We start from the raw sequence: 53,324 nt of genomic DNA on the forward strand, positions 1-53,324 counted from the left end.
ATCCATCTTCGCCACGAGACGTCCGTTGAGGGTTTTCGAGGCGAAGAGTTCGTTGCGGTCGGTGTCTTCCGGTGGTGGCTTGTTGCCGCCGTAGGTGTCCTCGAGTTTGGTGATCGCTTCTCGGATGCTGTCGGTGCGTGCGCCGGGTCCGGTTGCTGCGGTGATCATCGCGGTGCGGGCGATATCGCGACCCTCTTGCGGGAGGTTCTTCGGGGGTGTTTCGGCGAAGGTGAGAATCAGGGCGGCGTGGTCGACGGACATGACGCCGGTGTTGACGGCGTCGGCGATGTCGGGGAAGTTCTTCAACCCGCGGGCAAGGGCAACGATCTTGGTGGCTTTGCTGGGGGTGAGCAGGGTGGTGGAGGTGAGCCACCCTGCGGGTCCGGGGAAGCCGAGCTTCTCCCGGGAGACGCGGGTGTCGATGTCGGCGACGAGGGCGATCCGCCGGGCCTCCAACAGTTGGATCTTGTGGGAGACATCAGCAGCGTCGGCGAGCAGTTCTGCTTCGCTCAGTTGCCAGATCTCCGTTGTCATGGAGATAAGTGTATCGAACGGGTGTTCGATACGCAATGATAGTGCAATCGAAAACTATTGCCGTGCAGAAAGATTCGAGAATCGAACCTGTCGGTGGTCCGTGGTAGGGCCTACGGCACGCGTTTCCAGATGGCAATCGCTGCAGCAATTCCGATCGCCAGTAGCGCGGCCACTATCCCGACTTTCCACAAGAGGTCGACGAGCAGGTGGTGCATCAACTCCTCCCCGGTGGACATCGGCCTCATCACGAACGGTCGCCGTCGTGGTTGATCAGCCGCGCGGCCGCCTTTGCGGTACGGGCGGTTCGTGATTGGCGACCAACGCGTCGCGCGTACAGGTCCGTCGTGCGCACGGCCACCGGCCCGATGCGGCGTTTCGTCTCACTCCATCTGCCGCGTCGTTTCAGTCGCACTGCAATGGCGAAAAGTATGACGGCGACGATGGTCACGACAGCGGCGATGACCGCGAATCGAATGAGCAGAAATGTCAGAACGGTTTCCATGGATGACCCTTCTTTAGAAGCATGACCGTGCTAAATAACAAAGTAGCACGACACTGCTATAAAAGAGCAATGCCAAGAGTTGTGGATCCCGCCGAGAGGCGTCAGAAGATCTTCGAAGCCGTATTCGACGTTGTCGTCCGATCGGGAATCGAGCAGGTCACCCTACGGGCGGTCGCCGACGCCGCGGGCTTGGCCATCGGATCTGTGCGCCACTACTTTCCGTCACGCGACGAGCTGATCGGTGCTGCCTCGAACGAGATAATCGATCGAGTTTCGGCGCGGATCGAGTCACATCGAGAGCGGTTGAGTGATAGTGCCGATCGTCTTGCGGTGGTTGAGGACATGCTGTGCGAGTTGCTACCGCTGACCGAGCACACGACCAGGGAGGTCACTGTCTGGCTAGAGATCGTCACGTCCGGACGCACCGATTCGGTTCTGGCTGCCGCGGCCGGACGGCTCTTCGAGGGGTCGTCGTCATTGGCGCGACTGGTTGTCGTGCGAGCCAGGTTGGGAGCGGAGCCGGAGTCGGATCTCGAAACCGAGAGGTTGGCCGCCATGATCGACGGACTGGCACTCAGAGCCACGCTGCATCCCGATCAGTTGTCATCGGCTGTAGCCCGAAAGGTGGTGCGTCGACACCTGACACAGTTGCGCGAGATGTAGAGCAGACCTCTACTGCTGGCGTGTCTTTCGCAACCACCACAGTCCTGCGATGGGCAGCACCACCGGGATGAAGAGGTAACCGGATCCGAAGTGCGACCACACCGTCGGCTCCGGGAAGTCCTGGGGCTGGATGTAGCTGAGGGTGCCGATGCCGAGGACTCCGACGAGTTCGATGATGCAGGAGACCGTCACCACTCGTCGCGATGCCTCGGTTGCTCGTGCCAGGCCGACCGTCGCGATGATGTAGACCACGGCTGCAAATGCCGACAGCAGGTACGCGACCGGGGCGTTGTCGAATCGGGTGGTGAGTTGCACGATCGATCGCGATGTCGCGGCAACGGCGAACACGGCGTAGACGGCGATGAGGAAGCGTCCGAATCCGGTGCGCGTGGCTTGCTGAAGTTTGTCAGGCATATCCGGCCCAAATCTGGCTCAGTCGCAACACCATGGCTGCGAGGGTGAGGACGGCTACGAGGAGCACCGCGGTGCCGCCGCGGGAACGGTCGCCCAGGGACCACCACGTTCCGAGTGGGAGCAGGAACAGCAGTCCGACGAGGTACGACCCGAACGTGAGCCGGTGAATGTCGCGATCGGAGGCGAACATCATCACGAACCCGATCACGGCCTGCAGTGCAACGACGCCTTCGGTAGCCGCGATCGTCCAGAACAGCGCGCGGTCGGCCTTGTTCTTCAACAGAACGGGCCTGTTGGTGGCGAGCTTCACGAGCACCCAGATCCCCACTACCAGGGACAACACGTACAACAAGCCGGTGACGGCGCCGATCATCGAGTTCCTCGTCATGCTGCGGTGGGTGGATGGACTTCCCTTCACAGTAACCGCGTAACACCACGTCAACACTGTGAGGCCCTTGAAACACGACGTTGTTCCGAGCGTGACCAATCGGAAATCGACGAGGCCTGTACTTGTTCCATGGCCGCAGAGGATCTGCCCTCTCGTCGGACATGACGGTTTTCTCGGGTGGACATCGGTGTCCACCGCATCCAGCCCGCTCTGCGAACCTCAGGAGACGCACGTGTCAGATCTCGACCAGTCCATCGCCGAGAACATCAAGAAGTCCCTCGAGGAGATTCCGCATCCCTCACTTCCAAAGGGCAGCAACATCTACGGGTCCACCAAGATCTTCCCCGACTACAAGGCGGAGAACGGCGAAAGCTACTTCACGCTGGTGCACGGCATCGCCCACGAGTCGTCGGTATCGTTCGTCGCGGTGCTACAGGCCACCCGCGCTCTGCGGAAGGGCTTCGAGTCGGCGATGTACTTCTATGGGCCAGGCGCTATCAATTGCCTTGCCACGCGCGGCTTCCCGACGACGGGAGACTCGGGCTTCCCGGGTGAGCAGAACATCAACGACTCCCTCGCGACGTTCATCGCCGAGGGTGGCACCGTGTTCTGCTGCCGCTTCGGGCTGGCCCTGCACGGGGGTCGCGAAGAAGACCTCATCGAGGGTGTCATCCCGGCCCACCCCCTGGACGTGCAGGACGCATTGATCCATTACGCGCGCAAGGGTGCCATCATCAATTCGACCTACATGGTCTAGGGGACGGTTATGTCCATCTCTACACGTGTGGATCTGGCGTTGCTCGGGATTCGAGGAGCAACGCCGGTGTCCAGAACTGCCGGTGCCGGCCCGAGTGACGATGGACATGTCCGCATCGATGGTCTCGGCGCAGCAATCCCGCGCAACCCGCTCAGTCCGTACGTACTCGAAGAAGGGCGAGTTCTGTTCGACGGCAACGACATCGGCCTCGATGTTCAGGCCGTCGATCGCCCGAAGTTCTACGACCTCTCCACCGCCGACGGCGTCGCCTACGAGAAGATCGCCAAGCTGCACGGCACCAGTGTTCTGGCCACGACCGTGGTCCAGACGTGCATTCGCTACGACGCCGATCAACGGTGCCGCTTCTGTTCCATCGAAGCGTCTCTGGACGCGGGCGACACCATCGCTGTCAAGACGCCCGCGCAACTTGCGGAGGTGGCGGAGGCCGCTGTCCGGCTGGACGGGGTGACGCAGATGGTCATGACGACGGGCACTTCGGCCGCGAAGGATCGCGGTGCCCGTCATCTGGCCCGGTGCGTACGTGCCATCAAGGCCGTGGTCCCGGAACTGCCGATCCAGGTGCAGTGCGAACCTCCGGGTGACCTGCAGGCCATCCAGGACCTGTACGACGCCGGAGCCGAGTCCATCGGAATTCACGTCGAATCGCTCGACGACGACGTGCGCCGCCGATGGATGCCGGGCAAGGCATCGGTCTCGATGGACGAGTACCGCGCGGCATGGAAAGAAGCGGTCCGGGTTTTCGGGCGCAACCAGGTTTCGACGTACATACTGGTCGGTCTCGGCGAGGATCCCGACGAATTGGTCTCGGGTGCAGCGGAACTGATCGAGATGGGTGTGTATCCCTTCGTCGTTCCGTTTCGGCCGCTCGCAGGCACGTTGGCGGTGGATGTCGACCGGGCGACGGCTCCCGCTGCCGACGTCCTCGAAAGCGTCACTCGACGCGTCGCCAAGGAACTTCAGGCAGCGGCGATGCTCGGGTCCGATCAGAAAGCAGGCTGCGCGGCCTGCGGTGCGTGCAGCGTTCTGCAGAACGCGGGAGGGTGATATGTACGGCGTCGTGGAGGGTAACGATCTCGCCGGATTATCCGGCGCTGCAATCGCTGTCGTGCAACCGGAGTTCATCGTCCAGCCGTGCAGCGGCACAGCAGAACTGAACGCGTATCGGGCACTGCGCAGAGAGACGTTTGTCGCCGAACAGGGCTTGTTCGCCGGCACCGATCACGACGACGTCGACGACGATCCTCGCTGCGTCGTTCTCGTGGCCACCGATCGAGACGGCACCGTGCTCGGTGGGGTGCGCCTGGCACCCTGCACGGCAACGGATCTGGGGTGGTGGGCCGGCAGTCGCCTGGTGGTCACCACCTCTGCGCGCACTTCCGGTGTGGGCCCAGCGCTGGTTCGTGCGGCCTGTGCTCATGCCGAAAGTCGTGGCGTTTTGCGCTTCGACGCGACGGTGCAGAAGCGCAACGAGACACTGTTCACCCGTCTCGGCTGGATCAGGCGTGGAGACGTCGAGGTGGCGAATACTCCACACGTGGCGATGTATTGGCCGATCGACAGGATCGAACGGCTGGTGTCGTCGACCAAGGCGATGCTCGCCGGCGTCCTCGCGCCGCTGAAGGCGCAGCCACTCGGGCTCGGTGCCAAAGAATTTCGAGGTGACGACGGGGTCCCGGTTCCGGGGAGCGACATGATCGCCGCCTGCGATGCGATCATTCCCTCGATGGTCGACCGCGACCCGGAGTGGGCCGGCTGGTGCGCGGCCCTGGTCAACCTCAACGACCTCTCGGCGATGGGTGCCTACGCAGTCGGCATGCTCGACTCCGTCGGTGCACCCACGCAATCTCGACTGACCCGCATCATCCGCGGCCTCGCCAATGCGTCTGCGGCCTGGCAGGTTCCGGTACTCGGTGGCCACACCCAGGCCGGGGTGCCGTCGTCGCTGTCGGTCACTGCGCTGGGCCGCACGACGAACCCGGTACGGGCCGGCGGGGGAAGCGTCGGCGATCGATTGACGCTGACGGCGGACGTCGAGGGTGGCTGGCGTCGTGGATATCAGGGCCAGCAATGGGATTCGACGTCTCGGCGCAACTCGGCCGAACTGACGACCATGGCGTCGTTCGTCGCCCGTACCGCGCCCAAGGCCGCCAAGGACGTCTCGATGGCCGGCCTGGCGGGCACTACCGGGATGCTGGCCGAGGCAAGCGGAACCGGTGCCGTATTGGACATCTCCTCGATTCCGAAGCCCGACTCGGCGTCGATGGGCGAATGGATCACGTGTTTTCCCGGGTTCGCGATGATCACCGCGGACCGTCCCGGTGCACCGACTGCACCGTCCGGACCTGCACTGTCCGCAGAATGCGGAGAGCTCACCGACATTCCGGGCGTCGCCTTGCGATGGCCCGACGGAATCACCACGCGCGCGGTCACTTCGACGGTGACCGGATTGGGAGAAGCATGAACGACATCACGATCTCCGTGGCCGCAGCCGAGTTCGGCCGCGACATGGAACAGGGTTACGCCACCATCGCCGCCCTGCTCGAGGAATCGCGTAATCGCGGTAGCCAACTGCTGGTGCTACCGGAAGCGTGCCTGGGTGGGTACCTGCCCAGCCTCGGTGGCGGTGACGAGACCGAAGAATCGAGACAGCGTCGACTGAAGGCACTACCGCCGGCTCTGGAACTCGACGGCCCCGAGATCAGGCGGGTCATCGACATGGCGGGCGATACCGTCGTCACGTTCGGATTCTGTGAGAAGGACGGCGATACCCGCTACAACGCCGCGGTGACGGTCGACGGCAGCGGCATCCTCGGTTCGTATCGCAAGGTGCACCAGCCACTCGGCGAAAACCTCTGCTACGCAGCGGGAGAGAGCTACTCCGCCTTCGACACTCCGGTCGGCCGGATGGGCATGCAGATCTGTTACGACAAGGGGTTTCCCGAGGCTGCACGTGAACTCGCGCTCGACGGTGCCGAGATCGTCGCGTCCATCTCCGCATGGCCGACGGCACGTACCGCGACGACCCCGAACATGGAAGAAGATCGGTGGAAGCAACGCTTCGACATCTATGACCGCGCTCGTGCACTGGAGAATCAGATCATCTGGGTCGCAGCGAATCAGGCCGGCACGTTCGGGTCTCTGAGGTTCGTCTGCAGCGCCAAGATCGTCGGGCCCGGCGGTGAGATCCTCGCGGGCACAGGCGTCGAGCCGGGTTTGGCCACAGCCACCGTCGATGTCGAGGCGCTCATCGGCGCGGCACGTGGCGGTGGCATGTACAACCTGCGCGACCGACGGCCCTCGGTCTATCGCACCATCACCAAGGAGACCGTTCATGCCTGAGATGTCGTTCGTGGTGCGGTGGCCCGACGGACGCGAACAGTCCTGCTACTCGCCCTCTTTGGTGATGCACGACTATCTGAGCCCGGGCCAGGAATACCCGGTGGCCGAGTTCGTTCAGCGAACGTCCGAGGCATTGACCGTGGCGAGCGATCGAGTTCTCGCCAAATTCGGGATGCGGTGCACGTCGGCCGCACAGCAGATGGAAGAGATTCACGGTGTCAGCGCGTCGTATCAGGCCGGTGCCGTTCGCGTACTGAGTATGTCGGGAGCTGAATTGCTATGAATCCGAACAGCGTGACAGAGAGCCACAGTGCAGTAGAAAACTACTCGGTGATCGTCATCGGCGGCGGTCAGGCCGGACTGTCCATCAGCTGGCATCTGACGCAGCGAGGCATCGACCACGTCGTCCTCGAACGCGACACCATCGCGCACGAATGGAAGGACTCGCGCTGGGACAACTTCACCCTCGTCACCCCCAACTGGCAGTGTGCGCTCCCCGGATACTCCTACGACGGTGACGATCCCGACGGGTTCATGCAGCGCGACGAGGTCTACGCCTTTGTCCGACGCTACGCCGAGAGCTTCGATGCACCGGTCCGAGAGTATGTTTCGGTGAATCAGGCCTTGCAATCCGCGGCAGGCGGCTTCGACCTACAGACCTCCGCCGGCCCCATGCACGCCGATCAGATCGTCGTTGCCGTCGGCGGCTACCACATCCCGACCATTCCCCGCTTCGCCGAGAAGCTGCCCCGCGACATCGTCCAGATCCACTCGTCCGAATACCGCGGCTCGCACCAGTTCCCGAACGGCGACGTACTGGTCGTCGGCACCGGCCAATCCGGAGCGCAGATCGCCGAGGATCTGCACCTCGACGGCCGCCGGGTTCACCTGGTCGCCGGCACCGCACCTCGCGTCGCACGCTTCTATCGGGGGCGAGACTGTGTCGCCTGGCTGCACGACATGGGCGTCTACGATGTCTCCATCGAAGATCAACCCGGTGGCGTCGGCAAACGCGAGAACACGAACCACTACGTCACCGGCCGTGACGGTGGTCGAGACATCGACCTGCGCGCGTTCGCCACCGAGGGCATGCAGCTGTACGGCCGTCTGCTGGGCGTGGAGGACGGCGTCCTGCAGTTCGCCCCGACCCTCGAAGCGTCCCTCGACGGTGCGGATCGGGTGGCCGAGAGCATCAAGGACAACATCGACGCGTACATCGAGCGCGAGGGCATCAATGCCCCCACCGAGGACCGCTACGTGCCGGTGTGGCGTCCGGAATCCGAGACGACCGAACTCGATCTCGCCACCACCGACATCACCGCGGTCGTCTGGTCGGTCGGCTTCCGCACCGACTACCGCTGGCTGAAGGTCGGGGCGTTCGACGGCGAGGGCCACCCGACGCACAACCGCGGCGTCACATCGGTTCCCGGCCTGTACTTCCTGGGCCTGCCCTGGCAGCACACCTGGGGTTCGGGACGCTTCGCCTCGGTGGCCCGCGACGCCGCATTCCTGGCCGATCAAATCGGCCTCGAGATCAGTGCTGCGCAGTCCCGAAACTCGACGCAGTCCCGAAACCCAGCGCAACCGCAGAGCCAGATGGTCTGATCTCGACGTGGCTCCCATCAAGATCGGTGCATTGGCAGCACATTTCGGTAGAGATGTCGATCGGGCCGTACTGAAGATCACGACGATCATCTCCAGTGCGGCCCGCGAGGGCATCGATCTCTTGGTGCTGCCCGACGCATCCCTCGGGGGTTACATCAACAGCCTGAGCAACCCGGACCCGTCCGAGTTGCCGCCCACTCTCGATCCGGACGGTCCGGAGTTGGCCGCGATCATCGCAGCGGCGGGTGCGATGACGGTGTGCATCGGGTACACCGAGTTGTCGAAGGGGCTGCGGTACAACGCGGCTGCGTGCCTGACGGGCGACGGGATCCTCGGCAGTCACCGTAAGGTGCATCAGCCGCTCGGGGAATCCTTGGCCTACGCCGCCGGAGATCGGTTCGAGGCCTTCGATACACCGGTCGGACGGATGGGCATGCTGATCGACTACGACAAGACGTTCCCGGAGTCGGCCCGCACGCTCGCATTGGACGGCGCGAGAATCATTGCGGCGCTGTCGGCGTGGCCGGCCAGCGTCACCGATCGAGCGTCGTCGCTACCCAACGATCGGCAGTCGCGACTGTTCGATCTGTACGACGCTGCGCGTGCCGCCGAGAACCAGGTGGTGCTCGTCTCGTCCAACCAGACCGGGGTGATGGGATCCCTGCGGTTCCTCGGCCAGGCGAAGATTGTCGGGCCCGGCGGAGACGTGTTGGCCAAGACGTGGTCCAAAGGCGGTTTGGCCGTGCAGAAGATCGACGTCGATGCCGAGGTGGATCGGGCCCGGAGAGGTCTGCATCACCTGGCCGAGCGACGCGTCGACGCCTATCCGAACTTGTTGCAGGAGAAGCCGGATCGATGAAAATCGCGCTGTTGACCTATTCGTCCAAACCGCGCGGAGGCGTGGTGCATACGTTGGCTCTGGCCGAAGCGCTGGCACGCGCCGGCCAGGATGTGTCGGTGTGGTCGCTGGGCCGCGGGGGCGACAGTGAGTTCTTCCGCAAGGTCGACCCGGCTGTCACCGTGCGGATGGTCCCGTTTTCCCACCGCGAGAACGAGAGCGTCGGCGAGCGGATTCTGCGATCGATAGGCGTTCTGCGGCAGGCTTTCACGCCCGACGAGTACGACATCGTCCATGCTCAGGACTGCATCTCGGCCAACGCCGTCGGCCGGTGCATCAGGACCATCCACCATCTCGACGAGTTCACCACTCCCGAGCTCGCGGCATGTCACGAACGAGCGATCACCGCGCCGTACGCGCGAATCTGTGTGTCCACTGCGGTGGCCGACGACGTCCGACGCGGCTGGGGGTTCGATCCGGTCGTCATTCCCAATGGAGTCGATGCCGGAAGGTTCTCGGCAGCAGCCGAATCGGGCCGATCGCACTGGAGCGGGAAGTTCGGCAGGTACGTGCTCGCAGTCGGCGGCATCGAGCCACGCAAGGGCAGTCTCGATCTACTCGACGCCTTCGCCGGGCTGTCCGATCGCCACGTGCAACTGGTGTTCGCCGGCGGCGAGACCCTGTTCGACTACCGTGACTATCGGTCCGAATTCGACCGTCGAGCAGTAGAACTGGGCATCGAGACGGTGATACTCGGAACCGTCGACGACGACGAGCTGCCGCATCTCGTGGCGCAGGCTGCGGTGCTGCCGTTCTTCTCCACCAAGGAAGGCTTCGGCCTGGCGGCGATGGAGGCGCTCGCCGCGTCGACTCCGGTGGTGGCGCGTGATCTGCCGGTACTGCGGGAGGTGTTCGGAGACAGCGTCACCTACGCATCGTCGGTGGAGACCATGACCAGCGAATTGGACCGTGCGTTGCACGAGCCGCAGGATCCGTCACCGGGGCTGGCGCTGGCGCACAGCCTCACCTGGGACGAGGCTGCGCGTCGACACCTGGAGTTCTACTCCTCGCTACGCTGACCGGTTCGCTTGTTGCGTTTGAGCCGGTGAGGCTTGAGCTTGTGGAACCCTTTGACCCGTAGTGAGCGAACCGATTTGAGGTAGAACTCGGAGTCGTGGCGCAGTTCATCCGTCATGACGGTATCGACCAGGATCGTTCCGGGATTGGCCGAACTGGTCAGGCGCGCAGCGATATTGACCACCGACCCGTACAGGTCGCCGTACCGTGCCAGTACCGGGCCCCACGCCAGCCCGACCCGCAGGTCCGGCATGTCCTCCTGCTCGTCGAAGGCGTCCTGGAGGTCGAGGGCGATGTGGGCGGCATCCTCGGGGGTCTGCGCGCTGAACATCACCTCGTCGCCGACGTTCTTGATCACCGAACCGCGCCCTCGCGCAATGATATTGGTGGCCAATGACTCGAACTCCTCGAGTAGCGTCGTCAACTCGCCGATGTCGAGTCGACGCGTCAGGCTCGTGTAGCCGACCATGTCGGCGAACCCGACGGCCATCGTGGGACTGTCGGCGGCGTCGTCGGGAGCGGCGATGGATCGACCGGCCGCTGCTGCCAGGTGGCGTCGCCAGGTGTATCCCTGGAGCGCTTCGAGGGTGGGGACGGTTTCGGCGGCGATGGCACGGGCGTTCCGTCGTATCGCGTCGATGTCGTTCGTGTCTTCTTGGCTGTCGATGATGCGTTCGAGTATGTGAGAGTTCACAACGCCCACTTGCCATTCCGCGAGCCGGGACATCGACTGCCCGAGGGTGCGTGCGATCGCAACCTCCATCTCGGGCTTGATCACCTTCTGCGCGGTCAGTGCGGTGATCAGCTTCAGAGCTTCGAGATCGGCGTCGGTGTAGACGAGCGCGTCGGTATCGGTGTGGACGGGGAAGCCCATGCCGATCCACAGGGCGATGACCCGCTCGAGCGGGATCCCGGACTTCTCGACGATGTCGGCGCGGTTGTACTTGGGCTCGCCGCCCAATAGATTCCGCTCGATCTCCGTCTGTACTACCGAGTTGATCTGATTCTCAGGCATATCCCAACGTTCTGTCGAAATAGGAACGGACGGCGTCCACGTACTCGTCGATCTTGTCGGGATCCCAATCCGTGGTGGGTATGGGCTCGCCGACGGTGACCTTGACCGTACCGGAGTGAACGGTGAAGTCCTTCTTCCACATCACGTCACCGGCGTTGTGAATGACGATCGGAACGATCGGCACGCCGGCCTGCATCGCCAGGTGAAAGCCGCCCTTCTTGAATCGGCCGAGACGGGACGTCGGCATGCGAGTGCCCTCGGGTGCGATGGCTACCGAGATGCCACTGTGCAGCTTCTCGATCGCGGGTCGCATGGCCTCTCGCGCTTGCGCAGGATCGCCGCGGTCGACATAGGCGACGTCGAAGATCCTGCCCAACAATGCGAAGCGCGGGTCGCGTTCGAGTTCCCGCTTGGCAACGGCGGTGATGTCGCGTCGCAGGATGGAAGTGACGATGATCGAGTCGGCGGTGCTCTGATGGTTGAACATGAAGACGGCGGGCCGGGCTGACCACGCATTTTCGGTTCCGGTGACGTCGAGCTTGACTCCGGCGAGGGTCAGCGCGATGTCCGGGGCGATGGTGCTGGTGATATTGGCACCGGTGCGGCGACTGCGGGTAAGCAATCCCAGGCCGAGCCCGATCGACGCACTCGCGAGCACCGATCCGAGCGCCGCCGTGCTGCGTACGGCCGACGTGATATCCGTGCCACGCTTCGGGCTGTCCAGCGTCAGGGCCGGCCAGTTCTTCTTGGCGGCATAGCGCGCGAGATCAGGATCGGGGTTGAGGGCGATGGGACGGCCCACGGCTTCGAGCAGTGGCACGTCCTCGCCACCGTTCGAGTATGCGAAACAGCCTGCCAGAGCGATGCCTTCACGTTCGGCGTAGTCGATTGCCGCCTGTGCTTTGCGGGGTCCCCAGAGCGAATCGCCGACGAGCTCACCGGTGAGAATCCCGTCGGTGACCACCGGAGTCGTGCACAGCAACTCCTCGAACATCATGTCCTGCTGCACCGGCAGTGCCTGGTACGGCGTGGCCGAGGTAGCCATCACCAGGCGATGCCCGGCGTGCCGGTGAGCCTCGACGAGGGCCCGGGCCTGCGGGTAGATCATCGGCGCGATCTCGTTGCGGAAGAGGGTGTATGCCTGTTCCATCAGGTCCTCTTCGCGACGGCCTTCGAGGCCGCGGACGGCCTTGCCCATCAGATTGTCGACGGGGGAGTTGCGCATCCGCATCTCGACGACGGCACTGGAGATCTCCCACAGTTCCTTGACCGTGACGTCGAGGGTCTTGAGGCGTTCGAGAAACACTGCGCGAGCAGAGAATCCGTTGATGAGGGTGCCGTCGAGATCGAAGAAGGCGATGGTGTCTCGGCCGGGTGGGGCGGCGGCGATCGCTATCAGTCGATCGTCGAAGTCGGTCATGGATTGTTCTCCTCGGGGGCAGAGATCGGTTCCACCTCACGGAGCATTCGGTGCGCCATATCCCGGATGGTACGTACCTTGCGGGCCCATTCGTCGATCTCCAGCGCGAAGTCCCTGCGGCGGCGGGCGATGCCGTCCGAGCTGGAATCGATCAGGTCGCGGTTCTCGGCCAGTTGCAGTGCAGTGTCGAACAGTTCGCCCGAGATGGACTCACTGTGATCGAGCTGCTGGCGGAGCCGCCTGGCCTGGGCAGCGCCGAGGCATTCCGAGATGAACTTCGGTTTGTCGAATTCTCCGCTCTGCGGCAGCAGCATCAGCTGGTCGGCCACTACCTGGTAGGCCTCGAAGATCGGCTGCAGTACGCGGTGCGCCAGGTGCAGATCCTGCGATTCAAGCTGTCGCGCAGCATAATCGGGGTCGCTGATGCTGGTGCGCCATTCCGGGTCGATGAGATCGACCTCGGATTCGAGACGCTCCCCGAAATCCTTCTTGTCGCCGAAGAAGAACTCGAACTTGAGTAGATCTCGCAATTGCAGGGCCGACGTCCACAACGATTCCTGAGTCAACGGCGTCGAGTCACCCTCGGTCGGTAGCACCACCAGCTCGCCGATGGCGCGCATCACGAAGAAGTGAATGGCGTTGTTGCGGAAGAATGCCGCCACCAGATGCTTGTCCTGCGCTAGGTAGAACAGTGGTTCGGGGCCGTCGTCGAAACGCTTGACGACGTTGGCGTTGACCTGTGCGATGACGGCCGAGCGGACGACGTCGACGTCGGCGATGTCCACCCCGCCCGCAGTGGGTAGGTTTCTGCGCTTGATGTAGCCGGCCAACGGCGAGATGATGGCCCACATCTCGTTGACGTTGAGTGCGCGATCCTCGATACCCAACAGCGCCATCGTGACCAGTGCTGCCGGGGTCACCGGCGTCGCATCGTTGATCGCATGGGAGACACCGAGCGCGATCTTCTGCACCGCGACGCGCTTGTCGGTGTTCTCGGCGACGATCGCCGCCACCGACATCGGCTCTCCGAAGTTCAGATAGACGTTGCCGCGCAACGTGCCCTGAGCGCGGATGTACCCGATGGCCATGCGAATGCCTTCGGCTTGCTTCTTCGCCCCGTGCGATTCTTCGGCCATCGCGCCGACCTCGTGCAGTCGGTCGTAGGTGATGGACGTCGGAATCAGATAGACGTCCTCCGCGTCGCTCGCCTCTAGGGCGTCGACGAGGTAGGTCAGCAGACCGAACCGCGGCGGGCGGAGCTTTCCGGTGCGGCTGCGTCCGCCCTCGATGTACCACTCGAGGTTGAACCGCTTGCTGAGCAGAAAACTCATGTACTGACGCAGCGTCCATTTGTAGATCGCGTCCGAGAATTTGCGCTGAATGAGCACCACGCCACTGCGTTTGGCTATCGGGCCCAACGGCCAGAAGCCGACATTGATGCCGCCCATGACGTGATTGAGCGGCAGTCCCTCGGCGAGAAGCGCGGGACGCAGCACGAGTGGGTCGAGGTAGGAACGGTGATTGGGCAGGAACACCAACGGATAGTTCTTGTTGAGTTCGCGAACCTTCTGCAGCTGATCGCGATCGACGTCGACCTTGTACGCCCGCGAGAAGTACGCGCCGAGGGTGCCCCACATCTCGACGGCGCGCCTGGTCTCGGTCGCCACCATCTCGCCGAGGATGTCCTGAACCCTCTTGTCGACGGTGTCGCGATCCTGGCCGACGTGGTCTGCGAGCTCGGTGATGCCGTCCCTGAACTTCTTCTGCTCCGTCATGTCCTCGACGACGAAGCGCGGAATCTTGTACTCCGAGCCGATGACTCCGCGTTCGGCCTTGTCCAGTGCGAGACTCGCCTGCCGCAGGATGAACGACGACAACGACGTGCCGCCGCCGCGCTCGAACCGATCCTGCAGATCGCTCAGGGTTGCGGGTTCACCGACCAACACTGCGGAGTGATCGGGATCGTCGTTGGCCACCCACCGCTGCCACACCCGTGTCGGCTTCGAGCGGCCTCTCGGGGCGAAGATGCGGTGCAGAATGCCGGTGCTTCGATCGGTCAACGTGACCCGCAGCGGAATGAGCAGCGGATCGTCGGCGTACCCGCGGACGGTGTCCGACAGTGATGTCCTGGCCTCACCGGACAGAACGACCGACGGGGGCCGACGTTCTCCGTCCGGGGTGGTGGCGTCGATCCACTGATTCAGGGCCTGAACCTCGAGAGTGCTTCTGGCATCGAGCAAGTACACGTGCGGACCGTCGCTGAGCGATTGCTGGTCCGCGTCGAGGTGGTACATCGAAGCTCCTGTTCCGTACCTGCGCAAGAAGGTACGCCGTCAGGCTACGCGGGAGAATCCCGGCGCGAGGGCGGTTCGGCGAGGTGGTCGACGGCACTCGACGGGCGCTCGAACGGCCTGTCCGTTAGAGTCGTGTCATCGGCCTTCTCTGGCCAAGCCTCTCAAGTGTTAATCGCAGTAACTGTTACTTGCGGTTACAGTTACTCGGGGTTACACATACTTGGGATCGACGTCATCCTCGCGACCGATACTCGATGTCGTGCTGCCTGCGCACGTGAATCTGTGCGACAGTATTCGCAAACACTTTCGAGAAAGGCCGGTAGTCGATGCCACCCCGTGGGCGCGCCGTGAACGATTCGCTGACTCCCGAGAACCTGACGACGCTGGCAGCAGCGCTCGCCGGGGGGCGTCGCGCCACCGTGTATCTCCGCGAGCCGAATCCGAGCCTCGGCCTGCCCGACGGTACGTCGGCCAAGGTGGTGTCCATCGACGGCAACACCGTCACCATCAGCCCGAAGGGCGTCAACGACGAACTGCCCTACGAGGCCGAGGAACTGCGCATCACCCGCAACCCGGCGACCCCACCCGCGCCTGCCAAGCGCATCCCCGCGAAGAAGACGGCATCGACTGCGCCGGTATCGAAGCCGGTCGCTGCCTCCGAGCCGGTCGCTGTCTCGAGCTCGAGCCCTTCTTCTACATCGGTCACGGCTTCGACATCGAGCGCTGCTCCGAAGGCGGTACCGGCGACCGACGTGGCCGCCAAGCCCGCCGGTGCGGGGTCTGCGTCGACCGGCTCGGCCCCACGTCGTCCGAAGAAGGCGCCGGGCGGAGTGAGCGTGACCATTCATGCCGGTGCCGACAACGATTGGTCGGTCACCGTCACGCAGGGCGCGAAGAGGCCGACCAAGGCGCAGCCGGTGAGTCCGGAAGCGGTCGGTCGGGCCGTTCGTGAACTGGGCGATGTCACTGCACGTGATGCCGTCGAGGCTGTCATCTCCCATGCACGTGAAGAGGCGGCACGCCGCGTGGCCGAACTCAGTCGTCAACTCGACGAAGCTCGGACGACTCTTGCGGCCCTCGAGCAGGACGTATGAGCGACTAGCTCGTGTTACGACACGTTCTGTTGCTAGGGTTCTGCCGACACCGCTGAGAGGGAGTACATGTTCAAGAAATTCATGCTCGTCGTCGTGGGGGCGGCTGCAATCGTAGCCAGCGTCGGCGTGGGGACCGCATCCGCGGCCGCTCCTGCAGCTCTCGGCGGTGGGTCCGGAATCATCGTCGGAGGCCAGGCGGAGTGCACGCTGACGACGATCGGCAACGACCGCAACGGAAATCTCGTGGGCTTCACCGCCGGTCACTGTGGCCAAGCGGGTGCCTCCATCGTCCCGGAGTACGACACCTCCCTCGGTGAGGTGGGCCGTATCGCATTCTCCAACCCGGAGTACGACTACGCCCTCATCGAATTTCAGCGTGACAAGGTTGCCCCGATCAGCCGCGTGGGCAACGTGACCATCTCTCAGGTCGGCCCGCCGACGGCGTTCCCGAACATCGTCTGCAAGGAAGGCCGCACGACCGGCAACACCTGCGGCCTCGCGTACGGAGACGTTCTGCAGTCGCAGGAGACCTGGGCGCAGCTGTGCGTCGTCGAGGGTGACTCGGGTAGCCCGGTCGTCGTCGGCAACACGCTCGTCGGCATGGTGAACGCGTACCTCGGCGTCGCGTGCTTCGGCCCCGAGGTCGGCACCAACTTCGATGCGATCCTTCGCAACGTCGATCAGGGCAACGGACTCGGCGCAGGATTCGTCCCCGCTCCCTGACCCGCACTCGTAGACCGATGTCCCGTCGGCGCAATCACATTGCGCAGGCGGGGCATTCGTCGTTTCAGGGGTGGGCTCCGGCTGGCGCGTCCGCGGCACGGACACCGATCACGATGCGTTCGGCTTCGTCCGGTGCGATTCCGAGCAGGACCAGACTCGACGTGGTGGCCGCACCTGTGGGGTCGGTGAGCAGCCCGGCATTGGTGGCCTCGAGGATCGACAGCGCGATGGCTTCGATGTTGAGGATCAGCACCTCGGCCGGCAGATAGGTGGAGAACACACCCTCGCGCTGTCCACGTCGAATGACAGCCGCAGCCGACTCCCGCATCGGTCCCAGTAGGTCGTGAAGACCGTTGTGTCCCAGGTCGGTACGCGCAACCGCAAGTAGGAGCCGGTACTGATCTCCGACGCGTGCCAGTGCCAGCGACTGTCGCACGAATACGGTGACGGCGGATTCGTCGACAGCCGGATCACGTTCGAGCGCGGCCGAGATGCGTTCTGCGGCTTCGAGTGCGATGCCGTCGATCAGGGCTTCGCGAGAGGCGAAGTGCGAGTACACCGTTCGTCGGACCACGCCGGCCGCGGACGCGACGTCGTTGATGGTTGCGTCCGGGTTGTTCGCCAGTACCCCCTGCGCGACATCGAGAATTCGCGCTCTGTTCGAGCGGGCGTCACTTCGCTGCACGGGCGATCGGTCTGTCCGTGCGCTCGGTCTCGACTCCGTCGTCTTCGGCACACGTCCACTTCTAGCACGATCGCGCCGACGCAGTGTGGTTGCCGCCACAAAAGATTGCCGATCCTAGCGCGAATTTCTTAAGCTGCACAGCACTGTGCAAGGTGTGTCGCACTTTGCCAACGGGGGGAACACATGACACTGCTTGCGATGACACCTGTCCAAGAAATGCACAAACCCTATGCCCGACGATGGTCGGCCTTGGTGGTGTTGTGCCTGAGCCTGCTGATCGTGGTCATGGCGAACACGTCCCTGCTCGTCGCAGCGCCGTCGATGACGATGGATCTGGGCTTGACCAGCAGTGATCTTCAATGGGTGATCGACGGATACACCGTCCCGTACGCGTCGTTGATGCTGTTGTGCGGAGTGATCGGCGACCGGTACAGCCGACGCGGCGCGCTGATCATCGGACTGATCATCTTCGTGGCGGGGTCGGTGGCGGGGGCGCTGACCGATGCCACGCTCGGCGTGATCCTGGCTCGAATCGTCATGGGTGTCGCGGCTGCGATCGTCATGCCAGCGACGTTGTCTCTGCTGGTGGCCACGTTCCCCAAGCGTGAGCGGGCCACAGCCGTCACCGTGTGGGCGGCCACGTCCGGCCTCGCCATCGCCGCCGGGCCGTTGCTGGCCGGGTGGCTTCTCGAGAGCTTCACGTGGAGTTCGACATTTCTGATCAACGTCCCGATTGCGCTGGCCGCCATAGCCGGAGCCGTCGTACTCGTCCCGCCGTCGCGAGCCGTCGATGCCGGTGCGATCGATTGGATCGGCGGGTTGCTGTCGGTTCTGGCCGTCTCGACCATCGTCTACTCCATCATCGAGGGCATGCACTTCGGCTGGACCGTCGGGCCGCTGTACTTCGGCCTCGTCGGACTGCTGTCGGTTCTGGGTTTCGTGGGCTGGGAACTACGACACCCCAATCCATTGCTGGACGTGCGGATGTTCTCCTCGCGTGTCCTCGGGGGTGCCACCCTTGCGGTGCTGGTGTTCTTCCTGGTGACGTTCGGGGCGATCTACCTCGTGGCGCAGTACCTGCAGTTCGCTCTCGGGTACGGCCCGGTGTCCACCGGCGTGCATCTGCTGCCGCTGGCCGGTGCAGTGTTCGTCGGTTCCGGAATCACGATGTGGCTGACCCCCAAGATGGGGCCGCGTGTCACCGTCACCGCAGGCATGATCGTGGGCACGCTGTCGGTCGTCTCCCTCGTCGGAATCGATTCGACGGCAACGTATGTCGATTTCCTGCCCGTACTGACACTGCTCGGACTCGCCATCGGACTGTCCGTCTCGCCCTGCACCGATGCCATCATGGGTGAGTTCCCGGACGACAAGCTCGGTGTCGGCGGCGGCCTGAACGACACTGCACTCGAACTGGGCGGGTCTCTCGGCATCGCTGTATTGGGTTCGGTTCTGGCGGCGTCGTATCGACAGGGAATCGAGGGGTTTCTGCAGACCTTCCCCGGTAAGCAACCCAACGGCCAGTACACCGGTCAGGCCGCAGAAGGCCTTGCGGCATCCCAGGATTCGCTGGCCGGTGCGGTCATCGTCTCGGACATCATTCGCGAGCAGAATGCATTTCTGAGCGGCTTCGCCGACAATCTCGAAGCGAATGCCATCTCTGCCTTCGGCAGCGCCGTTGTGCACACCAGTGTCGTTGCGGCCGTGGTGTTCGGAACCGGAACCGTGATCGTGGCGTTCCTCATCCCGGCCAAGAACAAGGCGCTCGCGTCGTCGTCGGACATGATCGCGTTCGAGCCGATCGTGCCCTTCGTTGCGCCGCCGGCCACGCGCGCCGCGGCTGTCCGTGAGGTCGCCGAGCTCGAGCAGCTACTCGAACGGCCGTCGGCAGCCAAGCCCGAGCCGAGTACGCCGCGTGTACCGCGAACAGCGAAGCCGCACAACGCTGCCGCGCCGGCACTGGTCGACGCCGAACTCGAACGCCCCAGCATCTATCAGTTGGCGCTCGAACTCGGCGAACTGCCCGTCGTACCCACACCGCCGGATGTGGAGCCGACCGAACCCCTGCAGACGTTCTACCAACGAGCCAGCCGACAACACGCGACGTGCACCGAGATGAACGAACGCTCGAGCCCTATCTGGGCCATGCCGCTGTAGACCTCCCGAACGCGTGAATGGACCACTGCACTGCCGCCGGGTTGGGATCAATGCGCCTTTGTTGCAGTCCAACTGACTGAAACCCACATTGATCCCAACCGGGGGGGCTAGGGCTAGGGCGGGTGGCTAGATCAGCACCGCACCGTTCGATGCCGAACCGACCAACTTCGAGTACTTGGCCAGCACTCCGCGGGTGTAGCGCGGAGGAAGCGGTGCCCAACCCTCCTGGCGTGCTTGCATTTCGGCTGCGTCGACGAGAACGTCGAGGGTGCCCTTGCCGACGTCGAGTCGGATCTGGTCGCCGTCGCGGACGAAGGCGATGGGTCCGCCGTCGACTGCCTCGGGTGCCACGTGTCCGACGCAGAGGCCGGTGGTTCCGCCGGAGAATCGGCCGTCGGTGAGCAGCAGGACGTCCTTGCCCAGGCCCGCGCCCTTGATGGCTCCGGTGATCGCGAGCATTTCGCGCATTCCGGGTCCGCCCTTGGGTCCCTCGTAGCGGATGACGACGACGTCGCCTGCCGCGATGGTGCCGTCTTCGAGAGCATCCATGGCCGCGCGTTCGCGCTCGAAAACTCGTGCGGTACCGACGAATACGTCGGAATCGAAACCGGCGGACTTGACGACGGCTCCGCCCGGGGCGAGTGATCCTTCGAGAATGGTGATACCGCCGGTCGGGTGGATCGGCTTGTCCAGTGCGCGCAGCACTTTGCCGTCGGGGTCCGGGGGAGCGATGTGTGCGAGGTTCTCCGCCACGGTCTTTCCGGTGACGGTCATGCAGTCGCCGTGCATGAGGCCCGCGTCGAGCAGCGCCTTCATGACCACGGGGACACCGCCGATGGCGTCGACGTCGGTCATGACGTGCTTGCCGAAGGGCTTGACGTCGGCGAGGTGCGGAACTTTCGCTCCGACGCGGGTGAAGTCGGCGAGGGTCAGTTCGACCTGAGCTTCGTGCGCGATGGCCAACAGGTGCAGCACGGCGTTGGTGGATCCGCCGAAAGCCATGACGACGGCGATCGCGTTCTCGAAGGCTTCCTTGGTGAGGATGTCGCTGGTGCGGATGCCGCGTCGCAGCAATTCGACGACGGCCTCGCCGCTGGCGTGTGCGAAGCCGTCCCGACGACGATCCGGTGCCGGTGGAGAAGCGCTGCCGGGCAACGACATTCCCATGGCCTCGGCAGCGCTGGCCATGGTGTTCGCGGTGTACATGCCGCCGCAGGCACCTTCGCCGGGGCAGATGGCGCGTTCGATGGTGTCGACGTCGGCGCGCGACATCAGTCCACGCGAGCAGGCACCGACGGCCTCGAAGGCGTCGATGATCGTCACCTGGTGCTCGCTGCCGTCGGACAGGGTGGCGAAACCGGGCAGGGTGGATCCGGCGTAGAGGAAGACGCTGGCGAGGTCGAGACGCGCGGCAGCCATCAACATTCCGGGCAGCGACTTGTCGCAGCCGGCGAGCAGCACGGAGCCGTCGAGACGTTCGGCGCTGATGACGGTTTCGACGCTGTCGGCGATGACCTCACGCGAGACCAACGAGAAGTGCATGCCCTCGTGGCCCATCGAGATGCCGTCGGACACCGAGATGGTGCCGAATTCCAACGGATACCCGCCGGCCGCGTGGACGCCCTTCTTGACTTCCTTCGCCAGTCGTTCGAGCGAGAGGTTGCAGGGAGTGATCTCGTTCCACGACGACGCGACGCCGATCTGGGACTTGACCCAGTCGTCGTCGCCCATCCCGACGGCGCGGAGCATGCCGCGGGCGGCAGTCTTCTCCAGCCCGTCGGTGACGTCCCGGCTACGTGGCTTGACGTCGACTTCGGGTGGATTGTGCGGGGTCGTCATGACACTCCTGAACGGTCGGCGATGGTGGCTCCTCGGTCGCGTCCTCAGGTTCCGCCCCGAGTCGCATTCACCGTCAACACTAAACCTGTGGTGCTGCGCTCTTTCGGCATGCACCGGAATGCCCTCCATCGAGTGACGAACGGCCCTGTCGAGCACCGCGACCTCGGGGCGACAGTGGGGGCGGATCCACCGCATCGCGGTGGGAGGTCGAGGAGAGACGATGAGCGATCAGCCGGATACGGCCGTGGTGGAAATGCTGGTGGAGCTCGCGTGCCGCGCGCCGTCGGTGCACAACAGCCAGCCGTGGAGGTGGACCTACTCCGAACACGGACTCGATCTGTACACCGACACCTCCCGCGTGCTGGGGGTGATCGACCCGACCGAACGGCAGATGGTGATGAGCTGCGGGGCCGCGTTGGACCATCTCGAGAAGGCTGCCGCGGCGTTTCGGTGGAAGACCGAGATCGACCTGTTGCCCGCCCCGGGCACGCCGGATCATCTCGCTCGTATCCGCCTCGTGCACGACGCGCATCCTCGGTCGCGTGAGTTCGACATGTTGAGTGCGATCAATCGTCGGCACTCGGATCGGCGAGCGTTCGGCCCGGTGCCGACCGATCGCGTTCTGACGCGATATCTCGGTCGTCAGCACTACGGCACCGAGATGACCGTCTTGTCGGCAGAGTCGAAACAGACGTTGGCGAGGGCCTCGACGCTGAGCGCGGGCATCCGGAAGTACGACGCGACGTACCAGGCCGAGATCAGATGGTGGGCCGGGCACTCGTTTCGTTCCGGCGGAATCCCGCCGGAGGCGCTGACGAACCGCGCGGATGCGTCGAGGGTCCAGGTGGGGCGAGCATTCCCCGAACCGCACCGCGTCGGCAAGGTGGTTCCGCGCGAGCCGGTCGAAGACGAGTCCACGGTGGTGCTGCTCGGCACCCCGTCGGACGAACGACTGGATTGGCTGAACTGTGGCCGTGCCATGTCGACGTTTCTGCTGGCAGCGACCGCGGACGGCTTGGCGACGTGCCCGTTGACTCATATGACGGAACAGGCCGGCAGCAGGCGACTCGTCCAGTCGTTGGCACCGCACATCGGCATGGCACAGGTGCTGATTCGAGTCGGTACACCGATGATCGGTGCCCCGGCACCTCGAACGCCACGACATGCGGTGGCCTCGGTGCTGTCTGCTCCCGCACGCGCAACGAACAGGAGACGATCGTGATTCTCGCAGCACATCAGAAAATCGTGGTGGGGGTGGATGGTTCGGCCGGCAGTATCGGCGCTGCGCTCTGGGCGGCGACACTGGCGGAAAGGGTGGACTCTCCCCTGCTCATCGCCGCTGCAGTACAGCAGCCTGTGATCTACATGGGCGAGCCCGCATATGTTGTGCCGAGGGAGGTGTGGGACGAGCAGCGCCGAGCTTCCGAACACATGGTGACCGACGTCGCTGCCGCAGTGCTGGCCCGTCATCCCGACCTTGCCGTCTCCACCTCGGTGGAGGAGGCGACGGCGTGCACGATGATGGTCGAACTCTCCTCCACCGCGCGGATGCTCGTCGTCGGCAATTCGGGTTCCGGTCCGATCGTGTCCGCATTGTTCGGCAGTACGGCGCAGGAGACCTCGAATGCGGCCCTGTGCCCGGTGATCGTGTGGCGGGAGGGCGACGCCGGCTTCGACGCGCCGGTCCTCGTCGGTATCGACGGCAGTGCAACGAGTGAGGCGGCCGTCGAACAGGCCTTCGATCTGGCCTCGTTGTTCGGTGTACCGATGATCGCAGCGCTCGCCTGGAACTCGTGGTCTCACGGCGCGGCACTCTCTCCGCCGGGGCCGCATGACAGCATCGAGATCGAGCGTGAGCAGCAGATGCTGCTCTCCGAATGTCTGGCCGGGTGGGCCGAGAAATATCCGGATGTCAGTGTCGAACATGTAGTGCGACAGGGTAACCCGGCGCATCTCCTTGTCGATCTGTCCAAGCGAGCCGGCCTCGTGGTGGTCGGCAGTCATGGGCGAGGAGTGGTTGCCCGAGCACTGTTCGGATCGACCAGTAGCAACCTCACCCGCCACGCCCACTGCCCGGTGATGATCTGCAGAGACCTATGACCAACCGCACCGTACCGAATCGTGTGCGCGGGAGTGAGGATCGACGACGAGTTCTGGACTCCAACAACGCTCATCGGCTTGCGCGACAGGCGACCGTCGCACGGCTGATCGGCCACGACCACTTCGGGCCCACCATCGACCCGGTCTCCATCGTGTGGAGCGGTAGTCGGGTGTATTTCTACGCCGAGGGGCGGTCGCGGTTGGGGTGGAGCGCGCTGGATTCCTCGGTCGTCCTGGAAGTGGACGCCGAGGACGACGCTCACCTGACCGTATCGACTGTCGTGATTCACGGAATCGCCCGTGCGGTCGTGGATGCTCGACTCGAAGTCCTCGAACAGCTACTGCCCCGGCCGCATTCGGACGGCCCACCGATGCACCGACTCGTCGAAGTGACCCCGACGTCGGTGTCGGGGGTCGAGCTGATGCGTGGACCGACTGCGGGCGAGACGAATTCACGAGGGTGAAGGCCGGGCCTCATGGCGGCAGGATCGGGACTTTCGACCCTGCCGTCGGCATCGAGAATTCGGCAATGTCGGTTCTACCGATTCGTCGACTTCGAGGAGTTCGAGATGAAGCAGCAAGTACACGACGGGCAGGCCGTGTTGGCCGAGGCCGAAAATGTTCTCGCCGAAGTGCTACTGGTGTGTGGCGTCGCCGCGGTAGGCCTGTTCTTGACGTTGCTCGCGTCCGGTGTGACCGGCTGGGCTGCGGTCTGCGGAGGTGCGGCAGCAGCGATGTTCGTGATGGCCGCAGTGAGCCTTCGTGCAGGGCAGCACGCCGCGCACAGGTCGCATGCGCCTTCGGGTTCCGATTCTGTCGCGGGGTCGATGTGACGCCGACTCCCGGTGGACGTGAGCCCGCGAGAACAGGATCGACGAGGATGACCGACCGTGAAAGGCCGCAGGTGCCGGGCTCGATGCGGGTCGATTCCGACTCCGTAGTCGTCGAGATTCCGACGCAATCGGTACCGATGGTGTTTCCGGTGACCACTGCATCGATCGACGGTGTCGTCCATTCGGTGGTGATCGCCGAGTACGGGCCTCTCAGTGGGGTCTCGCCCGACGGACACATCCTCAGAACAGCCGTGCTCGAACGGTGGCCGGACGCACGAGTGTTCGAGCGGCGCAGCACGGGTGAGCGCGGTGCAGACCCGCGCGGCTACGAGAGTTTCTACGTCGAATTGGAGCCGAGCGGTTGCCGAACCGACATCGATCTCGACGAGGTGTCCGCGCTCTTCGGCCGCTGACCGGACGCGAACACGGACTGCCATTTCGACTCCACTGCAAATCATCACGTCATGGCGACTGTGCCGTGGACATCGAGACAGGAAGATCACATGAGTAATTCCACCGCCCGCACACTGCCCATCGTCGTGGGTATCGACGGATCGGCCGAGGCCGAGGCTGCAGCCCGATGGGCCGGCACCTACGCGGACAAGGTCAACGCGACCGTACGTCTCGTTCATGCAGTCCCGGTGGGGGATTGGTACGGGTCGGCAGCATTCGTCGACGGTGGCGCGCTGGAGAGGGATCTTCGTGCCATGGGCCGCAAACACCTCGTCCGAGCAGAGGGCGAGGTACACGCCGCCGCACCCGGGGTATCCGTGGACACCGTCAGTGTGGACGGCACCATAGCGTCGTACGTGGCCGACGTGGGAGCAGACATGGTGGTGCTGGGATCCAGGAAGTCGAGCGCGATCCGCGACCTCACCCTCGGTAGCAACACGCTGCGCGTCATGACGCACGCGCAGTGTCCGGTGTTGTTGCTCCGCAACGAAAACGACAAGGCCGACGTGGGCCGCCCGATCGTGGTCGGGATCGACGGCAGCGAACAGTCCGATCGAGCGCTGGGTGCCGCGCTCGAGATGGCCGACAACCTGGGCGCACCTGTGATCGCGGTCAACTACTGGGGGTTCGCGGCTCAGGCCGGCATCGGGATGAGCGCCGGCTACATCGACTGGCAGGCGGTGCAGGAAGACGAGAAGCGTTGGCTGGACACGCATGTGGAGAAGATGCACGAGAAGTATCCGGCTGTGCAGCTCACGACCGTCAGTGCCCAATCGAGCCCGACACGAGGCTTGCGAGCGCTGTCTGCGTCTGCATCGATGCTCGTGGTCGGGTGCCGAGGTAGAGGTGCCCTCCGCGGTGCGATCCTGGGGTCGGTCAGTCAGAACCTCGTGCACCATGCCGAATGCTCGGTGTTGATCGTGCGGTGAGCAGTCAGTCGACGCTGCGTCTGTCGACCGGTGGGGCACCCAGATCGCAGTGCGGTGGGCAGTCGGAGGTGTCGCCAGTGCTCTTGATCAGCGCCGCCGCGATGACGGCACCGAGTATTAAGAGCCCGGCGCACATCAGCATCGCCGAGTGGAATCCGGCCGAGAACACCTGTGGCGCGGAGTAATCGGACCCGGCAATTCCTGCCAATGCGGGCAGCGCAGCAACGGCGAGCAGTTGACTGGTTCTGGCGACAGCATTGTTGACGCCCGATGCGATTCCGGCGCGGTCGTCCGGTGCCGCGCTCAGGACGGCTCCGGTCAACGGGGCCACCAGAGCGGACAGGCCGAGGCCGAACACGACGACGGCGGGGAGAACATCGGCGACATAGGTGGATCCGGGCCCGATGCGCAGCATCAGCAGCAGCCCCGCCGCCGACAGCAGCGGCCCGACCGTCATCGGGATACGCGGGCCGATGCGCCCCGCGAGCCGGCCCGCACGGGCCGACAGTACGAGCATCAGCACGGTGATCGGGATGGTGGCCAATCCGGCTGCGACAGGGGAGAACCCGACCGCGAACTGCAGCTGTAACACCAGGAGGAAGAACACCCCGCCCAGGGCGGCGTACACGGCGAAGGTCACGAGATTGGCTGCCAGGAACACGCGCGAGGCGAACAGTGACGGCGGTACCAGCGGATCGTGGGTGCGGCGCTCGATCACCACGAACATTCCGACCGCGACGATCCCCAACGCGAGCGCAAGAACGTGGGACTCGATCAGGCCGTACGTCAGCAGCCCGAGGGCAGCGGCGACCGTCACTGCGCCGGGGACGTCGAGGCGACCGGCAGCGTGCGGATCACGGCTCTCCGGAACATGTTTCATCGCCACCCACACGACCACCACGGCCAGCGGAACATTGATCAGGAACACCGCGCGCCAGCCGACGGCGTCGACGAGCCAGCCGCCGAGTAGTGGACCGATCGCCGACGCCACTCCGCCCAGCCCCGACCACAGCCCGATCGCGGCTCCGCGATCGTCGGACCTGATGGACGCCGAGATGAGCGCAAGTGAACCGGGGGTCAGCAACGCGGCACCGATGCCCTGGAGCAGCCGGGCCGCGATCAACACCTCGATGCTGGGGGCAAGACCGCACAGAACCGAGGCCGCTGTGAACCAAACGGTGCCCCAGACGAACACCCGCCTGCGGCCGAGCCGGTCACCGAGCGAGCCGCCGAGCAGGATCAGCGACGCCAGCGCCAATGTGTAACCGCTGAGCGTCCACTGCAGTCCGGTGACACCCGATCCCAGATCCCGACCGATCGCCGGCAGCGCGATGTTGACCACGGTGGCGTCGAGCATCGCCAGAGACGACCCGAGCACAGTGGCCGCGACGATCCATCGGCCCCGCGCACTGGACAGGGAAATGGCTACATGGGGCCGCTCTGCAGGCTGCTCGGTCACAACTTCTCGACGCAGACGACGAAGTTGCGGGAGTCCTTCTCGAATCCGTACAACGCGGGGTCGGGGCAGTCGTCGACCGACGTGGTGCCCTGCAGGATGGTCACCACCCGGCGGGTGTCGGCACCCGGGGTGGCGCAGTCGACGCGTTGCGCGAACTCGCCCACCAGGTCCATGCAGCCACCGACGATCCAGTCGATGTCGAGGCACAGGGCCCCTTGCTCGATGTCGAAGTACGTCTCGTAGTAGTACTGATCGGCGTCGGGCGGGCATTCGGCCGAGGTCGGAGTCTTGGCGAACACGACGTAGTTGGACTGTGGGGATCCGCAGGTCGCATTGGCGACGGTGGCGTTCTCGACCGTCCCACCGAGTTCGACGCATTGGCCGATCTCGACGTCGATGTCGACGCTGCCGCCCTCGTCGATGTCGGGGGTCGGGGAACCGGTGGTGGTGCGTGGCGGCGTCGTGGTGGTGGGAATGCTGGCACCGGAGATGGCGACGGCGGTCCCGGATACCTCCGAGGCGCATCCGCTCAGTAGCACCGCCGCGCAGGCGGACAGAGCGACGACGAAAGCGCGGACCGAACGAGTGGGTGACGCCATGGTGAGTCCTGCTCTCGACGAAAGAAGCGTGCTGGGTGCATCGACCGTATGTGTGTAGAAAATATCGGACTCGGTTGTCGGCCGCATGAGGCAGGATGAAGTGCGTGGATCTTCCTCTCGCCGTTCCGGTTGCGCCGATGCTTGCCAAAGCCGCGAAAGTGGTGCCTCCTCAGCCCGAGGACGGGCCGCCGGTGTGGTCGTACGAGCCCAAATGGGACGGTTTTCGTGCCATCGTGTTTCGCGACGGCGACGAGGTGGTGCTGGGATCGCGCGGCGGCAAGGACCTCGCTCGCTACTTTCCCGAGCTCGTCGAGGCCGTCAAGGCCGAACTACCCGAGAAGATCGTGATCGACGGAGAGATCGTGGTGCCGCGCGAGAAGAACGGTTCCACGCGCCTGGACTGGGAGTCGTTGTCCGAGCGCATCCATCCCGCGGCGAGCCGAGTGACGATGCTGGCGGAGAAGACACCGGCGCAGTTCATCGGCTTCGATCTGTTGGCCGTCGGCGACGAGGATCTGACGGGTGAGCCGTTCTCGACGCGGCGGGCGCGATTGCTCGACGCGGTGGGCACGGGCGGGCCGAGTTGCTTCGTCACCTCGGCCACCGACGACGCGGCCGTGGCCGAGGACTGGTTCGAACGGTTCGAGGGAGCAGGCCTCGACGGCGTCGTAGCGAAGAAGCTCGACGGGCCGTATTTGCCCAACAAGCGCGAGATGATCAAGATCAAGCATGCCCGTACCGCCGATTGCGTGTTGATCGGCTATCGAATTCACAAGTCCGGCAACGGCATCGGATCACTGCTGCTCGGCCTGTACGACGGCGAGGATCTGCGCATGATCGGCGGAGCGTCGGCGTTCACCGACAAGCGGCGGCTGGAGTTGCTCGAAGAACTCGAACCGCTCCGGCTCGGTGACGACGTCACCTACGACGGCGAGGCGACGCGTTGGAATTCGTCCAACGATCGCAATTGGATTCCGGTGCGCATCGAGCGAGTCATCGAAGTGGCCTACGACCAGATGGAAGGCGCGCGGCTGCGGCACGTGGCCAGGTTCCTGCGCTGGCGACCGGATCGCGATCCGCGCTCGTGCGCTTACGACCAGCTCGAGGTGCCGGTGCGCTACGACGTCGCCGATGTGATTGCTGGAGGGCGATAGGCATGGCCGCGAAAACACCACCGGCGTTCGTGCAGGCGGGCGAGCGCGAAGTGCGAGTGTCGAGTCCCGACCGCGTGATCTACGAAGCGACCGAACGCACCCCGGAGATCACCAAACTCCAGCTGTGCGAATACTTCGCCGCGGTGGGCGAACCGCTGATGCGGGCCATCGGCGACCGCCCGACCGCGATGGAGCGGTGGCCCGACGGCTACCGCGAGGGCATGCGATTGGCGCTCGGCCCGCAGGACAAGGAGGGCGACGGTTTCTATCAGAAGCGGTTGCCCAAGGGTGCGCCCGAGTGGATCGAGACCGTGAAGATCGCGTTCCCGAGCAAGCGCACTGCCGAGGAACTGTGTCCCTCCGAAACTGCGTCTCTGGTGTGGGCAGCGCAGATGGGCACGCTGACCTTTCATCCGTGGCCGGTACGACGACCGGACGTCGACCATCCCGACGAGCTGCGTCTCGATCTCGATCCGCAGCCCGGGACGACGTTCGCCGACGCGCTTCGGGTCGCCGATGTGACGCGAGAGCTGTTGGAGGAGTTGGGCTTACGCGGCTACCCCAAGACCAGCGGCAATCGTGGCATTCACATCTACGTGCGCATCGAGCCCGAGTACACCTTCGAGCAGGTGCGCCATGCGGCCATCGGCCTGGGCCGAGAACTCGAGCGTCGCGACGACGGGGTGACCACCAACTGGTGGAAAGAGGAACGCGGAGAACGCATCTTCATCGATTACAACCAGAACAACCGTGACCGCACCATAGCCAGCGCGTGGAGTCTGCGAGCCCGGCCCGGAGCGACGGTGAGTACACCGATGACGTGGTCGCAATTGGCGGACGTCACCGATCCGCGTGACTTCAACCTCGTCACCGTGCCGGACCTGGTGCAGGACGGCGACCCGTGGGCCGACATGGACACGAAGGCCTATTCACTGGAACCGCTTCTGCACCTGTGGGAAACACTGCCGGGTGGTGAGCTGAACTTCCCGCCCGACTACCCCAAGATGCCGGGCGAACCGCCCCGAGTGCAGCCGTCGAAGAAAGTCGCCGAGCACTGGGATGCGGAAGGAAATCGCACCGACAGCTAGTTCCACTCGGCCTGGGCAGGGTTGCACACTACGTAGCGTTGTCGACGGGATCCGGTCGATCGAGCCATGTTCTGTGCAACCCGGCCCACCCTCACATGGATTCGAGTTCCCGGATCAGCGTCGCCGCGTCGTACGGGCCCACGTGGCGGGTGAGGTTCTTGTCGCCGCGACCCAGGTAGAACGTCGGAGTGCCGCCCACATCGGAGGACGTGGCGTCGAGTTCGTCGTCCTCGACGCGCACCACGTAGTCGCCGGTGCGGATGTCGTCCTCGAATCTGTCCATGTCGAGGCCGAGTTCGCGTGCGTACCCGTCGATGTCGTCGGGTTCGAGGGCGTCGCTGTTGCGGAACAACACGTCGGCCATCTCCCAGAACTTGCCTTGCGCTGCGGCGGCCTCGCTGGCGTACGCGGCGTAGCGGGCATGGGGGTGGTAGTCGTCGAGCGGTAGGTGTCGGTAGACGTACCGAAGGTCGTCGCCGAAGTGCTTGCGTACCTCGGCGACGCTGCCGGTTGCTTTGCTGCAGAACGGGCATTCGAAGTCCGCGTACTCCACGATCGTCAGCGGAGCGTCGACGGGCCCGCGGATGTGATCGCGCTTGGCGCTGACCGGACGCAGAATACGCAGCGAGGCTTCGGCTTTCGGCGGGTGGATCTTCGCGTCGATGCGGAACAGAATCCAGCCGAGCAGGGCAGCGATGACCGAGGCCGCCAGCACGCCGACGCGGGCCTCGTCGGCCAGCAGCGGATCGTCGAGCGCGAGATCGATGATGAACAGCGAGATCGTGAACCCGATTCCGGACATCGCCGCACCACCCGCGATGTGCGACATGGTCAGTCCCGGAGCCAGAGCCGAGGGTCGCAACTTCGCGAAAATGGCCGAGGCCCCGGTGATTCCGATGAGCTTGCCGAGCACCAGGCCGGCGATGATGCCCCAGGTGAGCGTCGACGTGGAGGCAGCCTTCAGGGTGTCCGAGCTGAGCACCACCCCGGCATTGGCGAGCGCGAAGATCGGCACGATGATGAACGCGGTGTACGGCTGATACAGGCGCATCAGTCTCTCGTTGACCGAGACGGCTTGATCCAGGCCGAGTCTCGCGGCTCGGGCGTATTCGGGATTCGGCGATTGACGGAAGGCGCGGGTGAGGTCCGATGCTCGTTCCACCTCGGAGCGACGCGGCGGGTACACCGGAAGAATCAGCGCGATCATCACGCCGGCGAGGGTGGGGTGAACGCCCGACTCGTACATCGCGACCCACGTGAACAGCGCGACGACGAAGTACCCGACACCGCGCCACACCTCGAGTCGACGCAGTAGGAAGATCAGTCCGATCCCGATGAACGCCAACACCAGCGGAACCACGTCGAGATCGTCGGTGTAGAAGAACGCGATGATCGCCAGCGCGCCCACGTCGTCGGCCACGGCCAGCGTCAACAAGAAGATCCGCAGCCGCGCGGCCTTTTTCGGGCCGAGTACCGCCAGGGCACCGAGCAGGAACGCGGTATCGGTGGAGATGACCACGCCCCAGGCCTGGGCGGCCGGGCCGGAGGGGTTGAAGGCGAGGAACAGCAGCGCGGGTGCGGCCAGACCGGCGAGTGCAGCCACGATGGGAATCGCTGCGCGCGATCTGTCGGTGAGCTCACCCATCGCGAACTCGCGTTTGACCTCGAGACCGACGACGAAGAAGAACAGCGCCATCAGCCCGTCGTTGACCCAGTGGGCGAGGTCGAGGGAGATGCCGTGCTCACCCACGGTGATGGACAGCTCGGTGTGCCAGAACGACTGATAGGTGTCACCGAGTGGTGAGTTCGCCCAGATCAGGGCGATCAACGTGGCCGCCAGCAGGAAGCCCGCGGCCAAGGTTTCACTGTTCTTCTCGCCGCGAGCCCGCGAGATCCGTTCGACGAATCGTGCCATCGGCCGGTCCGTCGGCGTGATCTGATCTGCCATCTGCAGCCCGGGTCCTTCCTCGGAGGTGTTGTGAAGCAGTCTGTACCAACACGGCGGTCGACGCTTTACTTCCACGCAGGTCAGTACCCTGGATGGTTCTCTTGCCGGGAAGCGTTGTCGAAGAGATGTGCACGACATATTCGGCGAACGGCATTAGTCCGCCGAGAATCGGGAATACGAGCCCGACTCACCCCTGCCACTAAGGAACATCCATGCGTGATTTCATCTGCCGCAAGTGCGGACAGAAGCTGTCGTTCGAGAACTCACTGTGTCTGAGCTGCTCGAGCGCACTCGGCTTCCATCTGCCGAGCAGAGCCCTCCTGGTGCTCCCGGACAAGGAAGACGGCATCGCCGAGGCCGAGGTGGACGGTGCCGTCTGGAAGACGTGCGCCAATCTCAACACCGCACGCTGCAACTGGCTGGTCGACGCATCCGATTCCGACGACCTCTGCCTGTCCTGCCGGCTGACTCGGACTCGCCCGGCTGACGACGACCTGGACGCGATGGCCGCCTACGCGGACGCGGAGACCAACAAGCGTCGCGTCATCCTCGAGCTCACCGAGCTGGGCCTCCCGATCGTCGGCCGGGACGAGGACGCGTCCACGGGTCTGATGTTCGATCTGCTCTCCAGCGCCAACCAGCAGGTGATGACCGGGCACAACAACGGTCTGATCACCCTGGACCTCGCCGAGGGCGACGACGTACACCGCGAGCAGCTCCGCGTGGAGATGTCGGAGCCCTACCGCACGCTGGTCGGGCACTTCCGTCACGAGATCGGCCATTACTACCAGATGGTGCTGGTCGGAGACGGTGAACACCGCGCGGCGTTCGAGGAACTGTTCGGCGATCCGGATTCGAGCTACCAGGACGCGCTCGATCGCCACTACAGCGAAGGTGCACCGGAGGGCTGGGAGGACACCTACGTCTCGTCCTACGCCACCATGCACCCCGCCGAGGACTGGGCCGAGACCTTCGCCCACTACCTGCACATCCGCGACACCCTCGACACGGCCGCGGCCTTCGGGATGGCACCGGCCGGATCGACACTCGAAAGCCCGCTGCCCGGCGAGGTCGGCTTCGATCAGATCATCGACTGGTGGCTGCCGTTGTCGTGGGCACTCAACCAGATCAACCGATCGATGGGTCACCAGGACCTGTACCCGTTCGTGCTGCCGGCGACCGTCGTGAAGAAGATCGGCTTCGTGCACTCTCTGGTGGCACCCAGCGCTCTGTGAGCCTCGCTTACGGTCGTTGAGCTCAGCGCCCAGGGGCGTATCCTGTGTTGTCGGCATCCGCCGATACCGGTTACGCCCCCCTGCGCATTAGTGGGCAGAGTGCAGTCGCGGGCAGAGTGCAGCAGTAGGACGAGGTGACCACCATCAGCGAGCAGACACTGAACGCGTCGGGCGCCCTCCCGCGGGTTACCGACTTCCAGCTGAGTCGCCGGCTGGCCGAGGTGGCCGAGAAGCTGCGGCGTCAGCATTCCGATCCCGATCGCGTCCTGGCCATGATCACCGAGGCCGCGGTCGCTCAGGTCCCCAATGCCGAGTACGCATCCATCACGACGGTCATGCAGGGCAAGTTCGTGCACAGCGCCGCTCTGTCGGGAGAAATTGCGGGGCACTGCGACAAGATTCAGGAGCAGCTGGGCGAGGGGCCGTGCCTCGAGTCGGCGATCGAACAGACGACCATCCGTATCGACGACATGGACAGCGAGACCCGCTGGCCACAGTTCACCGATGCAGCGTCTGCGCTCGGGGTCAAGAGCATGATCTGCTTTCAGCTCTACGTCGAAGGGTTCAACTTCGGCGCACTCAACCTGCATTCGACGCGAACCGGCGCGTTCTCGGCCGAGGCCGAATCCATCGGTTCGTTGTTCGCTGCGCACGCGGCCATCGCGTTCTCCAGCGCCCGGGAAGAACAGCAGATCAGGGCTGCGCTGACCAGCCGGGATCTGATCGGGCAGGCCAAGGGCATGCTGATGGAACGCTACAATCTCAATTCGCAGGCGGCATTCGCGTTGCTGGCCAAGCTCTCTCAGGACACCAACGTCAAGCTGGCCGATCTCGCCGTGCAGTTGGTCGACGACGCGGCGAAGTCCACCGAATAGCGACCGGGGCCTCGGGCCTCATCGCACGTCGAGTCCGTCGGTGCTGGCGACCGATACGGCGGGAACATCGGTGGCAATGAACACCTCGATCCGCACGTCCTCGTCCAGATAGCGGCTCAGTGCAGCCAGTCCGGTTGTGGCAGCGATGATCTCGTGAACCCGGTCGCCCGAGATGGGATAGTCGTCCACGTCGTGACGCCAATGCGCGGCCACCAGTGTGCCTCCGGCCTCCAACCGCCCGACGATGCGGCTCATGGCGGCCGCCAGGTCGTCGTCGTCGAGGTAATAGCCCACCTCGCTGACGACGATCAGATCGAACTTCTCGTGCGGATTCGGCAACGCAGATACGTCGTCGGAGAGGGACCACAGTGCGAAATCGACTGCAGCACTCTCTCCTACGCGCGAGCGAGCCGTATCGAGCGCGCTCTGCACCACGTCGGTCGACACCAGATGCTCACAGCGGGAAGCGAGCTGTTCGGTGAGCACACCGATCGAGCAACCGGGTTCGAGGCCGCGTCGATAGTGCGGCTTGGGCAGCGATGCCAGGGTGAGGGCATACTTGCGACGCTCGTACCATTTGCTGTCGAGCATGAACGGATCCTCGTGCGCGGCATACACATCGCGGAAGTACTCCGGACTCAAGCTCATGCGGACAGCCTACTCATGCGAAGACGACTTCGAACGGACGTCGGAACCGCGTCAAGATGTGCGGTGGCAACACTGCGCGATCTGCCGGGTGATCGGACAGCGGTCGAATCTGAGATTCGAAACGCTCGATCGACGCCCGTTTCGCCTCGACGGCGTGCGCGGGCAGGTCGATGCGGCGACTGCGTGACCACGGCACCGCTCGGTGTTCGGGAGTTGCCCAGTGCCACATCCAGATCGGATATTCCACCACCGGTATCCCCACGACGGCGGCCGCGGTGAGGCAGGCACGCGCCGTGGCTTCGTGATCGGGGTGGCCGTCCCCGCGCCACGGCGTCAGGCACCAGGTACCCGGAGTGGCGTCGAGCAGCGGTACCAGCGCGCGGGCCAGAGCGTCCTCGTGCCGCTCGACCTCGCCGTCGGTGAACTGCAGCCGCGTCGGCGACTGAACGATGCCCAGTTCGGCGAGGGCACGCTCGGACTCGACGGGCCGCAGGGCGCGGAGGTCCTCGGCCGACACCGTCGGAGATCCCGGATGCGAACCGTCGCCGTCGGTGACCGCGACGACCCGCACGTCGACGCCCGCAGCTGCGGCCATCGACAGCAACCCGCCGACGCCCAGTACTTCGTCGTCGGGATGGGGTGCCACGACGACCATGGTGACGACGTCGCTCCAGTGCAGACCTGGAATGGACCAATCTGCGGACAGCCAGTCCGATTCGGCGGTACCGAGGTCGACTTCGGCGTCGAATGCGTTCTCTACCAAGGGTTGTCTTCCTGTGCGATGTCGTGTCCGAGGGCTTCGAGGTCGCGTTCGGCGTGACTCTGTCGCAGATAGACGGTGAGGTCGGCGACGCGTCGAGCATGCTCTGCGTCTGCGCACAGCGGGCCGGCACCGAGCGCTCGCCCGACGCGGTCGATGCACTGCGTTGCGGCATCCTCGACGACGGCGCGCACGATGCGAGCACGGATCCGAGCGCGGCCGGAGCGGTCGAACGGATCTGCGTCGACCTCGGCCGCCGCGGTGGTCAGGGCACTCGACGCGGCTCCGAGAGCCGATGCGATGGCACCGAGGTGAGCAGCGCGATGTGGGTCGGGACGCGAGCGCACGGCCGCATGCAGGGTGTCGGCCACCGCGCAGGCGCTACCGAACCAGACGGCCGACACCCCGATCGCCCCATGCCAGAAGCCCGGCCTGGTCAGGTAGTCCGTCGGTCCACCGACCACGACCGCGGGGACGCGATCGAATTCGACCGAGCCCGAGTCGCTCTCGCGCATTCCGACGGCATGCCACGTGTTCGGCACCGGGGCAGCACCCGGATGCGTCAGATCCACTGCGAACAATCGCGGCTCGCCGTCGACGCGAGCGGTCACGAGTGCGTGGGTGCAGACGGACGCCCCCGAACACCACGGCTTGGTCCCGGACAGGAGCCACCCCGATTCGCCGCGTACCGCTTCGAGAATCGGAGCCGGGGGTTCCGCAGCCCACACGCCCCAGATCTGGCCACGCTCGGGCGTCGGGCCGTCGAGCTCGTGCAGAATCGCGATCGCATCGGTATGTGCCTCGGCCCAGCGGCCCAGAACGGTGTCGTGCCGACCCAGCGCAGCCAGCGACTGCCACCGGTGGTCTGTGTTTCCCGAGCCGGGGAGAGCCAGATCCAACCGCCCGTCGGCCTCGAACGCGAGAAACTGCGCGCGTAACGCCGACTCGAGATCGGTGGTGCGATCGGGGGTGTCGACGAATCCGGTGTCGGTCATGCAGAAGGCTCCAGAGAACGAAGGAAGCCGGCCATACCGTCGGGTGCTCTGCCGCGCAGGCGGCCCGAAGTATCGACCGGAATGTCACACACTCGGCGGCACACGGTGCCGCCGAGCTCCAGACGACGGACCAGGTCGTGATCCTCGCCGGTGGCGAGCGGCGCGAACCCGCCGACCGCCCAGTAGTCCGTCGCCCGAACACCCAGATTGGCACCGTGCACGTGGGGATGGCCCGCCTCGTTCACGTACTGAGCGTCATAGGAGGAGCGGAGTGCTTCGTCGTCGACGATGCGGTCCTCGAATCGCACCGACACCGTCCCGACCACGGCCCTGGCACCCTCGGCGGCGTGCCGCAGATGCCCCATTAGCCACTGCTCGCCCACCGTCGAGTCGGCGTCGGTGGTGGCGTACCACGTGTCGGCGCGGCCCAGACCGCCGTTCAGGTCCGCTGCGAATCCGGCCGCCCGCGCGGCTCCCACGTTGCGATGGGCCACCGTCACGACCGAGACGGACGGGTGACGCGCCGCGACACGCGCCGAACCGTCGGTGCACGCGTCGAGAACGACCGTCGTGGATACCGTGACCGGGGCGACGTCGGCGACGCGACGTGCAGCCTTCGCCAGGGCATCCAAGCAGGCGTCGAGCAGATCCTGTTCGTCGTGTGCGGGCACGACGACGACGATGCGACGGACTGGAGTGCTGGTATCGACAGTCACGAGCCACCCTTTCGGACACCGGACCTCGAGCCCGTTGCGGAACCGCCGGTGGCTGGACGGAGTACGTTGCATGCGACATACCCGTTCACAGACGATCGACACCTACGGCTCGAAGAAGGGGCTCGGGTGGCGGGAAGCTACTCGTCGTCGTGGATTCCGTCGTCGTTTTCGGCAATATCCGATTAGCAAAAGTCCGGGTGGTATGTGTTAATGGGCGTTGCCCCGCGGCAGCACTGCTACTGGGCATCACGACGCAGTACGAAGGATGGTCGGGTCACATGGCAACTCAGGTTCGCACTCGCAGGTTCGCCCGTATCGGGGCAATTTTCGCAGGTACGGCGCTCGCCGCCTCTGCAGCATTCGGATCTGCCCAGGCGGCTCCGCTGTGGCCGGGCGGCCCCGACGTGTCGATCCCCGGCTTGCCCGGATCCTCGGACCCGGCGGCACCGGCACCCGCCCCGCAGCAGCGGGTGGCCCCGTTGGCACCGGCGAACTTCGCCGACCCCAGCATCAGCCCGTCCGGCGGCGAGGTCGTCGGAGTGGCGCAACCCATCGCGATCCGCTTCGACGAGGCCATCGGAGATCGCGACGCCGCACTGCGCGCCATCCGCGTCACCACGAACCCGTCGGTGGACGGCCACTTCTACTGGATCAACGACACCCAGGTGCGGTGGCTGCCCAACGAGTTCTACCCGGCGCACACCCAGGTGACCGTCGAAGCAGGCGGCGCGAAAGCCGAGTTCTCCACCGGCGACTCGATCATCACCACGGCCGACGACAACACCAAGCAGATCACCGTCACCCGTAACGGCGAGGTCGTTCGCACGATGCCCACCTCCATGGGCAAGGTCGGCCACGAAACCCCGAACGGCACCTACATCGTCGGCGAGCGCTTCCGCGACATGTACATGGACTCCTCCACCTACGGGGTGCCGGTGGATTCCGAAGAGGGCTACCGCACGTACGTCGAGTACGCCACGCGCATCTCCTACAGCGGCATCTTCGTCCACGCCGCGCCGTGGTCCGAGTCGCAGCAGGGCTACTCCAACTCCTCGCACGGCTGCCTCAACGTCAGCACCGAAGACGGCAAGTGGTTCTTCGAGAACGCCCAGAAGGGTGACCCCGTCATCGTCGTCAACACCGACGGCGGCACCCTCAGCGGATCCGACGGCCTGGGAGACTGGAACCGCTAGTGCCTGCGGCAGTGGTGTGGTTATGTGCCCTCCGCGGCACATAACCACACCACTGCGCAGCATTTGGTCTGTGTGACGGCACCAGTTGGGGCCGCGTTCACCATTCGTTAGCCGCGACTGAGCACAGTCCTCGCGGTGAGTGCAACAACCGAACGAGTGCTGCCCACGGCAGGCAAGAAGAGCTTCTTCTCGCGGCCGTGGACCGATTACGCACTGTTCCTGATTCTCGTGGGCCCCAACCTCGCTCTGTTGGCGGTCTTCACGTACCGCCCGTTGGTGGAGAACTTCCAGTTCTCGTTCTTCGACTGGAACCTGTCCTCGCCCACGTCCACGTTCGTCGGATTCGAGAACTACCGCGAATGGGCCGCCCGCGACGACACGTGGCAGATCGTCGGCAACACCGTCGTGTTCACCGTGGCCGCCGTCGTCGGCTCGCTGGTGCTCGGTCTCATACTCGCGCTGCTGCTCGATCGTAAACTGCGGGGCCGCAACTTCGTTCGCTCCGCGGTGTTCGCGCCGTACGTGATCTCCGGTGCCGCGATCGGTATCGCATTCCAGTTCGTCTTCGATCCCAACTTCGGACTCGTCCAGGATCTGATGCGCAGATTCGGCCTCGGTGCGGTCCCGGATTTCTATCAGGATCCGAAATGGGCGATGGTCATGATCACCGTCACCTACCTGTGGAAGAACCTGGGCTACACCTTCGTCATCTACCTCGCGGCGCTGCAGGGTGTGCGCAAGGAATTGATGGAAGCGGCCGAGATCGACCAGGCCGGCCGCTGGACCACGTTCCGCAAAGTGCTTCTGCCGCAACTGCGTCCGACGACGTTCTTCCTCTCGATCACGGTGTTGCTCAACTCCCTTCAGGTCTTCGACATCATCAATGTCATGACGCGCGGTGGCCCACTGGGCACCGGAACCACCACGATGGTCTACCAGGTCTACGAGGAAACGTTCCGTAACTTCCGGGCCGGCTACGGGGCGACCGTCGCGACCATCCTGTTCCTCGTGCTGTTGATCGTCACTCTCGTACAGGTACGAATCATGGATCGGGACGATCAGCGATGACCTTGGTGAGCAAGCCCGATGCCGCAGTCCCGGAAAAGCCTTCGCGCACCCGGGACCCACAGCGCACGCGTCGCAGCGCGAATGTCCTCGGCTACGCGGCGATGGTTGCCGTCCTGCTGATGATCGGCCTACCGCTGTTCTGGATTCTGGTCACCTCGTTCAAGGACCGACCCGACATCTACGTTCAACCGGTCACATGGTGGCCCAGCAGCTTTCATCCGCAGAACTACAACGAGGCGACGACGGAGGTGCCGTTCTTCACGTACCTGCGCAACTCGATCGTCATCACCACGGCGGTCGCGTCGATCAAGTTCGTCCTCGGTGTGCTCAGTGCGTACGGCCTGGTCTTTCTGCGATTCCCGGGCAAGAACATCGTCTTCCTCGTCATCATTGCCGCACTGATGGTGCCCAATCAGATCACCGTCATCTCCAACTACTCGCTCATCTCCGAGCTCGGTTGGCGAAATTCGTTTCAGGGCATCATCATTCCGCTGGCAGGCGTTGCATTCGGTACCTTCCTGATGCGTAACCACTTCTTGTCGCTGCCACCGGAGATCATCGAGGCCGCGCGCATGGACGGCGCGGGCCCGGTGCGGTTGATGTTCCGCGTCATTCTGCCGCTGTCGGGTCCGACGATGGTGGCGTTCGCGATCATCACCATCGTCACCGAATGGAACGAATACCTCTGGCCGTTCCTGATGTCCGACGACTCGTCGGTTGCTCCGCTCCCGGTCGGCCTGACGTTGCTGCAGAACAGTGAGGGCTACACCAACTGGGGAGCGGTCATGGCCGCCACTGTGCTCACCATTCTGCCGATTCTTCTCGTCTTCCTCGTCCTGCAGCGCCACATGATCAAGGGCCTCACCTCCGGTGCGGTCAAGGGCTGATCCACCTCACTATCAGGAGTCGAACACCATGGCACACATCATCAATCGGCGTGGCTTCCTCACGCTCACCGGTGCGGCTGCGGCCGCCGCAGCCCTCGCAGCGTGCAGCGGTCCCGGATCGGGATCGTCCGGCGGCGGCGGCGTCGAAGGCGATGCGAACACCATCAACTTCTGGTCGAACCACCCGGGCAAGTCCCAGGAATTCGAGAAGGAGCTGATCTCGCGGTTCCAGGCGCAGAACCCCGGACTGACGGTCAATCTCATCGACGGCGGCAAGAACTACGAGGAGGTGTCGCAGAAGTTCAACGCGGCGCTCTCGGGCAACGATGTGCCCGACGTCGTCGTACTCTCGGATGTCTGGTGGTTCAACTACGCACTCACCGGTGCGATCGAGCCCCTCGACAAGCACTTCTCTGCGGCCGGGGTCGACCAGTCCGATTACGTGGATTCGCTTCTTGCCGATTACAACTGGAACGGTAGCCACTGGGCTCTGCCGTACGCTCGCTCCACTCCGCTGTTCTACTACAACAAGGCCGTCTGGTCGGCAGCCGGCCTGCCCGATCGCGGACCGGCCACGTGGCAGGAATTCGACGAGTGGGGCCCGCGCATCCAGGCCGTCGTCGGAAACGGCAAGCTCGCCCACGGCTGGGGTAATGCCGTCGACTATCTCGGGTGGACGTTCGAGGGACCGATCTGGACGTTCGGCGGATCGTACTCCGATCAGTTCGAGCTGAAGTTCGACGATCCCAATACCATTGCGGCAGGCAAGTTCCTGCAGGACATGATCCACACCAAGAAGTACGCGGCGGTCTCCAACGACATCGCCAACGACTTCGCCGCGGGCATCCTCGCCTCCACGATCGCCTCCACCGGAGACCTGTCCACGATCACCAAGGGTGCCGCGTTCGAGTTCGGTACGGCTTTCCTGCCGGCCACCGACGGTGCGCCCGGATGCCCCACCGGCGGCGCGGGTCTGGCCATCCCGGCCAAGATCTCCGACGAGCGAAAGGTGAACGCACTCAGGTTCATCGATTTCGTCACCAACGGTGCCAACACTGCGTACTTCTCGCAGAACACCGGGTACATGCCGGTCCGCAAGTCGGCGCAGCAGGACCCGTCGGAAATCGCGTTCCTCGAGGCCAACCCGAACGCGAAGACAGCCGTCGACCAGTTGGCGCGTACCCGATCCCAGGACGCTGCCCGCGTGTTCGTGCCCGGCGGCGACAAGATCATCGGTAGCGGTCTCGAGCAGATCGCTCTGCAGAATGCAGACGTCGCAACGACATTCGCGTCCGTCTCGGACCAATTGCAGCAGATCATCGACCGCCAGATCACCCCGAAGCTGCCGAAGTAATGGCGACCGTTCACTATGCGGGTGTCTCGCACAGGTACCCGGGCGCGGACTCTCTCGCCGTCGACACGCTCGAACTCGACATAGCGGACGGCGAGTTCATCGTGCTGGTGGGACCGTCCGGATGTGGAAAGTCGACGAGTCTGCGGATGTTGGCCGGCCTCGAATCCGTCGAGAGCGGCCACATCGACATCGGCGGAGTGGACGTCACCTCGCTCGCCCCACGGGCGAGGGACGTCGCGATGGTGTTCCAGAACTACGCGCTGTACCCCAACATGACCGTCGGCGACAACATGGGCTTCGCACTGCGAAACGCGGGAATGAGCAAGGCCGACACTGCGGCTCGCGTACTGGACGCCGCGAGGATGCTCGAACTCGAGCCGCTGCTGGATCGCAAGCCCGGCAAGCTCTCCGGTGGGCAGCGGCAGCGAGTGGCCATGGGGCGAGCCATCGTTCGTCAACCCAAGGTGTTCTGCATGGACGAGCCGCTGTCCAACCTCGACGCCAAATTGCGAGTGTCGACGAGGGCCCAGATCGCCGGACTGCAGAAGCGATTGGGTACCACTACCGTGTACGTCACCCATGATCAGGTCGAGGCGATGACGATGGGTGACCGGGTTGCGGTGTTGCGGGACGGCAAGTTACAGCAGATCGCCGCACCGCGGGAGCTGTACGACAATCCCGTCAACACCTTCGTCGCCGGGTTCATCGGGTCTCCCGGCATGAACCTCGTCGACGCTCCCGTGCACGAGGGCGCTGCGGTCCTCGGAGACGTTCGGATCCCTGTTCCGTCGTCGGCGGGCCACCGCGTCGTCGTCGGGGTTCGGCCGGAATCGTGGGAGCTCGTCGGCGAACATGCGGGTGGACTCCGGCTCACCGTCGAATTGATCGAGGAATTGGGTGCGGAGTCGTTTGTGTACGCCTCGGCGCCCAACGCCGACGGTTAGTGGACGACGCCCTCGGGACGTATTTCGGTGAGGGTGGATCGCAAGCTGTCGGTCGCCCTCGCCGAGACCGTCCGGTTGAAGCCGGTGCTCGACGAACTGTTCTTCTTCGACTCCGCTACCGGCCTGCGGTTGTCCTGACGGGTTCACCCAGATCCACCGGAAGTGTTGCCCACCCGTGCAATACGCGCGTGTCGCGACGGGTTCCCTCGCCTGCCGAACGCAGGTGGGGGAACCTGTCGAACAACGTCTTCAGACCCACCTCCGACTCTGCCTTCGCCAGCGCTGCGCCCAGGCAGTAGTGGCGTCCGCCGGAGAACGACAGGTGCTTACCCGCGTTGTCGCGGGTGACGTCGAACCGGTTGGGGTCCTCGAACACCAGCGGATCGCGGTTGGCACCGGCGAGCACGAGGACGACCAGTGAGTCCTTCGTGATCGGCACACCCTCCACGACGACGTCGTGCTTGGCCGCCCGAGCCGTCAGCTGAACGGGAGATTCCATCCGCAACATCTCGTCGATCGCGGTGGGCCAGTGCGATGGATCCTGTTGCAGCACAGCCAGTTGATCCGGATGATCGAGCAGGAGTTGGATGCCGCTGCCGAGCAGATTGACGGTTGTCTCGAACCCGGCCGCCAATACCAATCCTGCTGTGGCCCTGAGCTCTTCGTCGTTCAGGCCGATTCCCTCGTCCTCGGCGGCGATCAGTTGGCTCATCAGGTCGTCGCCGGGGTTGCGGCGAAGTTCGGCGATGTGCTGCGAAAGCCACGCGTCGAAACCGATGAGGCCACGCTCCACCTGCTTGAACTGGCTCCATGAGATACCGATGTCGAGGCTGGGTGCCGCCATTTCGCCGAATTCGAGGACGCGCTGATTGTCCTTCTCCGGAACGCCGAGGATGCGGCCGATGACTGCGACGGGAAGGCGAGCGCAGTATCGGTCGACGATGTCGACGACAGGGCTGCCGTCGGTCAGTTCGTCGAGTAGCGCGTCCGCGGTTTCCTGCACCTGATCTCGCATCTGCGCGACCGCCCGGGCGGTGAAGACCGAGGACACCAGCTTGCGGTAGCGGGTGTGATCGGGCGGCTCGACCGACAGCAGGGACGGTGGAAGGATCGGATGCAGGGCACCGGAACGGGTGTGGCGTTCCAGCCACTTCAGCGGTGCCGGCAGCGTGCCGCCCAGTTGGGTGACCCGAAAATCGTCGGAGCGCAGCAGCGCGAACGCCACCCGGTGATGCACGGTGATGTTGGAGATCCGAGTCTTCACCAGCGGTGCCGTCGCCCGCAGTTCCTCGTACACCGGCGTCGGATTTGCCCGTGTCGCCGGATCGGCGACCAGCATGGCCTGCCGGTCACCGGCGGCCGCGGCACGCTTGGCCCCGAACCTGATGACCCCGTGTGCCGCGATCCACCGTACGAATTCCCTCATCCGACTGTCCTCCCCGTTGTCCCGCCCTATGTGAGTGGTTTCTCGTAGCAGACTACGAAGTTCCACTCACGTGCTACCAGATCTTGACGCGCTTCCCCGGGTCCAAGTACAGCGCATCACCGGGCTGAACGTCGAACGCTTCGTGAAAACTGTCCAGATTGCGCACGACTCCGTTGCACCGGAACTCCGGCGGCGAGTGCGGATCGACGGCGAGACGACGGATCGCTTCGGCGTCTCGTGCCTTGGTGCGCCACACCTGCGACCAGCCGAAGAACACGCGCTGCAACCCGGTCAGGCCGTCGAGCACCGGTGCGTCCTTGCCCTCGAGCGAGATCTCGTAGGCGGCGACGGCGATGGACAGGCCACCCAGATCGCCGATGTTCTCACCGATGGTGAATTCGCCGTTGACCTTGTGGCCGGGCAGTGCCTTCGGCTCGAATTCGTTGTACTGCTCGATCAGGGCTGTGGTGCGCTTGCCGAATTCGGTGCGGTCGCTGTCGGTCCACCAATCCACCATGTTGCCGTCGCCGTCGTATTTGGCACCCTGGTCGTCGAATCCGTGCCCGATCTCGTGCCCGATGACGGCTCCGATTCCGCCGTAGTTGGCTGCGTCGTCGGCCTCGGCATCGAAGAACGGCGGCTGCAGAATTGCTGCGGGAAAGACGATTTCGTTCATCCCGGGGTTGTAGTACGCGTTGACGGTCTGCGGCGTCATAAACCATTCGTCGCGATCGACCGGACCGCCGAGCTTGTCGAGATCACGCTGATAGTCGGCCTCGTAACCGCGGCGGTAGTTGCCGAGCAGATCGTCGGCGGTGATGTCGACGCTCGAGTAGTCGCGCCAGCGGTCGGGGTAGCCGATCTTGGGAGTGAACTTGTCCAGCTTGTCCAAGGCCTTGCGGCGCGTCTCCGGGCTCATCCATTCGAGCTCGGAGATGTTGCGGCGGTAGGCCTCGGTGAGGTTGTCGACGAGCACCTGCATGCGTGCCTTCGAGTCCGCCGGGAAGTGGCGTTCGACGTAGAGCTTGCCGACGGCCTCGCCGAGGACGTCCTGTACGAGCGAGACGCCGCGCTTCCAGCGCTCGCGGTTCTCCTCGGTTCCGGTCAGCGTCGTTCCGTAGAACGCGAAGTTCTCGTCGACGAGTGCGCTGGTCAGGAACGGGGCCCGGGCATGGACGACGCGCCACGCGAGCCACGCCTTCCACGTCTCGATGTCCTCCGACGTCCACAGGGACACGAACGTGTTGACGAACGGTGGCTGGCGCACGACGATCTCGGCGAACTGTTCGGTGGTGCCACCGAGGCCGGAAATCCATGCAGTCCAATTGAATCCGGGCTCGTTCTGCACCAGAGTGTCGAACTGGACGAGGTTGTAGCTCTTCTCGGCGTCGCGCCGGGCGACGACGTCCCAGTGGCCCGCGGCGATCTTTCGCTCGAGATCGAACACCGTCTGCGCGTCGTACTCGACGCCGCTGAGCGCGAACATCTTCGCGATGTGCGCGATGTAGCTCGTGCGGATGTCGGCGTATTCGTCCTGGCGGTAGTACGACTCGTCGGGCAAGCCGATTCCGGACTGGCTGAAGTGCACCAGGTAGCGGTCGGATCGCTTGGCGTCGGTGTCGACGTAGTGAGCGATACTGCCGCCGACTCCGGTGCGTTGCAGAGAGCCGAGAACGCCTGCGAGCGTGACCAAGTCGGTCGCATCGGCAACGGCGGCGAGCTCGTCGGCGATCGGGGTGGTGCCGAGCTGTTCGGCCCGGTCGGCGTCCATGAAGCTCGAGAACAGGTCGCCGATCTTCTGTGCGTCGCTACCGGCGGGCGGATTCGCGGCCGCCGATTCTTCGATGATGGTCTGTACATCGACCTCGGCGCGGTCGTACAACGTCCGGAACGCACCGTCGACGGCGCGGTCGGCGGGAATGCTGTAGTCCTCCAGCCATTTGCCGTTGACGTGCACGAAGAGGTCGTCCTGCGCGCGTGTGTTCTCGTCCTGGTAGCTGAGATCGATGCCCGAGTTCACTACTGAAGTCATGTATCCATCTTTACACTCTTGCGCTCGATTGAACGGGTGTTTAATGTGCTGTACATGCGTTCAGCATCCGAGGATCTGACCACTCGCGCGCGGATCCGCGACACCGCGATCGACGTCTTCGGCGTGCAGGGTTTCACCGCCGGTGTGCGGTCCATCGCCAGCGCCGCCGGCGTCTCACCCGGGCTGCTCAACCACCACTTCGGGTCCAAGGACGGACTTCGCGCGGCGTGCGACGAGTACGTCCTGCGTACGATCCGCGAATCGAAGGCCGCCTCGGCCGGTCCTACCGGGGTGATGGAACAGCTTGCTCGCATCGACGAGTACGCACCGCTCGTCGCCTACATCGTGCGGAGCTTCTCCTCGGGCGGAGCGCTGGCCCGAGAGTTGTTCGAGCACATGGTCGACGACGCGGTCCGGTACCTCGACGACGGAGTGCGCGACGGCCGATTCACACCCAGCCGCGACCCCGCGGCGCGCGCCCGGTTCCTGACGCGCCAGAACGTGGGCGGTCTGCTGTTGTACGTGCAGATGGCCGGCCCGGACGTCGATTTCCGTGCGGCTCTCAGCGCGCTCGGTGACGAGGTCATGTTGCCGGCACTCGAGCTGTACACCGATGGATTGTTCACCGATTCCCGAATCTTGGACACCTATCTGGAGGCCGAGCAATGACCGACGCCATCGCAGTCGACGATCTGGTGAAGACGTTCGGTTCGGTCCGGGCCCTCGACGGCCTGAACCTGCACGTCGAGACCGGTGATGTGCACGGCTTTCTCGGCCCCAACGGGTCGGGTAAATCGACCACGATCCGCGTCCTGCTCGGTCTCGTGCGCGCGACGTCGGGGACGGTCCGGTTGCTCGGCGGTGATCCGTGGGCCGACGGCGTCGCACTGCATCGACGGCTGGCTTACGTTCCCGGAGATGTGACGCTGTGGCCGTCGTTGACCGGCGGGGAGGTGATCGATCTGCTCGCCAGGATGCGCGGCGGTATCGACTCCGGCCGCCGGGCGGAGCTGATCGAACGGTTCTCCCTCGACCCAGGAAAGCGGAGTCGCACCTATTCGAAAGGCAATCGCCAGAAGGTCGCTCTGATCTCGGCCCTGGCATCGAACGTGGAGCTGCTGCTCCTCGACGAGCCCACTTCCGGTCTCGATCCCCTGATGGAGCAGCAATTCGCCGAATGCGTGAAAGATGCTGCGCGACGCGGAGTCACGGTGCTGCTGTCCTCGCACATCCTGTCCGAGGTGGATGCGTTGTGCAGTTCGGTCACCATCGTCCGGGACGGGCGCACGGTGGACACCGGGACCCTGGCGTCGATGCGGCACCTCACCCGCACGACGATGACCATCACTGTGGATCGAGTACCCGGCGATCTCGACAGGCTCTCCGGGGTCAGTGGGGTGACCGTGGACGGGTCCACGATTACCTGCACGGTGGAGAACGAGGCGCTCGCTGCGGTGATGCACGTCCTGGCCGACGCAGGCGTGCAGAGCATGATCAGCTCCGCGCCGACTCTCGAAGAGCTGTTCCTGAGGTACTACGCATGAACAGCCTGAGCGGCACAGCGGCATTGCTGCGGTTGTATCTACGCCGCGACCGACTCGTGTTGCCGATCTGGGTCGTTCTGCTCGGAGCGCTCCCGCTGCTGTACGCGGTCAGCTTCGAGGGGCTGTATCCGACGGCGGCAGACCGTCGTACGTTCTATCTCGGCACCGAGGCAGTGCCGGCGCAAGCGGCTCTCGTAGGGCCGATCTTCGGTAGCGACCTCGGTGCCCTGGTGTCGTGGCGCGCCGGACTGATGCTGACCCTCGTTCCGTTGGCGGCGATCCTCACCGTCGTTCGGCATACCCGCGGTGAGGAGGACGCGGGCCGTGTCGAGCTGGTCGGGTCGACTGCAGTGGGCAGATTCGCAGGACTGACGGCGGCCGCGCTGCTGGCGGGCGGCGGCGTGGTGGCGACGGGAATGCTGTCGTTCGTCTCGCTGTGGGCATTCGGTCTGCCGGTGGCCGGGAGCGTCGCGTTCGGTGCCTCGATCGTCGTCGTCGGTGCGGTGTTCGTCGGCTGCGCGGGGCTGGCAGCACAGGTGGCGTCCGGGGCTCGCGCGGCTCGCGGCTATGCCCTCGGCGTGTTGGCCGCAGCGTTCGTTCTCAGAGCGATCGGCGACATCGGTTCGGGAACCCTGTCGTGGTTCTCGCCGATCGGGTGGTCGGCGCAGGTGCGACCGTTCGCCGACGAACGGTGGTGGCCGCTGTTGCTGTCGCTGGCGACCGCTACGGCGTTCGTCGCCGCAGCGTTCGTGGCAGCGAATCGACGCGATCTCGGCAGTGGTCTGCGGGCCGAACGCCGCGGCCGGGTGGCTGCCGTTCCGTCACTGTCCGGTCCCGTCGCCCTCGCGTGGCGACTGTCCCGCGGAACCACCGTCGTCTGGACCGTCGGCCTCGCCCTGTTCGGTATCGCCATCGGATCGTCCACGGACGGCATCGGCGATCAACTCGGCAGCAGCGCCGCCATCAGCGACGCACTGGGCAAGTTCGGCGGCACCACGATCGAACAGTCGTTCATCGCCGTCGTGCTGAGCATGGTCGGCATCATGGTGGCGGCCTATTCCGCGTCGGCCGTGCTACGTCTGCACAGCGAGGAAGAGTCGGGTCTGGCCGAGATCGTGCTGGCCACCGGCATCTCGCGCCGTCGGTGGGCGGCGGGGTATCTGCTCTTCGCCGTCCTCGGCCCGGTGTGGCTACTGCTGGTCGTCGGCCTCACCATCGGGCTGACGTACGGGTCGGCAACCGGCGACATGTCGCGCGAACTGCCGTCCGTCGTGGTCGGCGCACTGGCTCAGCTCCCGGCCGTGTGGGTGGTGACGGCCATCGGCGTGGCATTGTTCGGCGCTGTCCCTCGATTCGCGACCGTCCTGTGGGCGGTCCTCGGCGGCTTCGTTGCCCTGGGGCAGATCGGGGCGGTGGTCGGGCTGCCCCAGTGGTCACAGGACATCTCGCCGTTCACCCACCTGCCCAAGCTGCCGGGTGGAGAATTCTCGGTAATGCCCTCGCTGTGGCTCGTCGCTGTCGCCGCCGCCGCAGGCGGTGCCGGAAGCATCGCGCTGCGCCGACGGGACGTCCGCGGCTGAGTGAATCGGCCGCGACTCAGTTCGGTGTCGAGTCGCCGTACTGGTTCTCGACGTTCTGCTGGAATTCGTCGGCGCATTGCTGTTGCGCTGCAGTATCGCTGCCTGCGTTGGTCATGCAGTCGGTGAAGTCCTGTCCACCGACTGCATTGAACAGGCCGACGCCGACGACGACGAGAACGATCGACAAAGCCGCCGCCACGAAACCGAGAATGATCGCGATGAGAGACACGGTGCCGTTGGTGGCGACGCGCTTCTTGTACCTCGACCGACCGATGAAGCCGAGGACGATCGCGATCAGGCCGAGAACAATGCCGCCGACGATGGTCCAGGAGAACAGCACACCGAGAATCGCGAGAACCAGAGCCACTGTGCCGATGGTGTTCTTCGGCGCTACCGGCTGTTGCTCGTATCCACCCTGCTGATATCCGCCCTGCTGGGGGTACTCGCCGGGTGAAGGGTAGTTTCCGGGCGGGGGATAGTCATTCGACACTTCTGATACCTCCGAGATCGGCGATCGTGAACGCTCGGAGTGTATGCAGATCTCAGTCGTGCGCGCAGACGCCACGTGCCCCCGTGATCAACTTGTCATCGAGCGTTCCTGTCAGCCGCCCAGTCGCGAGTGCATCTCCCAGATCAGGATCTCGGCTGGTTCCGAGGCTGTAATTCGCTGTCCGCCAGTGGAACTCATGCGTACCGCGTCACCCTCGTACAGTTCTCCGACACCCTCCATCGAGACGGTGCCGCGGACCACGAACACGTGCACGAACGGTGCGTCGGGAACGGTCACGGTCGAATCCGGTGTCAGTCGCGCAGCGTGCAACGCGGCCGATTTCTGGCCGATGCCGATGGCCGCCTGACCACGGTGTCGGTTCATTCCCGACGCGACGGTGACGAGTCCGCCGCGCAGCAGTTCGTCGTCGATCTCGAGTTGCTCGTAGCCCGGTGCGGTGCCGGGGCTGTCGGGCATCACCCACATCTGTACGAAGCGGACGGGTTCGGTGTGCCGATTGCCGTCGATACTCCAGGAGTCGTTCTTCTCCGAGTGCATGATGCCTTTGCCCGCACTCATCCGTTGCGCCAGTCCGGGATAGATGATGCCGGAGTGCCCGATCGAATCCTGATGCACCAGAGAGCCCTGCACCACCCACGTGATGATTTCCGTGTCGCGGTGCGGATGCGTCTCGAATCCCTGCCCGGCGGTGACGATGTCGTCGTTGTTCACCAACAACAGGCCGTGGTGGGTGTTCTCGGGGTCGTAGTGCTGACCGAAAGAGAACGAGTGCTTCGAGTCGAGCCAGGACACACGGGTTTTCAGTCGATCACCGGCACGATGCACGTCGATGTGGGCGGTCAGTGGAGCGGACATGTCCCCACTGTACGAGCATGTCGATGCACCGGCGTACGACCTGCATAACGTTCGGGTGTCTTTGCCGCCGGGGTGTGACGGCGGCCCCGAGTGGGTAGGTTCGGACACGGTACGGTCACACGCTCTGCAACTCCCCGAAGGCGGCGAGAGATACTCATGGTCGGTTCCAGCTCGAGCGCGGCACACGCTGTTCGACACCTGCTCGAGGACGCACTGGTGTCGTGGTTGCCAGGTCAACGATGGTTCGGCGCAAAGGGTTCGACGGTGGGTGCCGTACGGATCGTCGCTCGGGACGTACTGCACGACGAGCCGCATTTCGCCGCCGAGCACCTGCTCGTCGAGGTGGACCTCGTCCAGGACGGCACGTCGGTGACCCAGACCTATCAGGTGCCCCTCGGTTTCCGCACCGAGGTGCCCGAGGAGCTACGCCCGTGGCTGTTGCCGGTGCCCGGTGAGGTGGCAGTGTTCGACGGGTTACGTGACCCCGAGATCATCGCCCTGTACGGTGACGCGTTCTCCGATGAGAACCCTACGGGCAGTATCGAATTCAAGGTCGTCGACGGTTCGAGCGTGCCGCAGGGCATGCGCGGTCGGGTTCTGGGTGCAGAGCAGTCCAACACGTCGGTGATCCTCGGTGATCTGCTGCTGCTCAAGCTGTTTCGTCAGGTACCGCCCGGAATCAGTCCGGACGTCGAGTTGCACCGTGCGCTGGCCGAGGCCGGCAGCGTCAACGTGGCACCGCTGCGAGGGTGGCTCGAAGCGCAGGTCGGCGGTGAGACGACCACGCTGGGGATGATCCAGGACTTCGCCGCGAATTCTGCCGAGGGATGGACCACTGCGCTGGCGAGCGTGCGCGAGGTGTTCGATTCCCCCGCCACACCGATCGAGGATTTGTCCGCCGATTTCGCTCCCCACGCGTATCGACTCGGCGCTGCCGTCGCGCAGGTACACCACGACCTCGCTTCGGTTTTGGGTACCGCCGAACGTTCCGTGGAATCGACGGCCGTCGAAGAGATCCTCGAGCGCATCTCCGGAGTAGCGCGAGTGGTTCCGGAGATCGCCCAGTACATCCCCGCCGCGACGGCCCTGATCTCACGGGCCGAGGCGTCGAGCAGTACCACCGTCCAACGCATTCACGGCGATCTGCATCTGGGCCAGGTATTGGGGACCCCCGAACGGTGGCTGCTCATCGATTTCGAGGGAGAGCCGGCCAAGACGCTGGACGAGCGCAGACAAATGGACAGTGCTTTGCGCGACGTCGCGGGAATGCTGCGGTCGTTCGACTACGCCGCCAACCACCTGCTCGTCGACCTGCCGGAGGACCCGGCTCTACGGGAACGCGCCGAGCAGTGGGCTGCGCGGAGCATCACGGCCTTCTTCGACGGGTACGCGTCGGTGGCCGGCCACGATCCTCGCGACGAAGCCGATCTGCTGCGCGCTTACGAACTGGACAAAGCGGTCTACGAGGTTCTGTACGAAGCGCGCAATCGACCGACCTGGCTGTCTCTGCCGATGCGCGCGGTCGAACGGTTGGTCAGCTGACGGCCGGGAAACGGGCTGTAGGGGCGGGCGTGGACCGGCCCGTCTACGACAAGTACCGTATTGCCTGACACGGGAGGCAGGACATGAACGGTATTTTGGCAATTTTCGGCATCGCGGTGGTAGTCATCACCATCGTCGTGGTGGTCGTGCTCGTCGCGGTGTTGTTCGTCGCGTCGATCAAGCCCGACAAGCTGAACATCGACCTCGGTCGCAAGAAGCGTGAACGGGAAGAAAGTTCCTCGAAGGTCTGAGACCTCGGTCACCTCTGGCACCGATTCGCGCAGACGCGGAGTTGTATCGATTCGAAGCGTCGGTCGACGCTTCCGGTTCTACAACTGGAGACCTCGTGAGCACAGCACTGTCAGCGCCTACGGAGCCCGACTGCAGGGCACGCCTGTTCGGTGAGACTGTGCCGGCCCAGTTCGCTCGTTTCGTGATAGTCGGGGTATCGAGCAACGGCGTCTATGCACTGCTGTTCGTCGCTCTCGCGTCGTTCGGATCTTTCCCCGCCAATCTGGCGGGAGCGTCGGCGAGCACCGTTCTTGCCAACGAGTTGCACCGTCGTCACACCTTCCACGCCGCCGACCGCGTCGGCTGGTTCCAGACCCAGTGGGAAGCGGGAGGACTCGCCCTGATCGGGCTGGGTCTGAGTACCGCCGCGCTGGCCGCAGTCCACCTCCTCGTTCCCGCCGCCGCCACGTACGTTCAAGTTCTGGCTGTGATCGCCGTCAGCGGTCTGGTCGGTGCCGCTCGATTCCTCGCCCTTCGCGGATGGGTGTTCCGCTCGCCGAGCCTCCCCGGGATGGAAGCGGCCCACTCGTGATGCTGTGACAGAGCACGACCGGTCTCGAAGATCGGTTGCTACCTGTAACAGAGTTTCGGCGAGGCTTCGTGATAGTCGCCCGTATCGACCTAGGCTCGTGAGCTGACGTCAATGCGAGGAGGCATGTCGAATGGCCAGGGATCTGACACAGCTCGAGCTTCTGCAGGAGCTGGTGCCCACTGCCGAGGACAATGTGAACCGTCATATTTCGATGGCGCGCGAATGGCATCCCCACGACTACGTGCCGTGGGACGAAGGCCGCAACTTCGCCGCGCTCGGCGGTAAGGACTACGACCCGGAGCAGTCCAGGCTCTCCGACGTCGCGCAGGCCGCGATGATCACCAACCTGCTCACCGAGGACAATCTGCCGTCCTACCACCGTGAGATCGCCGAGAACTTCTCCCAGGA

The 53,324-nt window shown here is 64.6% G+C and carries 54 protein-coding genes and 1 pseudogene; 34 read left to right on the top strand and 21 right to left on the bottom strand.

Annotated elements, in window-relative coordinates:
* From CH262_RS13490 to CH262_RS13495, 3 genes are all read right to left on the bottom strand, one after another.
* Positions 1-534: DUF222 domain-containing protein (locus tag CH262_RS13490; RefSeq protein ID WP_143547110.1), on the bottom strand; the 534-nt coding region annotated here is incomplete at its 3' end.
* A gap of 110 nt (positions 535-644) precedes the next feature.
* Positions 645-770, bottom strand: coding sequence for an NAD-glutamate dehydrogenase (locus CH262_RS28135; protein ID WP_143547111.1), 126 nt, complete (start codon positions 768-770; stop codon positions 645-647).
* A gap of 8 nt (positions 771-778) precedes the next feature.
* A complete protein-coding gene (locus CH262_RS13495) occupies positions 779-1,036 on the bottom strand; it encodes a hypothetical protein (protein WP_094717801.1) in 258 nt (85 codons plus the stop codon).
* Positions 1,037-1,105: 69 nt separating this feature from the next.
* On the opposite strand from CH262_RS13495, the gene CH262_RS13500 reads away from it, so the two are divergent.
* Positions 1,106-1,699 (top strand): TetR/AcrR family transcriptional regulator, encoded by a 594-nt coding sequence (locus tag CH262_RS13500; protein WP_179274993.1) that lies wholly within the window; start codon positions 1,106-1,108, stop codon positions 1,697-1,699.
* 9 nt (positions 1,700-1,708) lie between these two features.
* On the opposite strand, the gene CH262_RS13505 is transcribed toward CH262_RS13500, so the two are convergent.
* Positions 1,709-2,113 carry a hypothetical protein gene (locus CH262_RS13505; protein ID WP_094717803.1) on the bottom strand — a complete coding sequence of 135 codons (405 nt, stop codon included), beginning with the start codon at positions 2,111-2,113 and terminating at the stop codon, positions 1,709-1,711.
* Positions 2,106-2,501, bottom strand: a complete 396-nt coding sequence (locus CH262_RS13510; RefSeq protein ID WP_230074147.1) for a hypothetical protein — start codon at positions 2,499-2,501, stop codon at positions 2,106-2,108. Before CH262_RS13510 ends, CH262_RS13505 begins: the two co-directional genes overlap by 8 nt.
* A gap of 232 nt (positions 2,502-2,733) precedes the next feature.
* On the opposite strand from CH262_RS13510, the gene CH262_RS13515 reads away from it, so the two are divergent.
* Genes CH262_RS13515 through CH262_RS13550 form a run of 8 tightly spaced genes read left to right on the top strand, consistent with a single transcriptional unit; the run spans position 2,734 to position 10,140 of the window.
* A complete protein-coding gene (locus CH262_RS13515; RefSeq protein ID WP_027495238.1) occupies positions 2,734-3,258 on the top strand; it encodes an MSMEG_0572/Sll0783 family nitrogen starvation response protein in 525 nt (174 codons plus the stop codon).
* Positions 3,259-3,267: 9 nt separating this feature from the next.
* Entirely contained in the window at positions 3,268-4,323 is a 1,056-nt protein-coding gene (locus tag CH262_RS13520) for an MSMEG_0568 family radical SAM protein (RefSeq protein ID WP_032372542.1), read from the top strand.
* Position 4,324: 1 nt separating this feature from the next.
* Positions 4,325-5,740 (top strand): MSMEG_0567/sll0787 family protein, encoded by a 1,416-nt coding sequence (locus CH262_RS13525; RefSeq protein ID WP_094717804.1) that lies wholly within the window; start codon positions 4,325-4,327, stop codon positions 5,738-5,740.
* A complete protein-coding gene (locus tag CH262_RS13530) occupies positions 5,737-6,618 on the top strand; it encodes a carbon-nitrogen hydrolase family protein (RefSeq protein ID WP_027495241.1) in 882 nt (293 codons plus the stop codon). Before CH262_RS13525 ends, CH262_RS13530 begins: the two co-directional genes overlap by 4 nt.
* Positions 6,611-6,901 (top strand): MSMEG_0570 family nitrogen starvation response protein, encoded by a 291-nt coding sequence (locus CH262_RS13535; RefSeq protein WP_027495242.1) that lies wholly within the window; start codon positions 6,611-6,613, stop codon positions 6,899-6,901. Before CH262_RS13530 ends, CH262_RS13535 begins: the two co-directional genes overlap by 8 nt.
* Positions 6,898-8,223, top strand: coding sequence for an MSMEG_0569 family flavin-dependent oxidoreductase (locus CH262_RS13540; protein ID WP_094717805.1), 1,326 nt, complete (start codon positions 6,898-6,900; stop codon positions 8,221-8,223). Before CH262_RS13535 ends, CH262_RS13540 begins: the two co-directional genes overlap by 4 nt.
* A gap of 7 nt (positions 8,224-8,230) precedes the next feature.
* On the top strand, positions 8,231-9,082 hold the full coding sequence (locus CH262_RS13545; RefSeq protein WP_094717806.1) for a carbon-nitrogen hydrolase family protein: 852 nt from the start codon (positions 8,231-8,233) through the stop codon (positions 9,080-9,082).
* Positions 9,079-10,140, top strand: coding sequence for an MSMEG_0565 family glycosyltransferase (locus tag CH262_RS13550; RefSeq protein ID WP_094717807.1), 1,062 nt, complete (start codon positions 9,079-9,081; stop codon positions 10,138-10,140). The genes CH262_RS13545 and CH262_RS13550 overlap by 4 nt, the downstream gene beginning before the upstream one ends.
* Here CH262_RS13550 and CH262_RS13555 read toward each other — a convergent pair.
* From CH262_RS13555 to CH262_RS13565, 3 genes are read right to left on the bottom strand one after another with little or no spacing between them, the layout of a single operon-like run.
* Positions 10,122-11,153 (bottom strand): adenylate/guanylate cyclase domain-containing protein, encoded by a 1,032-nt coding sequence (locus CH262_RS13555; protein ID WP_027495245.1) that lies wholly within the window; start codon positions 11,151-11,153, stop codon positions 10,122-10,124. The two genes, CH262_RS13550 and CH262_RS13555, sit on opposite strands and share 19 nt — an antisense overlap.
* Complete coding sequence (locus CH262_RS13560; protein ID WP_032372538.1) at positions 11,146-12,573, bottom strand: HAD-IB family hydrolase; 1,428 nt, start codon at positions 12,571-12,573, stop codon at positions 11,146-11,148. The genes CH262_RS13555 and CH262_RS13560 overlap by 8 nt, the downstream gene beginning before the upstream one ends.
* Complete coding sequence (locus CH262_RS13565; RefSeq protein ID WP_094717808.1) at positions 12,570-14,867, bottom strand: glycerol-3-phosphate 1-O-acyltransferase; 2,298 nt, start codon at positions 14,865-14,867, stop codon at positions 12,570-12,572. Before CH262_RS13565 ends, CH262_RS13560 begins: the two co-directional genes overlap by 4 nt.
* 326 nt (positions 14,868-15,193) lie before the next feature.
* Between CH262_RS13565 and CH262_RS13570 the strand changes: the two genes are divergently transcribed.
* Positions 15,194-15,961 (top strand): DUF6319 family protein, encoded by a 768-nt coding sequence (locus CH262_RS13570; protein WP_094717809.1) that lies wholly within the window; start codon positions 15,194-15,196, stop codon positions 15,959-15,961.
* A 66-nt stretch (positions 15,962-16,027) separates the two neighbouring features.
* Positions 16,028-16,684, top strand: coding sequence for a hypothetical protein (locus CH262_RS13575; RefSeq protein WP_027495249.1), 657 nt, complete (start codon positions 16,028-16,030; stop codon positions 16,682-16,684).
* A gap of 64 nt (positions 16,685-16,748) precedes the next feature.
* On the opposite strand, the gene CH262_RS13580 is transcribed toward CH262_RS13575, so the two are convergent.
* Positions 16,749-17,369: a TetR/AcrR family transcriptional regulator gene (locus CH262_RS13580; RefSeq protein ID WP_179274994.1), complete on the bottom strand. Its 621-nt coding sequence runs from the start codon at positions 17,367-17,369 to the stop codon at positions 16,749-16,751.
* 183 nt (positions 17,370-17,552) lie between these two features.
* Between CH262_RS13580 and CH262_RS13585 the strand changes: the two genes are divergently transcribed.
* Positions 17,553-19,526 (top strand): MFS transporter, encoded by a 1,974-nt coding sequence (locus CH262_RS13585; protein WP_094717811.1) that lies wholly within the window; start codon positions 17,553-17,555, stop codon positions 19,524-19,526.
* A 126-nt stretch (positions 19,527-19,652) separates the two neighbouring features.
* On the opposite strand, the gene ilvD is transcribed toward CH262_RS13585, so the two are convergent.
* Positions 19,653-21,365, bottom strand: a complete 1,713-nt coding sequence (gene ilvD, locus CH262_RS13590) for a dihydroxy-acid dehydratase (protein WP_027495252.1) — start codon at positions 21,363-21,365, stop codon at positions 19,653-19,655.
* 220 nt (positions 21,366-21,585) lie between these two features.
* On the opposite strand from ilvD, the gene CH262_RS13595 reads away from it, so the two are divergent.
* The 6 genes from CH262_RS13595 (at position 21,586) to CH262_RS13620 (ending at position 25,680) form a co-directional block, all read left to right on the top strand.
* Complete coding sequence (locus CH262_RS13595) at positions 21,586-22,587, top strand: Acg family FMN-binding oxidoreductase (RefSeq protein ID WP_094717812.1); 1,002 nt, start codon at positions 21,586-21,588, stop codon at positions 22,585-22,587.
* A complete protein-coding gene (locus CH262_RS13600; RefSeq protein ID WP_179274995.1) occupies positions 22,584-23,465 on the top strand; it encodes a universal stress protein in 882 nt (293 codons plus the stop codon). The genes CH262_RS13595 and CH262_RS13600 overlap by 4 nt, the downstream gene beginning before the upstream one ends.
* Positions 23,462-23,929 carry a pyridoxamine 5'-phosphate oxidase family protein gene (locus CH262_RS13605; RefSeq protein ID WP_094717814.1) on the top strand — a complete coding sequence of 156 codons (468 nt, stop codon included), beginning with the start codon at positions 23,462-23,464 and terminating at the stop codon, positions 23,927-23,929. Before CH262_RS13600 ends, CH262_RS13605 begins: the two co-directional genes overlap by 4 nt.
* A 105-nt stretch (positions 23,930-24,034) precedes the next feature.
* The gene (locus CH262_RS13610) at positions 24,035-24,298 is read left to right on the top strand and encodes a hypothetical protein (protein ID WP_143547112.1); all 264 of its coding nucleotides are present in this window, start codon (positions 24,035-24,037) and stop codon (positions 24,296-24,298) included.
* A gap of 47 nt (positions 24,299-24,345) precedes the next feature.
* Entirely contained in the window at positions 24,346-24,711 is a 366-nt protein-coding gene (locus CH262_RS13615) for a hypothetical protein (RefSeq protein WP_094717816.1), read from the top strand.
* A 90-nt stretch (positions 24,712-24,801) separates the two neighbouring features.
* Positions 24,802-25,680, top strand: a complete 879-nt coding sequence (locus tag CH262_RS13620; protein ID WP_179274996.1) for a universal stress protein — start codon at positions 24,802-24,804, stop codon at positions 25,678-25,680.
* A gap of 4 nt (positions 25,681-25,684) precedes the next feature.
* Here the strand turns inward: CH262_RS13620 and CH262_RS13625 are convergent, their stop codons facing one another.
* Positions 25,685-27,037 (bottom strand): MFS transporter, encoded by a 1,353-nt coding sequence (locus tag CH262_RS13625; protein WP_231578237.1) that lies wholly within the window; start codon positions 27,035-27,037, stop codon positions 25,685-25,687.
* A gap of 98 nt (positions 27,038-27,135) precedes the next feature.
* The gene (lppU, locus tag CH262_RS13630; protein WP_032367160.1) at positions 27,136-27,738 is read right to left on the bottom strand and encodes an LppU family putative lipoprotein; all 603 of its coding nucleotides are present in this window, start codon (positions 27,736-27,738) and stop codon (positions 27,136-27,138) included.
* A gap of 104 nt (positions 27,739-27,842) precedes the next feature.
* Here lppU and CH262_RS13635 point away from each other — a divergent pair, with 104 nt between their 5' ends.
* Together CH262_RS13635 and CH262_RS13640 are read left to right on the top strand one after the other, a co-directional pair.
* Positions 27,843-28,892, top strand: a complete 1,050-nt coding sequence (locus tag CH262_RS13635; RefSeq protein ID WP_027495260.1) for an ATP-dependent DNA ligase — start codon at positions 27,843-27,845, stop codon at positions 28,890-28,892.
* A 2-nt stretch (positions 28,893-28,894) separates the two neighbouring features.
* Positions 28,895-29,980: a DNA polymerase domain-containing protein gene (locus tag CH262_RS13640; protein WP_094717819.1), complete on the top strand. Its 1,086-nt coding sequence runs from the start codon at positions 28,895-28,897 to the stop codon at positions 29,978-29,980.
* A 91-nt stretch (positions 29,981-30,071) separates the two neighbouring features.
* Here the strand turns inward: CH262_RS13640 and nhaA are convergent, their stop codons facing one another.
* The gene (gene nhaA, locus CH262_RS13645; protein ID WP_094717820.1) at positions 30,072-31,928 is read right to left on the bottom strand and encodes a Na+/H+ antiporter NhaA; all 1,857 of its coding nucleotides are present in this window, start codon (positions 31,926-31,928) and stop codon (positions 30,072-30,074) included.
* Positions 31,929-32,140: 212 nt separating this feature from the next.
* Here nhaA and CH262_RS13650 point away from each other — a divergent pair, with 212 nt between their 5' ends.
* Together CH262_RS13650 and CH262_RS13655 are read left to right on the top strand one after the other, a co-directional pair.
* Complete coding sequence (locus CH262_RS13650) at positions 32,141-33,163, top strand: zinc-binding metallopeptidase family protein (protein ID WP_094651248.1); 1,023 nt, start codon at positions 32,141-32,143, stop codon at positions 33,161-33,163.
* A gap of 134 nt (positions 33,164-33,297) precedes the next feature.
* Positions 33,298-34,038 (top strand): GAF and ANTAR domain-containing protein, encoded by a 741-nt coding sequence (locus CH262_RS13655; RefSeq protein ID WP_080733447.1) that lies wholly within the window; start codon positions 33,298-33,300, stop codon positions 34,036-34,038.
* A gap of 18 nt (positions 34,039-34,056) precedes the next feature.
* Here CH262_RS13655 and CH262_RS13660 read toward each other — a convergent pair whose 3' ends face one another.
* From CH262_RS13660 to CH262_RS13675, 4 genes are read right to left on the bottom strand one after another with little or no spacing between them, the layout of a single operon-like run.
* On the bottom strand, positions 34,057-34,686 hold the full coding sequence (locus CH262_RS13660; RefSeq protein WP_032386354.1) for a class I SAM-dependent DNA methyltransferase: 630 nt from the start codon (positions 34,684-34,686) through the stop codon (positions 34,057-34,059).
* A gap of 13 nt (positions 34,687-34,699) precedes the next feature.
* Entirely contained in the window at positions 34,700-35,449 is a 750-nt protein-coding gene (locus CH262_RS13665; protein ID WP_027495266.1) for a PIG-L deacetylase family protein, read from the bottom strand.
* Positions 35,443-36,441, bottom strand: coding sequence for an acyl-CoA dehydrogenase family protein (locus CH262_RS13670; RefSeq protein ID WP_143547113.1), 999 nt, complete (start codon positions 36,439-36,441; stop codon positions 35,443-35,445). Before CH262_RS13670 ends, CH262_RS13665 begins: the two co-directional genes overlap by 7 nt.
* Complete coding sequence (locus CH262_RS13675; RefSeq protein ID WP_256988790.1) at positions 36,438-37,157, bottom strand: glycosyltransferase; 720 nt, start codon at positions 37,155-37,157, stop codon at positions 36,438-36,440. Before CH262_RS13675 ends, CH262_RS13670 begins: the two co-directional genes overlap by 4 nt.
* 278 nt (positions 37,158-37,435) lie before the next feature.
* On the opposite strand from CH262_RS13675, the gene CH262_RS13680 reads away from it, so the two are divergent.
* The 5 genes and pseudogenes from CH262_RS13680 (at position 37,436) to CH262_RS13700 (ending at position 42,741) form a co-directional block, all read left to right on the top strand.
* The gene (locus CH262_RS13680) at positions 37,436-38,350 is read left to right on the top strand and encodes a L,D-transpeptidase (protein ID WP_032369549.1); all 915 of its coding nucleotides are present in this window, start codon (positions 37,436-37,438) and stop codon (positions 38,348-38,350) included.
* Positions 38,351-38,485: 135 nt separating this feature from the next.
* The gene (locus CH262_RS13685) at positions 38,486-39,418 is read left to right on the top strand and encodes a carbohydrate ABC transporter permease (protein WP_176457960.1); all 933 of its coding nucleotides are present in this window, start codon (positions 38,486-38,488) and stop codon (positions 39,416-39,418) included.
* Positions 39,415-40,305 carry a carbohydrate ABC transporter permease gene (locus tag CH262_RS13690; RefSeq protein ID WP_032386356.1) on the top strand — a complete coding sequence of 297 codons (891 nt, stop codon included), beginning with the start codon at positions 39,415-39,417 and terminating at the stop codon, positions 40,303-40,305. Before CH262_RS13685 ends, CH262_RS13690 begins: the two co-directional genes overlap by 4 nt.
* A 28-nt stretch (positions 40,306-40,333) precedes the next feature.
* Complete coding sequence (locus tag CH262_RS13695; protein ID WP_032367153.1) at positions 40,334-41,659, top strand: ABC transporter substrate-binding protein; 1,326 nt, start codon at positions 40,334-40,336, stop codon at positions 41,657-41,659.
* Positions 41,659-42,741, top strand: a pseudogene (locus CH262_RS13700) (ABC transporter ATP-binding protein). Before CH262_RS13695 ends, CH262_RS13700 begins: the two are co-directional and overlap by 1 nt.
* On the opposite strand, the gene CH262_RS13705 reads toward CH262_RS13700, so the two are convergent.
* Positions 42,719-44,029: a cytochrome P450 gene (locus tag CH262_RS13705; RefSeq protein ID WP_094717822.1), complete on the bottom strand. Its 1,311-nt coding sequence runs from the start codon at positions 44,027-44,029 to the stop codon at positions 42,719-42,721. The pseudogene CH262_RS13700 and the gene CH262_RS13705 sit on opposite strands and share 23 nt — an antisense overlap.
* A gap of 73 nt (positions 44,030-44,102) precedes the next feature.
* On the bottom strand, positions 44,103-46,061 hold the full coding sequence (locus CH262_RS13710; protein ID WP_094717823.1) for a M13 family metallopeptidase: 1,959 nt from the start codon (positions 46,059-46,061) through the stop codon (positions 44,103-44,105).
* Between the two features lie 54 nt (positions 46,062-46,115).
* On the opposite strand from CH262_RS13710, the gene CH262_RS13715 reads away from it, so the two are divergent.
* From CH262_RS13715 to CH262_RS13725, 3 genes are read left to right on the top strand one after another with little or no spacing between them, the layout of a single operon-like run.
* On the top strand, positions 46,116-46,730 hold the full coding sequence (locus CH262_RS13715; protein ID WP_027495276.1) for a TetR/AcrR family transcriptional regulator: 615 nt from the start codon (positions 46,116-46,118) through the stop codon (positions 46,728-46,730).
* Complete coding sequence (locus CH262_RS13720; RefSeq protein ID WP_094717824.1) at positions 46,727-47,605, top strand: ABC transporter ATP-binding protein; 879 nt, start codon at positions 46,727-46,729, stop codon at positions 47,603-47,605. The genes CH262_RS13715 and CH262_RS13720 overlap by 4 nt, the downstream gene beginning before the upstream one ends.
* The gene (locus tag CH262_RS13725) at positions 47,602-49,185 is read left to right on the top strand and encodes an ABC transporter permease (RefSeq protein ID WP_256988791.1); all 1,584 of its coding nucleotides are present in this window, start codon (positions 47,602-47,604) and stop codon (positions 49,183-49,185) included. Before CH262_RS13720 ends, CH262_RS13725 begins: the two co-directional genes overlap by 4 nt.
* A 16-nt stretch (positions 49,186-49,201) precedes the next feature.
* On the opposite strand, the gene CH262_RS13730 is transcribed toward CH262_RS13725, so the two are convergent.
* Complete coding sequence (locus CH262_RS13730) at positions 49,202-49,675, bottom strand: DUF4190 domain-containing protein (RefSeq protein ID WP_228139326.1); 474 nt, start codon at positions 49,673-49,675, stop codon at positions 49,202-49,204.
* Between the two features lie 111 nt (positions 49,676-49,786).
* Positions 49,787-50,551, bottom strand: a complete 765-nt coding sequence (locus CH262_RS13735) for a pirin family protein (protein ID WP_032382365.1) — start codon at positions 50,549-50,551, stop codon at positions 49,787-49,789.
* Positions 50,552-50,707: 156 nt separating this feature from the next.
* Between CH262_RS13735 and CH262_RS13740 the strand changes: the two genes are divergently transcribed.
* The 4 genes from CH262_RS13740 to CH262_RS13750 all read left to right on the top strand — a co-directional run.
* On the top strand, positions 50,708-52,093 hold the full coding sequence (locus CH262_RS13740; protein WP_094717825.1) for a maltokinase N-terminal cap-like domain-containing protein: 1,386 nt from the start codon (positions 50,708-50,710) through the stop codon (positions 52,091-52,093).
* An 83-nt stretch (positions 52,094-52,176) separates the two neighbouring features.
* Positions 52,177-52,344 (top strand): hypothetical protein, encoded by a 168-nt coding sequence (locus CH262_RS27575; protein ID WP_167326956.1) that lies wholly within the window; start codon positions 52,177-52,179, stop codon positions 52,342-52,344.
* A 95-nt stretch (positions 52,345-52,439) separates the two neighbouring features.
* On the top strand, positions 52,440-52,916 hold the full coding sequence (locus CH262_RS13745; RefSeq protein ID WP_045841001.1) for a GtrA family protein: 477 nt from the start codon (positions 52,440-52,442) through the stop codon (positions 52,914-52,916).
* 130 nt (positions 52,917-53,046) lie between these two features.
* Positions 53,047-53,324: acyl-ACP desaturase (locus tag CH262_RS13750; protein WP_179274997.1), on the top strand; the 278-nt coding region annotated here is incomplete at its 3' end.

The sequence above is a fragment of the Rhodococcus sp. 05-2255-1e genome (assembly GCF_002259025.1).
Lineage (GTDB): Bacteria > Actinomycetota > Actinomycetes > Mycobacteriales > Mycobacteriaceae > Rhodococcoides > Rhodococcoides fascians.

Bases quoted from the DNA above. Each gene is read 5' to 3' on its own strand.
- CH262_RS13620 (WP_179274996.1), top strand. From the start codon at position 24,802: ATGAGTAATTCCACCGCCCGCACACTGCCCATCGTCGTGGGTATCGAC.
- CH262_RS13735 (WP_032382365.1), bottom strand. From the start codon at position 50,551: ATGTCCGCTCCACTGACCGCCCACATCGACGTGCATCGTGCCGGTGAT.
- CH262_RS13710 (WP_094717823.1), bottom strand. From the start codon at position 46,061: ATGACTTCAGTAGTGAACTCGGGCATCGATCTCAGCTACCAGGACGAG.
- CH262_RS13705 (WP_094717822.1), bottom strand. From the start codon at position 44,029: ATGAGGGAATTCGTACGGTGGATCGCGGCACACGGGGTCATCAGGTTC.
- CH262_RS13615 (WP_094717816.1), top strand. From the start codon at position 24,346: ATGACCGACCGTGAAAGGCCGCAGGTGCCGGGCTCGATGCGGGTCGAT.
- CH262_RS13555 (WP_027495245.1), bottom strand. From the start codon at position 11,153: ATGCCTGAGAATCAGATCAACTCGGTAGTACAGACGGAGATCGAGCGG.
- CH262_RS13510 (WP_230074147.1), bottom strand. From the start codon at position 2,501: ATGACGAGGAACTCGATGATCGGCGCCGTCACCGGCTTGTTGTACGTG.
- CH262_RS13595 (WP_094717812.1), top strand. From the start codon at position 21,586: ATGAGCGATCAGCCGGATACGGCCGTGGTGGAAATGCTGGTGGAGCTC.
- CH262_RS13565 (WP_094717808.1), bottom strand. From the start codon at position 14,867: ATGTACCACCTCGACGCGGACCAGCAATCGCTCAGCGACGGTCCGCAC.
- CH262_RS13610 (WP_143547112.1), top strand. From the start codon at position 24,035: ATGAAGCAGCAAGTACACGACGGGCAGGCCGTGTTGGCCGAGGCCGAA.
- CH262_RS13495 (WP_094717801.1), bottom strand. From the start codon at position 1,036: ATGGAAACCGTTCTGACATTTCTGCTCATTCGATTCGCGGTCATCGCC.
- CH262_RS13585 (WP_094717811.1), top strand. From the start codon at position 17,553: ATGACACTGCTTGCGATGACACCTGTCCAAGAAATGCACAAACCCTAT.
- CH262_RS28135 (WP_143547111.1), bottom strand. From the start codon at position 770: ATGTCCACCGGGGAGGAGTTGATGCACCACCTGCTCGTCGACCTCTTG.
- CH262_RS13660 (WP_032386354.1), bottom strand. From the start codon at position 34,686: ATGAGCTTGAGTCCGGAGTACTTCCGCGATGTGTATGCCGCGCACGAG.
- CH262_RS13670 (WP_143547113.1), bottom strand. From the start codon at position 36,441: ATGACCGACACCGGATTCGTCGACACCCCCGATCGCACCACCGATCTC.
- CH262_RS13720 (WP_094717824.1), top strand. From the start codon at position 46,727: ATGACCGACGCCATCGCAGTCGACGATCTGGTGAAGACGTTCGGTTCG.
- CH262_RS13695 (WP_032367153.1), top strand. From the start codon at position 40,334: ATGGCACACATCATCAATCGGCGTGGCTTCCTCACGCTCACCGGTGCG.
- CH262_RS13535 (WP_027495242.1), top strand. From the start codon at position 6,611: ATGCCTGAGATGTCGTTCGTGGTGCGGTGGCCCGACGGACGCGAACAG.
- CH262_RS13520 (WP_032372542.1), top strand. From the start codon at position 3,268: ATGTCCATCTCTACACGTGTGGATCTGGCGTTGCTCGGGATTCGAGGA.
- CH262_RS13505 (WP_094717803.1), bottom strand. From the start codon at position 2,113: ATGCCTGACAAACTTCAGCAAGCCACGCGCACCGGATTCGGACGCTTC.
- CH262_RS13740 (WP_094717825.1), top strand. From the start codon at position 50,708: ATGGTCGGTTCCAGCTCGAGCGCGGCACACGCTGTTCGACACCTGCTC.
- CH262_RS13540 (WP_094717805.1), top strand. From the start codon at position 6,898: ATGAATCCGAACAGCGTGACAGAGAGCCACAGTGCAGTAGAAAACTAC.
- CH262_RS13525 (WP_094717804.1), top strand. From the start codon at position 4,325: ATGTACGGCGTCGTGGAGGGTAACGATCTCGCCGGATTATCCGGCGCT.
- CH262_RS13725 (WP_256988791.1), top strand. From the start codon at position 47,602: ATGAACAGCCTGAGCGGCACAGCGGCATTGCTGCGGTTGTATCTACGC.
- CH262_RS13690 (WP_032386356.1), top strand. From the start codon at position 39,415: ATGACCTTGGTGAGCAAGCCCGATGCCGCAGTCCCGGAAAAGCCTTCG.
- CH262_RS13500 (WP_179274993.1), top strand. From the start codon at position 1,106: ATGCCAAGAGTTGTGGATCCCGCCGAGAGGCGTCAGAAGATCTTCGAA.
- lppU (WP_032367160.1), bottom strand. From the start codon at position 27,738: ATGGCGTCACCCACTCGTTCGGTCCGCGCTTTCGTCGTCGCTCTGTCC.
- CH262_RS13650 (WP_094651248.1), top strand. From the start codon at position 32,141: ATGCGTGATTTCATCTGCCGCAAGTGCGGACAGAAGCTGTCGTTCGAG.
- CH262_RS13560 (WP_032372538.1), bottom strand. From the start codon at position 12,573: ATGACCGACTTCGACGATCGACTGATAGCGATCGCCGCCGCCCCACCC.
- CH262_RS13715 (WP_027495276.1), top strand. From the start codon at position 46,116: ATGCGTTCAGCATCCGAGGATCTGACCACTCGCGCGCGGATCCGCGAC.
- CH262_RS13530 (WP_027495241.1), top strand. From the start codon at position 5,737: ATGAACGACATCACGATCTCCGTGGCCGCAGCCGAGTTCGGCCGCGAC.
- CH262_RS13680 (WP_032369549.1), top strand. From the start codon at position 37,436: ATGGCAACTCAGGTTCGCACTCGCAGGTTCGCCCGTATCGGGGCAATT.
- CH262_RS27575 (WP_167326956.1), top strand. From the start codon at position 52,177: ATGAACGGTATTTTGGCAATTTTCGGCATCGCGGTGGTAGTCATCACC.
- CH262_RS13640 (WP_094717819.1), top strand. From the start codon at position 28,895: ATGGCCGCGAAAACACCACCGGCGTTCGTGCAGGCGGGCGAGCGCGAA.
- ilvD (WP_027495252.1), bottom strand. From the start codon at position 21,365: ATGACGACCCCGCACAATCCACCCGAAGTCGACGTCAAGCCACGTAGC.
- nhaA (WP_094717820.1), bottom strand. From the start codon at position 31,928: ATGGCAGATCAGATCACGCCGACGGACCGGCCGATGGCACGATTCGTC.
- CH262_RS13625 (WP_231578237.1), bottom strand. From the start codon at position 27,037: ATGCTCGACGCCACCGTGGTCAACATCGCGCTGCCGGCGATCGGTCGG.
- CH262_RS13570 (WP_094717809.1), top strand. From the start codon at position 15,194: ATGCCACCCCGTGGGCGCGCCGTGAACGATTCGCTGACTCCCGAGAAC.
- CH262_RS13550 (WP_094717807.1), top strand. From the start codon at position 9,079: ATGAAAATCGCGCTGTTGACCTATTCGTCCAAACCGCGCGGAGGCGTG.
- CH262_RS13575 (WP_027495249.1), top strand. From the start codon at position 16,028: ATGTTCAAGAAATTCATGCTCGTCGTCGTGGGGGCGGCTGCAATCGTA.
- CH262_RS13605 (WP_094717814.1), top strand. From the start codon at position 23,462: ATGACCAACCGCACCGTACCGAATCGTGTGCGCGGGAGTGAGGATCGA.